General features: G+C 30.2%; 57 protein-coding genes (2 of these 57 only partly in view). 30 read left to right on the top strand and 27 right to left on the bottom strand.

What is annotated here, in order from left to right; translation table 11 throughout:
- Positions 1-1,006, bottom strand: partial view of a cytochrome c biogenesis protein gene (gene ccsA, locus IM532_RS01365; RefSeq protein WP_194181653.1) — the beginning only. Its footprint begins 2,273 nt before the window's first position; only the first 1,006 of its 3,279 coding nucleotides appear in the window; its start codon is at positions 1,004-1,006; the stop codon falls past the left edge of the window.
- A 330-nt stretch (positions 1,007-1,336) separates the two neighbouring features.
- Here ccsA and IM532_RS01360 point away from each other — a divergent pair, with 330 nt between their 5' ends.
- A complete protein-coding gene (locus IM532_RS01360) occupies positions 1,337-1,753 on the top strand; it encodes a CC0125/CC1285 family lipoprotein (protein WP_194181652.1) in 417 nt (138 codons plus the stop codon).
- A 69-nt stretch (positions 1,754-1,822) separates the two neighbouring features.
- Here the strand turns inward: IM532_RS01360 and IM532_RS01355 are convergent, their stop codons facing one another.
- Complete coding sequence (locus tag IM532_RS01355) at positions 1,823-3,856, bottom strand: M3 family metallopeptidase (RefSeq protein ID WP_194181651.1); 2,034 nt, start codon at positions 3,854-3,856, stop codon at positions 1,823-1,825.
- A 101-nt stretch (positions 3,857-3,957) separates the two neighbouring features.
- Here IM532_RS01355 and IM532_RS01350 point away from each other — a divergent pair, with 101 nt between their 5' ends.
- The 5 genes from IM532_RS01350 to IM532_RS01330 all read left to right on the top strand — a co-directional run bounded on the left by IM532_RS01350 (position 3,958) and on the right by IM532_RS01330 (position 8,243).
- The gene (locus tag IM532_RS01350; RefSeq protein ID WP_194181650.1) at positions 3,958-4,584 is read left to right on the top strand and encodes a methylated-DNA--[protein]-cysteine S-methyltransferase; all 627 of its coding nucleotides are present in this window, start codon (positions 3,958-3,960) and stop codon (positions 4,582-4,584) included.
- Positions 4,585-4,615: 31 nt separating this feature from the next.
- Positions 4,616-5,542 carry a 2-hydroxyacid dehydrogenase gene (locus IM532_RS01345; RefSeq protein ID WP_194181649.1) on the top strand — a complete coding sequence of 309 codons (927 nt, stop codon included), beginning with the start codon at positions 4,616-4,618 and terminating at the stop codon, positions 5,540-5,542.
- Entirely contained in the window at positions 5,543-6,436 is an 894-nt protein-coding gene (locus tag IM532_RS01340; RefSeq protein WP_194181648.1) for a helix-turn-helix domain-containing protein, read from the top strand.
- Between the two features lie 117 nt (positions 6,437-6,553).
- Entirely contained in the window at positions 6,554-7,549 is a 996-nt protein-coding gene (locus IM532_RS01335) for a beta-ketoacyl-ACP synthase III (protein ID WP_394368344.1), read from the top strand.
- Positions 7,550-7,634: 85 nt separating this feature from the next.
- Positions 7,635-8,243 carry an alpha-ketoglutarate-dependent dioxygenase AlkB family protein gene (locus IM532_RS01330; protein WP_194181646.1) on the top strand — a complete coding sequence of 203 codons (609 nt, stop codon included), beginning with the start codon at positions 7,635-7,637 and terminating at the stop codon, positions 8,241-8,243.
- A gap of 31 nt (positions 8,244-8,274) precedes the next feature.
- Here the strand turns inward: IM532_RS01330 and IM532_RS01325 are convergent, their stop codons facing one another.
- Positions 8,275-9,042, bottom strand: coding sequence for a M15 family metallopeptidase (locus IM532_RS01325; RefSeq protein WP_194181645.1), 768 nt, complete (start codon positions 9,040-9,042; stop codon positions 8,275-8,277).
- Between the two features lie 51 nt (positions 9,043-9,093).
- Here IM532_RS01325 and IM532_RS13795 point away from each other — a divergent pair, with 51 nt between their 5' ends.
- On the top strand, positions 9,094-10,383 hold the full coding sequence (locus tag IM532_RS13795; protein ID WP_194181644.1) for a hemolysin family protein: 1,290 nt from the start codon (positions 9,094-9,096) through the stop codon (positions 10,381-10,383).
- A 38-nt stretch (positions 10,384-10,421) separates the two neighbouring features.
- On the opposite strand, the gene IM532_RS01315 is transcribed toward IM532_RS13795, so the two are convergent.
- From IM532_RS01315 to pepT, 5 genes are all read right to left on the bottom strand, one after another.
- Positions 10,422-11,678, bottom strand: coding sequence for a hypothetical protein (locus IM532_RS01315; RefSeq protein WP_194181643.1), 1,257 nt, complete (start codon positions 11,676-11,678; stop codon positions 10,422-10,424).
- Complete coding sequence (locus IM532_RS01310) at positions 11,678-12,847, bottom strand: hypothetical protein (RefSeq protein WP_194181642.1); 1,170 nt, start codon at positions 12,845-12,847, stop codon at positions 11,678-11,680. The genes IM532_RS01315 and IM532_RS01310 overlap by 1 nt, the downstream gene beginning before the upstream one ends.
- Positions 12,847-13,983 (bottom strand): hypothetical protein, encoded by a 1,137-nt coding sequence (locus IM532_RS01305; RefSeq protein ID WP_194181641.1) that lies wholly within the window; start codon positions 13,981-13,983, stop codon positions 12,847-12,849. The genes IM532_RS01310 and IM532_RS01305 overlap by 1 nt, the downstream gene beginning before the upstream one ends.
- A gap of 166 nt (positions 13,984-14,149) precedes the next feature.
- A complete protein-coding gene (locus IM532_RS01300; protein ID WP_194181640.1) occupies positions 14,150-14,821 on the bottom strand; it encodes a head GIN domain-containing protein in 672 nt (223 codons plus the stop codon).
- 88 nt (positions 14,822-14,909) lie between these two features.
- On the bottom strand, positions 14,910-16,151 hold the full coding sequence (gene pepT / locus IM532_RS01295; RefSeq protein WP_194181639.1) for a peptidase T: 1,242 nt from the start codon (positions 16,149-16,151) through the stop codon (positions 14,910-14,912).
- Between the two features lie 63 nt (positions 16,152-16,214).
- On the opposite strand from pepT, the gene IM532_RS01290 reads away from it, so the two are divergent.
- Both IM532_RS01290 and IM532_RS01285 read left to right on the top strand, forming a co-directional pair.
- Positions 16,215-17,081, top strand: coding sequence for a beta/alpha barrel domain-containing protein (locus IM532_RS01290; protein WP_228063627.1), 867 nt, complete (start codon positions 16,215-16,217; stop codon positions 17,079-17,081).
- A 132-nt stretch (positions 17,082-17,213) separates the two neighbouring features.
- Positions 17,214-18,560, top strand: a complete 1,347-nt coding sequence (locus IM532_RS01285; protein WP_228063626.1) for a peptidylprolyl isomerase — start codon at positions 17,214-17,216, stop codon at positions 18,558-18,560.
- A 64-nt stretch (positions 18,561-18,624) separates the two neighbouring features.
- Here the strand turns inward: IM532_RS01285 and IM532_RS01280 are convergent, their stop codons facing one another.
- From IM532_RS01280 to porX, 5 genes are all read right to left on the bottom strand, one after another.
- Positions 18,625-19,161, bottom strand: a complete 537-nt coding sequence (locus IM532_RS01280; RefSeq protein WP_194181637.1) for a lipocalin family protein — start codon at positions 19,159-19,161, stop codon at positions 18,625-18,627.
- 135 nt (positions 19,162-19,296) lie between these two features.
- A complete protein-coding gene (locus IM532_RS01275; RefSeq protein ID WP_194181636.1) occupies positions 19,297-19,677 on the bottom strand; it encodes a hypothetical protein in 381 nt (126 codons plus the stop codon).
- Positions 19,674-20,879: an alanine dehydrogenase gene (locus IM532_RS01270; protein WP_194181635.1), complete on the bottom strand. Its 1,206-nt coding sequence runs from the start codon at positions 20,877-20,879 to the stop codon at positions 19,674-19,676. The genes IM532_RS01275 and IM532_RS01270 overlap by 4 nt, the downstream gene beginning before the upstream one ends.
- A 16-nt stretch (positions 20,880-20,895) precedes the next feature.
- The gene (tsaE, locus tag IM532_RS01265; RefSeq protein ID WP_194181634.1) at positions 20,896-21,300 is read right to left on the bottom strand and encodes a tRNA (adenosine(37)-N6)-threonylcarbamoyltransferase complex ATPase subunit type 1 TsaE; all 405 of its coding nucleotides are present in this window, start codon (positions 21,298-21,300) and stop codon (positions 20,896-20,898) included.
- A gap of 1 nt (position 21,301) precedes the next feature.
- The gene (gene porX, locus IM532_RS01260; RefSeq protein ID WP_194181633.1) at positions 21,302-22,855 is read right to left on the bottom strand and encodes a T9SS response regulator signal transducer PorX; all 1,554 of its coding nucleotides are present in this window, start codon (positions 22,853-22,855) and stop codon (positions 21,302-21,304) included.
- Positions 22,856-23,018: 163 nt separating this feature from the next.
- Here porX and IM532_RS01255 point away from each other — a divergent pair, with 163 nt between their 5' ends.
- From IM532_RS01255 to efp, 5 genes are all read left to right on the top strand, one after another.
- Positions 23,019-24,227 (top strand): HD domain-containing protein, encoded by a 1,209-nt coding sequence (locus IM532_RS01255; protein WP_194181632.1) that lies wholly within the window; start codon positions 23,019-23,021, stop codon positions 24,225-24,227.
- A gap of 75 nt (positions 24,228-24,302) precedes the next feature.
- Positions 24,303-25,334: a UDP-3-O-(3-hydroxymyristoyl)glucosamine N-acyltransferase gene (gene lpxD, locus IM532_RS01250; RefSeq protein ID WP_194181631.1), complete on the top strand. Its 1,032-nt coding sequence runs from the start codon at positions 24,303-24,305 to the stop codon at positions 25,332-25,334.
- Positions 25,334-26,722 carry a bifunctional UDP-3-O-[3-hydroxymyristoyl] N-acetylglucosamine deacetylase/3-hydroxyacyl-ACP dehydratase gene (locus IM532_RS01245; protein WP_194181630.1) on the top strand — a complete coding sequence of 463 codons (1,389 nt, stop codon included), beginning with the start codon at positions 25,334-25,336 and terminating at the stop codon, positions 26,720-26,722. The genes lpxD and IM532_RS01245 overlap by 1 nt, the downstream gene beginning before the upstream one ends.
- 18 nt (positions 26,723-26,740) lie before the next feature.
- Positions 26,741-27,514, top strand: a complete 774-nt coding sequence (lpxA, locus tag IM532_RS01240) for an acyl-ACP--UDP-N-acetylglucosamine O-acyltransferase (RefSeq protein WP_394368343.1) — start codon at positions 26,741-26,743, stop codon at positions 27,512-27,514.
- 34 nt (positions 27,515-27,548) lie between these two features.
- Complete coding sequence (efp, locus tag IM532_RS01235) at positions 27,549-28,115, top strand: elongation factor P (protein ID WP_194181628.1); 567 nt, start codon at positions 27,549-27,551, stop codon at positions 28,113-28,115.
- A 144-nt stretch (positions 28,116-28,259) separates the two neighbouring features.
- Here the strand turns inward: efp and menD are convergent, their stop codons facing one another.
- Together menD and fabG are read right to left on the bottom strand one after the other, a co-directional pair.
- Complete coding sequence (gene menD / locus IM532_RS01230) at positions 28,260-29,930, bottom strand: 2-succinyl-5-enolpyruvyl-6-hydroxy-3-cyclohexene-1-carboxylic-acid synthase (RefSeq protein WP_194181627.1); 1,671 nt, start codon at positions 29,928-29,930, stop codon at positions 28,260-28,262.
- An 82-nt stretch (positions 29,931-30,012) separates the two neighbouring features.
- Entirely contained in the window at positions 30,013-30,756 is a 744-nt protein-coding gene (fabG, locus tag IM532_RS01225; protein WP_194181626.1) for a 3-oxoacyl-[acyl-carrier-protein] reductase, read from the bottom strand.
- Positions 30,757-30,900: 144 nt separating this feature from the next.
- Between fabG and IM532_RS01220 the strand changes: the two genes are divergently transcribed.
- A complete protein-coding gene (locus IM532_RS01220; RefSeq protein ID WP_194181625.1) occupies positions 30,901-31,278 on the top strand; it encodes a hypothetical protein in 378 nt (125 codons plus the stop codon).
- 53 nt (positions 31,279-31,331) lie between these two features.
- Here IM532_RS01220 and metK read toward each other — a convergent pair whose 3' ends face one another.
- A complete protein-coding gene (gene metK / locus IM532_RS01215) occupies positions 31,332-32,591 on the bottom strand; it encodes a methionine adenosyltransferase (RefSeq protein WP_194181624.1) in 1,260 nt (419 codons plus the stop codon).
- Between the two features lie 418 nt (positions 32,592-33,009).
- On the opposite strand from metK, the gene IM532_RS01210 reads away from it, so the two are divergent.
- Both IM532_RS01210 and msrA read left to right on the top strand, forming a co-directional pair.
- Entirely contained in the window at positions 33,010-33,471 is a 462-nt protein-coding gene (locus tag IM532_RS01210) for an Lrp/AsnC family transcriptional regulator (protein WP_194181623.1), read from the top strand.
- A 34-nt stretch (positions 33,472-33,505) separates the two neighbouring features.
- Complete coding sequence (gene msrA / locus IM532_RS01205; protein WP_194181622.1) at positions 33,506-34,039, top strand: peptide-methionine (S)-S-oxide reductase MsrA; 534 nt, start codon at positions 33,506-33,508, stop codon at positions 34,037-34,039.
- A 137-nt stretch (positions 34,040-34,176) separates the two neighbouring features.
- Here the strand turns inward: msrA and IM532_RS01200 are convergent, their stop codons facing one another.
- The 5 genes from IM532_RS01200 to IM532_RS01180 form a co-directional block, all read right to left on the bottom strand.
- Entirely contained in the window at positions 34,177-35,637 is a 1,461-nt protein-coding gene (locus IM532_RS01200) for a TrkH family potassium uptake protein (protein WP_317172974.1), read from the bottom strand.
- A gap of 80 nt (positions 35,638-35,717) precedes the next feature.
- Entirely contained in the window at positions 35,718-37,085 is a 1,368-nt protein-coding gene (gene trkA, locus IM532_RS01195) for a Trk system potassium transporter TrkA (RefSeq protein WP_194181620.1), read from the bottom strand.
- 21 nt (positions 37,086-37,106) lie between these two features.
- Positions 37,107-38,207 carry a peptide chain release factor 2 gene (prfB, locus tag IM532_RS01190; protein ID WP_194181619.1) on the bottom strand — a complete coding sequence of 367 codons (1,101 nt, stop codon included), beginning with the start codon at positions 38,205-38,207 and terminating at the stop codon, positions 37,107-37,109.
- Between the two features lie 21 nt (positions 38,208-38,228).
- Entirely contained in the window at positions 38,229-38,630 is a 402-nt protein-coding gene (locus tag IM532_RS01185) for a hypothetical protein (protein WP_194181618.1), read from the bottom strand.
- A gap of 45 nt (positions 38,631-38,675) precedes the next feature.
- Positions 38,676-39,077 (bottom strand): DUF6146 family protein, encoded by a 402-nt coding sequence (locus tag IM532_RS01180; RefSeq protein WP_194181617.1) that lies wholly within the window; start codon positions 39,075-39,077, stop codon positions 38,676-38,678.
- Between the two features lie 39 nt (positions 39,078-39,116).
- Here IM532_RS01180 and IM532_RS01175 point away from each other — a divergent pair, with 39 nt between their 5' ends.
- Positions 39,117-39,467 (top strand): ArsC/Spx/MgsR family protein, encoded by a 351-nt coding sequence (locus IM532_RS01175; protein ID WP_194181616.1) that lies wholly within the window; start codon positions 39,117-39,119, stop codon positions 39,465-39,467.
- Between the two features lie 1,003 nt (positions 39,468-40,470).
- Here the strand turns inward: IM532_RS01175 and IM532_RS01170 are convergent.
- From IM532_RS01170 to IM532_RS01150, 5 genes are read right to left on the bottom strand one after another with little or no spacing between them, the layout of a single operon-like run.
- Entirely contained in the window at positions 40,471-41,547 is a 1,077-nt protein-coding gene (locus IM532_RS01170) for a peptidylprolyl isomerase (protein WP_194181615.1), read from the bottom strand.
- Positions 41,548-41,578: 31 nt separating this feature from the next.
- Positions 41,579-42,106, bottom strand: coding sequence for an FKBP-type peptidyl-prolyl cis-trans isomerase (locus IM532_RS01165; protein ID WP_194181614.1), 528 nt, complete (start codon positions 42,104-42,106; stop codon positions 41,579-41,581).
- Entirely contained in the window at positions 42,107-43,129 is a 1,023-nt protein-coding gene (locus IM532_RS01160) for a DHH family phosphoesterase (protein ID WP_194181613.1), read from the bottom strand. It abuts the gene before it with no gap.
- A 24-nt stretch (positions 43,130-43,153) separates the two neighbouring features.
- The gene (locus IM532_RS01155; protein WP_194181612.1) at positions 43,154-43,978 is read right to left on the bottom strand and encodes an ABC transporter permease subunit; all 825 of its coding nucleotides are present in this window, start codon (positions 43,976-43,978) and stop codon (positions 43,154-43,156) included.
- 2 nt (positions 43,979-43,980) lie between these two features.
- The gene (locus IM532_RS01150) at positions 43,981-44,877 is read right to left on the bottom strand and encodes an ABC transporter ATP-binding protein (protein ID WP_194181611.1); all 897 of its coding nucleotides are present in this window, start codon (positions 44,875-44,877) and stop codon (positions 43,981-43,983) included.
- A gap of 69 nt (positions 44,878-44,946) precedes the next feature.
- Here IM532_RS01150 and IM532_RS01145 point away from each other — a divergent pair, with 69 nt between their 5' ends.
- From IM532_RS01145 to IM532_RS01115, 7 genes are read left to right on the top strand one after another with little or no spacing between them, the layout of a single operon-like run.
- Positions 44,947-45,828, top strand: a complete 882-nt coding sequence (locus IM532_RS01145; RefSeq protein ID WP_194181610.1) for a ChaN family lipoprotein — start codon at positions 44,947-44,949, stop codon at positions 45,826-45,828.
- Between the two features lie 15 nt (positions 45,829-45,843).
- Entirely contained in the window at positions 45,844-47,214 is a 1,371-nt protein-coding gene (locus tag IM532_RS01140; RefSeq protein ID WP_194181609.1) for a Gfo/Idh/MocA family protein, read from the top strand.
- The gene (locus IM532_RS01135; RefSeq protein ID WP_228063625.1) at positions 47,198-48,121 is read left to right on the top strand and encodes a nucleotidyltransferase family protein; all 924 of its coding nucleotides are present in this window, start codon (positions 47,198-47,200) and stop codon (positions 48,119-48,121) included. The genes IM532_RS01140 and IM532_RS01135 overlap by 17 nt, the downstream gene beginning before the upstream one ends.
- Positions 48,121-49,137, top strand: coding sequence for a phosphotransferase enzyme family protein (locus IM532_RS01130; RefSeq protein WP_194181607.1), 1,017 nt, complete (start codon positions 48,121-48,123; stop codon positions 49,135-49,137). Before IM532_RS01135 ends, IM532_RS01130 begins: the two co-directional genes overlap by 1 nt.
- Positions 49,125-49,607, top strand: coding sequence for a GNAT family N-acetyltransferase (locus tag IM532_RS01125; RefSeq protein WP_194181606.1), 483 nt, complete (start codon positions 49,125-49,127; stop codon positions 49,605-49,607). The genes IM532_RS01130 and IM532_RS01125 overlap by 13 nt, the downstream gene beginning before the upstream one ends.
- A gap of 10 nt (positions 49,608-49,617) precedes the next feature.
- On the top strand, positions 49,618-50,712 hold the full coding sequence (locus IM532_RS01120) for a Nif3-like dinuclear metal center hexameric protein (RefSeq protein WP_194181605.1): 1,095 nt from the start codon (positions 49,618-49,620) through the stop codon (positions 50,710-50,712).
- Between the two features lie 2 nt (positions 50,713-50,714).
- Entirely contained in the window at positions 50,715-51,500 is a 786-nt protein-coding gene (locus IM532_RS01115; RefSeq protein WP_194181604.1) for a zinc ribbon domain-containing protein, read from the top strand.
- Between the two features lie 131 nt (positions 51,501-51,631).
- On the opposite strand, the gene IM532_RS01110 is transcribed toward IM532_RS01115, so the two are convergent.
- On the bottom strand, positions 51,632-52,960 hold the full coding sequence (locus IM532_RS01110; RefSeq protein ID WP_194181603.1) for an NAD(P)/FAD-dependent oxidoreductase: 1,329 nt from the start codon (positions 52,958-52,960) through the stop codon (positions 51,632-51,634).
- 185 nt (positions 52,961-53,145) lie between these two features.
- Here IM532_RS01110 and IM532_RS01105 point away from each other — a divergent pair, with 185 nt between their 5' ends.
- The 5 genes from IM532_RS01105 to IM532_RS01085 all read left to right on the top strand — a co-directional run.
- Positions 53,146-54,219, top strand: a complete 1,074-nt coding sequence (locus tag IM532_RS01105) for an NADH:flavin oxidoreductase/NADH oxidase (protein ID WP_194181602.1) — start codon at positions 53,146-53,148, stop codon at positions 54,217-54,219.
- 3 nt (positions 54,220-54,222) lie between these two features.
- Positions 54,223-54,612 carry an SMU1112c/YaeR family gloxylase I-like metalloprotein gene (gloA2, locus tag IM532_RS01100; protein WP_194181601.1) on the top strand — a complete coding sequence of 130 codons (390 nt, stop codon included), beginning with the start codon at positions 54,223-54,225 and terminating at the stop codon, positions 54,610-54,612.
- A gap of 9 nt (positions 54,613-54,621) precedes the next feature.
- Positions 54,622-55,773, top strand: a complete 1,152-nt coding sequence (locus tag IM532_RS01095; RefSeq protein WP_194181917.1) for an MFS transporter — start codon at positions 54,622-54,624, stop codon at positions 55,771-55,773.
- 99 nt (positions 55,774-55,872) lie between these two features.
- A complete protein-coding gene (locus IM532_RS13790; RefSeq protein ID WP_194181600.1) occupies positions 55,873-56,661 on the top strand; it encodes a LytR/AlgR family response regulator transcription factor in 789 nt (262 codons plus the stop codon).
- Positions 56,648-57,671, top strand: the 5' portion of a protein-coding gene (locus IM532_RS01085) for a sensor histidine kinase (RefSeq protein ID WP_194181599.1). Its footprint extends 2,027 nt past the window's final position; the window shows 1,024 of its 3,051 coding nt (coding positions 1-1,024); its start codon is at positions 56,648-56,650; its stop codon lies beyond the right edge, outside the window. The genes IM532_RS13790 and IM532_RS01085 overlap by 14 nt, the downstream gene beginning before the upstream one ends.

Genomic DNA, 57,671 nt, shown 5'->3' with positions numbered 1-57,671 from the left:
TATCTCCTACGATAACTTCTGCGCGTATTGCTCCAGGTAAATTCTTTTGCTCTGGGTTAAATTTATTTCCTTGTGTATAAACAACTTCTCCTAAAAATGTAGGATTTGGAATTACAAATTGCGCATTTAAAATCGTGTATAATGAACGTAATTTTAAAGGTTCTTCTACATTAAATCCTATTTTACCAGCACCTTCCTGTAGCTTAGCCATATCCGTAATTTGACCTACTTGTTGACCAGCCATCTGTACATATTCACCTTCAAAAGGAGATTTTATTTTTAAATTTTCACCTTCACCTGTGATTTGTACAGTACCCTCCATAGGGCGATTATAAGAAACTAAAGTACCGCTTAATGATTTTATTTCTCCGGAACGTATAAATACAGATTGTCGCCCTTCTTGTCCTATAGTTACCAATTCTAAGATAGGTTTCCCAGTAGATTTACGAACAATCGTATCTAAAGCATTAGGAATATAATCAAATGTTTTTAGCGTAACTAATTTATCTTTAAATTGATATTGTCCTTCGAAGTTACGATATAAGAAGCTTGGTGTACTATCCTTTCTATCGAAATATGACATTTCGTAGTTATAATTATCATAAGCTAAACGTTGATCTCCGTCATCAGCAATCATCTTAAAATAAGATTTTGTAGAAATAATCTCATTAGATGTTTGACCTTCTGGAATCTCCATATTTCCTTCAAAACTAATGTAACGTGTAATTCCACCACCAATAAAAATGAATAGGAATGAAAGGTGGAAAACAAGCAACGACCATTTTTCACGTCTCCAAAGCTGGTATCGCTTTATATTCATTAAAAATAAAGTGATTAACCAAACCATTAAAATTTCAAACCACTTTGCTTCATAAATTAATGTTTTCGCAGTAGCTGTGTCATAATCATTTTCTATAAACGTAGCAACGGCCATAGAAATTGCGTAGATAAGCAATAACAAGGACATGGTACGAGTAGAAAATAGATACTTCTCAAGTTTATTCATGTTAAAAAATTGATTTACAAAAATAGTCGAGTTATCCTTATAAAACATGAAATTTTCAATGATATTTGTTATTCAATTTAAGTTATTTCTCTTCGAATAATTAAATGTGTAATCTATTGAATGTTAATTATTTATGTTTGTTGCGTTGTTGTGTAATATTCTAAATTCGAATTATTCAGTCAAAAAAAAAAAAGATACATTAAATTTATGTTATCAATTAATAACTTTTTTTCTAATAAAATATATAATTGGTACTGAAATTGACTATACAATAAGTTTAAACGTAAATGTTTAGAATAATTTATTAATAAACCACCTAATTTTTAGAATATGAAAAAATTTATTTTCCTAATGGGATTAATTTCAATTACTGTTTCTATGCAAAGTTGTTCTTCAAACAAATCTACTTACCAACAAACAACTGAAGTAGTCACGAGTGATTTTTCATCTGGTTATTTTGAAAAGAATATTAAAGGAAACGAATATGAAGTTAGTTATAGAGGGCTGGGAATGAGTCAGAATAAAGTTTTTGATTTGTCGATGTTGAGAGCGGCTGAAATAACAAAAGATAAAGGATACAAAAATTTTGTTGTTTTGAGTAAAACTGCGGATTTTAATCAAGTAAAAAACCATAAGATTAGAACAAATTCTTTGAAAATAGCTTTGTATAACGATGTTCCATCAAAATATCAATCTTATTACAATGCAATTTCTGAATATGATAGATTATCAAAAAATATAATATAAAGTAATTTTTATAAGAGTATAAATTAATAAAAAAGGTTTATCAATATTGATAAACCTTTTATTATATTTTTAATTTAATATTAAACCAGCGCGTTTTAGTAACGCATCAGGAGAAGGTTTTTTGCCTCTAAAATTTTCATATAATTCCATTGGATCTTTGGTTCCGCCAGAAGATAGTAAGATATAATATTTTTGAGCCGTTTCTGTATTGAAAATTCCTGTTTCTTGGAAAAATGCGAAAGCATCTGCATCTAAAACTTCTGCCCATTTATAAGAGTAATATCCTGACGAATATCCTCCTTGGAATATATGAGAAAAAGAAGTACTCATCATATTATTGGGTACAATTGGATATAATTCTGTTAATTCAAATGCTTTTTGTTCAAAAGTTTGTAAATCTGTAATGTTACTTGGATCTGTTGCATGGTAAGCCATATCTAATAATCCGAAACTGATTTGACGAACTGTCTGATATCCATCCATAAAGCTTGATGCATTTCTAACTTTTTCTACCAATTTTTGAGGAATTACTTCACCAGTTTCATAATGTTTAGCGAATAAAGCTAATGCTTCTGGCTCGTAGCAAAAATTTTCATAAAATTGAGACGGTAATTCTACAAAATCCCAATAAACATTAGTTCCTGATAAACTTTCATAAGTTGTATTTGGTAGCATTCCGTGTAACGCATGTCCAAATTCATGAAATAATGTTGTAACTTCTTGAAAAGTTAATAATGAAGGTTTATCCTTCGTTGGTTTGGTAAAATTACAAACTATAGACACATGTGGTCTGATAGAATTCCCATTTACATTAGAAGCCTCGCGAAAACTTGTCATCCAAGCTCCAGGACGTTTTCCTGCTCTAGGAAAAAAGTCGGCGTATAATAAGCTTAAGAAATTTCCATTTTTATCTAATACTTCATAAGTCGTAACCTCATCATTGTATTTGTCAATTGTATTTATTTCTTTAAATGTAATTCCAAAAAGTTTTGTAGCAACATCAAATGCACCTTGTATTACATTTTCTAATTGAAAATAAGGTTTAAGTTCTTCTTCAGATAAATTGAATTTTTGTTGTTTTAGCTTTTCAGCATAATATCCATGATCCCAACGTTCTATTTTTTCAATTCCATCAGTTTTTAAAGCTAAATCTGCAATTTCTTTAATTTCATTTTCTGCAAATGGCTTAGCTTTAACTAATAAATCATTCAAAAAGTTAATAACAGTATCAGGAGTTTTAGCCATTCTTTCTTCTAAAACATAATCCGCATGTGTTTTATAACCTAAAAGATTAGCTCTTTCAAACCGCAGTTTAGTAATTGCTTTTATGTTTTCTTCATTATTGTACTCATTTGCTTGATAAGCTTTGCGACCACTTGCTCTAAATAATTCTTCTCTTAGAGATCTATTCTCTGCATATTGTAAAAAAGGAATATAGCTAGGAGCTTGTAATGTAAAAATCCATCCATCCTTTTCTTTTGCTTCTGCATCAGTTTTCGCTTGTTCTATTGCATAATCAGGCAAACCTTTTAAGTCATCTTCATTTGTTATATGAAGTTCATAATTATTTGTTTCTGCTAAAACATTTTGTCCAAATTGTAAACTGATACGTGATAATTCTTTATCAATCTCTCTTAATTTAGCTTTATTTTCATCAGAAAGATTAGCACCGTTACGAGAAAAGCCTTTGTATTTTTTTTCTAATAAATAAGCTTGTTCAGCAGACAATTCAAGTAAATCTTTTTGATCATAAATTGTCTTAATACGCTGAAATAATTTTTCATTTAATCGTACATCGTTCCCGAAATCTGATAATAATGGAGAAATTTCTTGAGCAATTTTTTGGATTTCATCTGAAGTTTCAGCTGAATTTAAATTAAAGAAGATAGATGATACTCTGCTTAATTTTTCGCCAGATAATTCTAATGCTTCAATTGTATTTGCAAAAGTTGGTGTGTTCAAATTATTTGCAATAGCATCTATTTCATCTTTTGCTTCTTTAATGGCCTGTTCGAAAGCAGGTTGATAATGTTCTATTTTGATTTTAGAAAATGGAGCACTTTCAAAAGGAGTGTCAAATTTTTCTAATAAAGGATTATTCATCATTTCTGAATTGTATTTTGTGTAAATTTATCAAATTAAATTCCAAATTATAATATTCTGACAAACCGTCATTATTTTAACGTATTAACAAATCTATAATCATGATTCAAGATTTAAATGTAAAATTTTTAATCAGTAAATGTGTTGAATCAACTGATTTGCATACTAATTTCAAAATTAATTTTAGTCGATTTTATTTGGGCGACTATTATAAGATAAAAACTGAAGAATATTTAGCTTATAATTTCTATATCACACGTTTCGGAAAAATTATTGTAGCAAATACAGATAAAGGTATATGTTATTTACATTTTGTAAATGATGAAGAGGAAGCATATCGTAACTTCAAAAGTTTTTTTCCTGATTGTGAATTGAAACGAGAAGAATCGGTAGAACATAAAATCGCATTAAATATAATTAACGAGAATAAATGGCCCGAAATATTAAATATTCATGTTAAGGGCACAGATTTTCAGTATAAAGTGTGGCGTGGATTAACAAAAATAGCTTTTGGTCAATTGACTACTTATAGCGAATTAGGTAAGAATATAAATATGGAAAAAGCTGCTCGAGCAATTGGCTCTGCTATAGGAAGTAACGACATTGCTTATTTAATTCCATGTCATCGAGTGATTCAAAAGACAGGAAAAATTTCAGGTTTTAGATGGGGTGATTTGTTAAAATGTAAATTACTACAAATTGAACTATCTGAAGTAGTAGAAAAATAATCTTACAAACGAATACAAAATTCATAAATCTATGAGTATAGCTATCATTTTTAACCAAAAGCAATCAGAAGAATGGTTAATGAAAATGCAATCCTTGTTACCAAATACAAAGGTTGAAGTATATCCTAATATTATAAATCCTAGTGATGTTGATTTTATAGTGACATGGAAACCTCATCAAGATTATATACAAGAGTTCCCTAATCTTAAGGTAATTCAATCCGTTGGGGCGGGTATAGATCATTTATTACATACACAAATACCGCCTTCTATAAAAGTTACAAGAATTATAGATCCAACCTTAAAACAGGATATGTTTGAACATATTTTGACTTGTATAATATCTTCCATGAAGAATTTTCCTAAATATCATAAAGATCAAATACAATCGCAGTGGAATCCTACGTCATATCAATCCATAAAACAAACTACTGTAACAATTTTAGGACTGGGAGAAATAGGGTATTACGTGGCCGAAAAATTAGTATTATTAGGTTTTAAAGTTAAAGGATGGTCAAACAGCAAAAAAGATTTACAACAGATTGAATCTTTTGCTGGACAAAATGAATTAGTAGAAGCAATTTCTAAAACTAATTTTATTGTTAATATTTTACCATTAACTAAAGAAACTAAAAATCTTATAAATAAACCTTTTTTTGATAAAGTTAATGACGGAACATGCTTAATAAACGTAGGAAGAGGTGCTCATGTAAATGAAAAAGATTTGTTAGATGCAATTGAAGAGGGAAAAATTGCGGAAGCCTATTTAGATGTTTTTTCACAAGAACCTTTACATTCAGATCATCCATTTTGGATTAATGAGCAAATATATATTACACCACATATTGCAAGTATTACACATGCAGATTCTTGCTTATCACAAGTTATGGAAAATTATAGAAGAATGCAGGATAATGTTTCTTTACTAAATGTTGTAGATATACAAAAAGGATATTAAATGAAAGATATTATACTTCAATATTCAATTCGTGATTTAATTGATCAAGGACCTAAAAATTTGAGTCATAAAAAGGTAACCATGTTTGATTTAAAAGCGAAATCTCATAGTCGTTATTTATCCAAAGAAACAGCTTACAAATTTTCTTCCTTAGGAATCATTCATATTTATAAAGGAACTTGTGATATTACAGTTAATTTAGAAAAGAAACTGATTAAACAAGATGATATTCTTGTGGTATTGCCAGGCCAGATTTTTGAAATTATACAATATACAGATGATTTTGAAGTAAAGGCTGTATTTGTAGATTCTCAAATGATTGTGGAGGCGGGGTATCATATTAAATCTCAAAATTTAATTGAATTTCTATCACCCCAATATCCTAAAATAATAAATTTAGATCGTAAAACGGCTAGAGATGTGAAATATAATTTTTTAAAGATATACATGTATATCTTTAAAAATGATAATGTTTTTTCTGAGGAATTAGTTATTCATCATCTTTCTATATTGATGTATGAATTAGGTAATTTTTACCATCATATGGTTAATTTATCAGAGGGACATATGCCTAATAGAAAAGAAGAACTCGGAAAACAATTTATCCTACTTGTTGGTACACATTTCCGAGAGAGTAGGGAAGTACAGTTCTATGCAGATAAATTATTTGTTTCTAGAAAACATTTGACTAAAGTGATAACAGAAGTTTTAAAGAAAACACCAAAAACAATTATTTCAGAAGCTGTAGTTTTAGAGGCGAAAGTATTACTTAAAAACCCAAATTTTACTATTTCTGAAGTAGCTAATCTATTAAACTTTATTGATTTATCTATTTTCAATAAATTCTTTAAAAAGATGACAGGATATAATCCAACAGATTATAAAAACATGTAATGCGTCTTTTTGACAATTAATAACGTTTATTCTACAATTTAGTTCTATTTAGTTTATCGACATTTGCATTACTAAATTATTATAGTTTAGTTTCTGATTTAATATATAATAAAGTCGATAATGAACTTTGCTGCCACAAAAAATATTTACGCAAATATAACTGCCATAGGTGGTTTCGTGCCTGATAGTAGAAGAACAAATGAAGAATTATCTCTTATATGTGATACAAATGATGAGTGGATTACAAAGAGGACAGGAATTAAAGAAAGAAGAATATTAGCTGATGATTTAGCAACTTCCGATATGGCGGTTGAAGCTATTAAAAATCTTTTTGACAATTATAACAAAGACATTAATAAAGTTGATGCGCTTATTGTGGCTACCTCAACACCAGATATGTTGATGCCAGCAACAGCAAATATTATTTGTGAAAAACTAGGGATAGATAATGTATGGGCTTTTGATTTAAATGCTGCATGTTCAGGGTTTTTATACGCCTTAAATGTTGCCTCTGGATTGATTGAATCGGGTCGATATAATAATATCTTAGTTGTTGGTGCAGATAATATTAGTGCATTCGTTGATATTAATGATCGTTCAACAAATATATTATTTGGTGATGGAGCAGGGGTTGTCTTGCTAGAACCAGATCCTGAGTTTGGAGTTATAAATTCTATCTTGAAAAGTGATGGTGAAGGTAGAAAATTTTTAAATATCGAAGGAGGAGGATCTCGTTATCCAGCACGATTAGGCCATTTAGAGAAAAATTTCATTAAACAAGATGGAAAAATAGTATTTAAAAAAGCTGTAAATGCCATGAGTGAAACTTGTACGGAAATAATTGAAAAAAATAATATAACTGTTCAAGACATCAATTGGTTAGTGCCTCATCAAGCTAATAAACGTATTATTGATGCAGTTGGAAATGCTATCAAAATAGAAGAAGGTAAAACATTAGTGAATATTGAAAAATATGCAAACACAATAGCTGCAACTATACCGTTATGTATATGGGATAATATTCATCAGTTAAAGAAAGGAGATTTAGTTTTATTAACCGCTTTTGGTGCTGGTTTCTCATGGGGAGCCACATTGATAAAATGGAATCTTTAAATAGTTTTTTTGTGAGGGGCAATAGAAATATTGCTCTTTTTTTTGCATTTAATTAAAGTATCTTTCTACTTGTAAATTTATTATAATGGAGTTATTCAATGATTTATATGATGTGGAGAAGAACTTGTTGCCTTACGATGGTATGGTAAATTATCATGGACCAATATTGAATGAATTAGATGCATTAGCGTTTTTTAAAATTTTATGTACAGAAATTGAGTGGCAAAATGATCTGTTAATAATATTTGGTAAAAAAATAGAAACTAAACGTAAAGTAGCTTGGTATGGTGATAAAGCTTTTCCATATACTTATTCTAAAATAACTAAGCATGCATTAGCATGGAATTCAGTATTATTATCTCTAAAAACGTTAGTAGAAAAAGAAAGCAAGGAAACATATAATTCTTGTCTGCTTAATTTATATCATGACGGAACAGAACAAATGTCTTGGCATAGTGATAATGAAGAACAGTTAAAAAAACATGGTGCAATTGCTTCTTTAAGTTTTGGAGCTGCGCGTAGATTTGTATTTAAGCACAAAGAAACTAAAGAAACTGTACAGTTAACTTTAGCAGATGGAAGCCTTTTGGTAATGAAAGATGAAACACAAGACTTTTGGTTGCATCGTCTTCCTGCAATGAAAATAGTATCTCATCCTCGAATTAATTTAACTTTTCGTACGATACAAATATAAAATGAAAAAGCCTCCTTATAGAGGCTTTTAATTATTTTAGGACTGAATTAATATCTAATATATTTTCAATTTTATATTTTTCAATAAATTCATCTGTAAAGGATTCGCTTCCCATTAACTTGTTTTCTTGTAAAATTTGCTTAATATCTAGTTTTTTATATTCAGCGTGCATTTTATCAGAAATAGGCTTATAAGTAAAATGCCAAGGCTCGTATTTAAAACCTTTTCGATTTGGTTCATTAGTATAGACTAAATAGAAGCCATATTTATGCGCATTTTCGTCTAACCATAATTTAAATTTTCGCATTTGTCCGCCTTCATTAAAATGTTTCTCATTTAGCGGATCAGCAGGGATTCCTTTTGTCATGTCAATAATATCAATATCGGTTCCCCAATGATGACGAGAAGTTCCTGGAATTGTAGAATATTCAATAATTTTTTCTACATTTTTAATGTTGCTTAAACCCTTGGCTTTATTTGCTTTAAATTTACGTTCCCAAATTCCATTTTGATAGTTATATGTACGATAACTAGAGATTACACAAATATCAAATCCAACTTTTTTGGCATCCGCTTTCATCTTTTCTAAAGCAATTCCTACTTCTGGCAAAACACGGTAATCACGTCCTGTAGTTAGTTTGGGATTGGATTTTCCAATTAAATCACTAGTTGTAAAATTATTCATTATCTCTTCTTGAACTACTTCTAAAGAAGTTTGAGCATAACTATTTGTAGTATTTAATCCTAATAAACTAATAATAGTAAGCAATTGGAAATATTTCTTAGTGTGTTTAAACATCCTTATTTTATTAAAATTATTCCTATTTTTAAACAAATTTAAATAATCTTAGTGGAAATAATCGTTATAATAATTCTTATTCTTTTAAATGGAATATTCTCCATGTCAGAAATGGCATTGGTTTCTGCCCGTAAATTTAAGTTAGAAAGCGATAAGAAAAAAGGAAGTTCCGGTGCAAAAACAGCATTGGATCTTTCGGAAAATCCAGATAAATTTTTATCTACTGTACAGATTGGTATTACGTTAATCGGAATTTTGTTAGGTGTATTTTCAGGTGATGCGTTAACCAAAAATCTAGCTGATACGTTACGTTCTATTACTTTAACAGCACCGTATGCTGATACGTTAGCTTCAGTTTTAATTATAGTTATCATTACATATTTTTCTATAGTTTTTGGAGAATTATTACCTAAACGCTTAGGGATGACTTTTCCTGAAGCTATAGCAAAAACATTGGCTAAACCGATGAGTATTTTATCTAAAGTAACTTCCCCATTTGTCTGGTTACTAAGTGTAACAAATAATTTATTATTAAAGATTATGGGAATTGAAGAAAATAATGAAGTGGTTACTGAAGAAGAAATTAAATCTATAATTAGAGAAAGCACTGAAGGTGGAGAAATACAAGAAAAGGAACATGATATCGTAGAGCGAGTATTCGAGTTAGGGGATCGCCGTGTGAATACATTATCTACCCACCGATCAGAAGTTGTTTATCTTAATATTAATGATAATTTAGATCAGGTTAGAAATAAAATTAAAAAACAAAAATTTTCAGGTTATCCAATCGTAAAAAATGATAATTTGGATGAGGTAGTAGGTGTAATAAATTTAAAAGATTTATTTGGTGTTTCTCCCGAAGAATTCCAGTTAAAAAAATACATGCGTAAAGCTATTTTTGTAAATGAAAACTCCTATTCATACCCATTGTTAGAAAGATTGCAGAATTCCCATTCTCATTTCGCAGTAATGATTGATGAATATGGAACTACAGCGGGTATCGTTACTATAAATGATATAATGGATGAATTGATTGGTGAATCGCCTGAGAATGAACAAGAAGATTATGAAATTAAAGTGCAGAGTGATGGTTCATGGATAATAGATGGGCAATATTCAATCTATGAATTTGAACGTTTTTTTGATGTGGATGTAAATGATGATTTAGAAAATTTATACGTAACTGTCTCAGGATTATTTTTCAATCAATCTGAAGATATGCCTAAGATTGGAGATGAAATTACTATTGATAATTTAGTCCTTAGAATTACTGAAAAAGATGGAAATCGTATAGATAAAATTCATGCTTATCGTATTGAAGGTGCAGAAGATATTGAATAAAAAAAGTCGCTCAATTGAGCGACTTTTTTTTGGAAGGTTTATCTAATTCTCTCGATTAAAACTAAACTTTTATTCACTGTATTTTCATTTACTGCTGTTGAAGCTGTTATTTTGAAATCTCGTTCAACTGGATCAAATAAAAAATCCAGTGTTCTTTTTTCAGGATCATCATCTTCTAGTACAATAAATTCAGTGTATAGGATACTTGTTAAAGCATCATCTCCATATGTGGAATCTTGGTAGTTTGTTAGCGAGAATTCATTATTCCCTATAGCCAATTTTAAAATTGATGTACCTGCGTTATATACTTGATTAGCAACAGGTGGATCGGGTGCTGGAATAAACGTAGAAATATAATGACCAACTAATCTTATTTGAATTTTGTAAGTGCCTTTAGGTAAAGTAACTCGCTCTGTAGTGCGAATATTTGTCCCAGTTCCTGCTTGTAAAGATTGATTTACTAACAATTCATTACTTGTAACGCCTTTAATATTATTAATGAAATTTTTATTACAAATTGTTACACATGCAGGTGATACTGTACCATTATCAAAACTTAATCGTAGTGAACCTTGTCTTTGGTTTTGATTCACACCACCTTTTCTAAATCCAACTATCGGAATTCTCATGATTTGACCATTTAAATTCTCAACATCATTTTTATATACATATCCATTGTTAGCAATAACCAAAGTACTTGTGACATCGGTAGTTGATATTTCTTTTAGGTTAGATAGTTTAATATAATCAGTTGGATTATTTGGTGTAGATGCATTAATGTCAATCCTTTTTAAAGGATTTACAATGTTAATTCCTAAAAATCCATTATCTGTAATTACAACATTAGAATTAGCAATTCTTGTATTACCTAAGGAGTTTGTCCCTAATTCTATTCGAGATTGTGCTGGATTATTTACCCATGCATCGTTAGAAACATCATTGGTTAATCTTTCCCATATTAATCTTTCACTGAAATAATAGAAACCTTTTTCATTAATATTTATTACTTGATTGATACTTGGGCCTTCTATTGTACCCGATATTTCATTAACATAAACTTTTACTCCAATATTTTGATTCGAGTAAACTGTATTTTCTTTTGCAGCTAGCTCTTTTTTTGTTAGTGTAGGAATTATTATTCCGTCTGGTGTTGTAACATCATTGATATTATTTGTTCTAACTTCTCTAACATCTAATGTCGATTTAGCTGTAGTGGTATTTATGCCAATCTGTGCATTCAAAAATGCTCCATTTAATACGATAAAAATCGGTAGAAAATTATATATATTCTTCATTATTTAATTCTTTGGAATAGTATTACACTTCGATACGAACGTTGACCACTAATAGCAACATAGTTTATTACATTGAAGTTATTAGTGTTGTAATTAGTTACTTCGAACTTTATAACTGAAGCAGTTTTTAATTCTAAAAAGTCACTTTTAATCAAATTAGTATAATTTTGATTGGCTGCGCCTGACGCAAAATATCCTGCTCTTGTGTTTGATCCATAATAATGAGTAGAATATTTATTTCCATTAACATAAGTTGCTAATGAAATCGAATTTTTTGAATCCTCTTTATTGAAATATCCGATTAATCTAACTTCATACTTATATAAACCAGGTGGTAAAGTAAATTCTGATAAGCTACTATCTCGATAATATCCTGGGATAAGATTAATCAAATTAGGTGTTAGATTGGGTGATAAGAATGGATTTTGTTCTGTTTTTAATGTTACGGGAGTAGTATTACTAATGTTATTCTGTAATGCTAATGGCAATCTTAAAATCTTTCCCTCAATATTTTCTTCATTACGTTTGCTTACATATCCTTCAGCATCAATTTGTAAAGTTTGTGTTACTGTATTAGTTGGAGGAGATGCTAAATTCTCAATTTTTAAGTAATCAGTATGATTTTCGCCATTAGCAGCGTTAAGTTCAAATCGTTTCGTAAGATTTAAGGTATTAATACCGAAGTTGCCATTATCAGTGATAATTACTTCAGTACCTGCTGTCCTGGTTTCTCCTATAGAGTTTGTCCCTAATTCTATTCGAGATTGTGCGGGATTATTTACCCAAGCGTCATTAGATTTGTCAAATCCTAGTCCTGATATAGGTTCCCAAAAATTCTGAGCATTTAAAAAATAAAAACCTGGGCTATTTATATTTACTACTTTTAGTGCACTTGGTCCAGAAAAAACTGGTGATGCTTCAGTAACATAAACTAAAGCACCATCATGTTCTGAAGATTGGTAAGCGCTAACAGCTTTTAATGCTAATTCGGCTTTTGTAAGTTTTGGAATTAATATTCCATCTGCTTTAGTCGTTATATTCGTATTATCTTTTAATCGAGATTCTTTAACATGTAAAGTCGATTGTGGCGTGTCAATTTCAACACCAACTTGGCTATATGAATGTATACTACAAGCACATAGTGTAATTAGAGTGTATAATTTTTTCATTACTTTAGTCGCTGTATTAAAATTAAACTTCCGTAAATTCTCTGATTTGAATCTTGAATATAATCGACAACCGTAAAAGTGTTTACATTGTTTTTAATGACAAAATCAATTTCAGCAGGAGATTTTAATTCTATAAAATCCATTGTTGTAAAACCGTTATAATTTTGGTTATTTGTTCCAATAGTTGTGTTAGAACCATAGTTTTGTGATGAATATTCTAATCCATTAACTAAAGTTTTAACTTCAACAGAATTTTTTACATCTGCGTTATTAAAATATCCTACAATTTTGATCTCTAATTTATAAACACCAGCAGGTAAGGAAATTCCAGTTTTTGTTGTTGATGGTGTAAATGCAGGAGTTATAGTATTAATAGAATTTGATGCAGAATTCGTATCAGGATCAATTAAGATTGGCTTTGTTTCTGCAGCATTTACTGATTGAATTTTTGTGATTGGAAATCGTTGAATTTTACCAGCGACACTTTCATCCGATCGTATCCCAACAAATCCATTGTTATCTATTACAAGTGTACGATCAATAAGATTTTCAGATTTTAAATTTGTAATTCTAAATGCATCTGAGCTATTGACACCGTTTTGTAGATTTACATGTAAGCGTTTGGAAGGGTTGGTATTATTTATTCCTAAATTTCCTGCATCAGAAATTACGACTTCTGAACCACTCATTCGTAAATTTCCAATAGATGATGTTCCTAGTTCAACTCGTTTGTTTATAGGATTATCTACCCATGCATCATCACTAGGATCAAGACCTTTTTTAGATACAGGTAACCATTTTCCATCAGTAGAAATGTAATAGAACCCTATTGAATTGATTTGATCAACCATTGATGCACTAGGTCCGGTAATTGTACCGGTAATATTATTAACATACACGATTAATCCTTCATGTGTGGAAGAATTATAAGCTGAAGGTTGTTTTAATGCTAATTCTACTTTAGAAATTTTGGGAATCATAATTCCATCAGTAGAGGTAGCATTATTCACATTGTCAATAGCATCTCGATTTTCTTTGATATGTAGGGTAGCTAGAGGATTTTCTGTGCCAATACCTACTTGAGCATATGATATTGTTCCACATAATAGTGCTATTTGAAATAAAGTTTTCCTCATATTATAAATAGTGTTTTTGTGTTTAGATACGTTAATTTACAAAAAAAGCACACATAAATAACAATAGGCTAAATGAATAAATGTTTATAAATACTTAAAGTAGTGATATAAAAAAAATCCAAATAGTTTTAGACTATTTGGATTTAAATTTATGCGGAAAATAAAATTAATCTTTAAAACTAATTGTGCCTCCAGCTATTGTTTTGTCATTTTTAATACGTGGATTTCCATATATATCGATCATTCCACCAACTCTAGTTTTAGCATCTACAGATTCAGAAACATTCGCTTCAATTATACCACCAGCATTTGTGATTAAAGTTGCGTTTTCAGCCTTTAAAGTTTTTCCATAAAATTTTCCACCAGAATTCGCATTTACAGTTAATACATCTGCGGATCCTTTAAGAATTAATTCTGACCCAGAATTAATTTTTGCATCCAATTTTTTTGTGTTCAAATCTAATTTGATTGATGAACCTTCATTAGATGCAATTTTAAGTGTGCTAGATTTTACTTTATCATCAGAGAAAATCATTGAGCCTTGACTAGCTTGTATGTCATATAGATTTTTGTAGTAGACCTTTACCTTTACTTTATTTCCTTGCAATAGATTTAAAGGATTCATTTTAATTTTTAAATCTCCATTTTTATTGACAATTTCAACGTCTTTTTCTAATTCTCCAGAAATTTCTACTTTGTTAGAGTTTGATTGAATTAATTCAACTGGAATTTTATCATATACTTTAAGTGAATTGTAATCACCTACGTTCTTATGTATTTGACCAAATGTGAATTGTGTACCTAATATTGCTACGGCAGTAAAGAATATATTTTTCATAAAAAAAGTTTTCATAATTTGGATTAAATTATACAAAATTCAATCCAAAAAATGAAAACTTAAAATATTTATAGGACCTTAAATCCTGTTATTTACTAGATTCTGCTGTTAATTCAGTGATTCTCACGATAATTTCTACAGCTTTTTCCATTGACTCAACAGGAACATATTCGTATGGTCCGTGGAAATTGTGTCCTCCTGCAAAAATATTTGGACAAGGTAATCCCATAAAAGATAAACGAGCACCATCTGTACCTCCACGAATAGGTTTAATATTAGGTGTTACACCACAATCTTTTAACGCTTGTTCTGCTATTTCTACTGATTGGAATTTCTCTTGAACTTTTTCGATCATATTAAAATATTGATCTGTTACAGTAGCTGTTACCACTTCATGATCAAAACGCTCTTGCATATCTGTTGCAAGTTGTAAGAATAATTCTTTACGAGCTTCATATTGTATCATATCATGATCACGAATAATATAAACTAATTTAGCTTCAGTAACAGAACCTGACATTTTAGCTAAGTGGAAAAAACCTTCTCTTCCGTCCGTAAGTTCCGGAACTTCATCATTTGGTAATTGAGAAGCGAATTCCATTGCTAAGTTAGCGGCATTGATCATTTTATTTTTCGCATAACCTGGGTGAACAGATTTACCTTTAAAAGTTACAATTGCAGAAGCAGCATTAAAGTTTTCATATTCTAATTCTCCAATCTCAGAACCGTCCATTGTATAACCCCATTCAGCACCAAATTTCTCAACGTTGAAGAAATCTGCACCACGACCAACTTCTTCGTCAGGTGTAAACCCTACGGCGATACGTCCATGTTTAATTTCTGGGTGTGCAATTAAATATTCAGCTGCAGTTACAATTTCTGCAACACCAGCTTTATCATCTGCTCCTAATAAGGTTGTACCATCAGTTGTGATGATTGTTTGTCCTTTATACTGCACTAATTCAGGAAACTCAGAAGGAGATAAAATCATGTTTTCATTTAATTTAATATCTCCACCATCATAGTTTTCCCAAATCTGAGGTTTCACATTTTCAGCTGTAAAATCTGGAGAAGTATCCATGTGAGATACAAATCCTATAGTTGGTACTTCATGATCTACAGTAGATGGAACATATCCAAAAACATATCCATTATCATCTATTGATACATCTTCTAAACCAATTGATTTAAGCTCTTCTACTAAATATTTTGCTAAATCCCATTGACGTTCTGTACTAGGGAAAGCGTCTACAAAAGCTTCACTTTCTGTATATATACTAACATATTTTAAAAAGCGATTTACCAGCTTTTCTCTCCATTCTGTTTGCATTGCGTTTTAATTTTTGTCAAAATTAGTAAAATATATACCTTTAAAGCGCAAATAACCATAAAAATGAGTGAACAAACTTTTAAAATAATAGAGTGTCCGCGTGACGCAATGCAAGGTTGGAAAGAAATTATTCCTACAACACAAAAAATTGATTATATCAACCGATTGTTAACAGTTGGTTTTGAGGTGATTGATTGTGGGAGCTTTGTGTCACCTAAAGCTATTCCTCAAATGGCAGATACGAAAGAAGTACTAGATGCTTTAGATTTAGGAAATACAAAGTCTAAATTATCTGTTGTTGTAGCCAATGAAAGTGGTGCTAAAAAAGGAGCTGAGCACGAAAAAGTTGATATTATTGGATTCCCATTTTCTATTTCTGAAAATTTTCAACATTACAATACAAATAAGACTAGGGAAGAAGCTTTTGAAATGGCAAAACTAATACAGGATATTGCCTTGACTAATGAAAAAGAGCTACTTATATACTTTTCAATGGCGTTTGGTAATCCTTATGGCGAAATATATAATGTAGAATTGGTAAAAGAATGGACAAAACGATTCGCGGATATTGGAATTAAAACCATAAATTTATCGGATACAATAGGTGTCGCAGAGAAGCAAGTTATCAAAGAATTATATGAAACGCTAATTCCTCAATATCAAGATATCGAATTTGGAGGACATTTTCATACTGTTTACTCAGAGTGGAATATGAAAGTTGATACAGCTTACCAATATGGTTGTCGTCGCTTTGATGGTGCCATTAAAGGACTAGGTGGATGTCCAATGTCTAAAAGTGAAATGGTGGGAAATATGCCAACTGAAAAATTAATAAGTTTTGCAAATCAGCATCAAGAGAAACATGGTTTAAATTTATTTGATTTCGAATCGTCATGGAATGTTTCTTTAAAAACTTTTGGTTTAATTTAAATTAAATTTTCAAAATAAAACTATTCTTTTGTTAAAGGAAGTATAAATAGGCTAGACTTTAACAAAAAAAGTTAAATTTGCTCAGCGTTACCAACGTTAACTTTAGCTAAAAATTAAATGAAATTAAAGTATATGAACTTTAGAGTATGTTTGGTGTTGTTTCTTACAGCGTCAGTTACTATGAATACCTTCGCACAGACAGCGAAACCAAAAAAACTAGATGGCATAGCAGCTGTGATTGGTGATCAAATAGTTTTAGAGTCGGATGTGGAAAGAGATTTTATCTTATCAACACAGCAAGGATTACAGGTTAATGATAAATGCGAATTTTTAAACGACATTTTAATGGAAAAAATGTTGATTGATCGCGCAAAGCAAGATACATTAATCTCTGTTACTCAAGATGAAATTACACGTGCTTTAAATGGTCAGATTGAAGATTTCAAACAAAGAGGTGGAGGAGAAGAACAAGTTCTTAAATTTTTCGGATTCCGCACAATGGCGGAAATGAAAAATGAGATTAAATATGTTGTTGAAGATAATATTTTTTCACGTCGTAAGAGAGAAAGCATTGTTAGTGGACTAGATGCAACACCAGAAGAAGTAAGAGTATTTTTTGATAAAAATAAAGCTGAACTACCTGATGTAAAAGAAGAAATAACTTTAAGTCATATTATGATGTATCCAGAAGTTTCACAAGAAAATGAGGATAAAATTATAAATGAATTAAAAAATATCAAAAAAGAAATTGAGGAAGGAGCTTCTTTTGCTACTAAAGCAATTTTGTATTCTGAGGACCCTGGATCTGCCAATAACGGAGGATTATATCTAAAAGTTACGCGCGGTAAAATGGTAAAAGAGTTTGATGCAGTTGCATTCAACTTAGAAGAAGGCGAAATTTCGGATCCTTTTAAAACTGAATTTGGTTATCATATTATTAAATTAGATAAACGTCGTGGTCAAGAGTTAGATCTACGTCATATTTTAATGAGTTTAAAACCAACTGAAGAAGAATTAAAAATGACGATTGATAAATTAGATTCAATTCGTGTTTTAATTAACGAAGGCACAATGACCTTTAAAGATGCTGCTGCTCGTTTTTCTGATGATAAGTTTACGAAATATAACGATGGTAATTTAATGAGTCCACAATCAGGTGAAGATCGTTTTGAAAAAATAAATTTAGCTATTAATGAATTTTCAGCTGTAGCAGGTTTAAGTGAAGGAGATTTAACTTCTGTATTTGCTGATGAGTATCAAAACAAAAAAGTTGTACGTTTAATGCGTGTTAACCGTATTTTTCCTGAGCATAAGATAAACTACGAAGACGATTATTATCGTATAAAACAATTTGCAGTTCGTTATAAAGAACAAGATGTATTAGTGGAGTGGGTAAAGAAACAAATTCCAAATTCATTTATTAAAATTGGTGATGATTACAAAAGTTGTAAATTTCCAATTAAATGGGATCAAAACTAAAATAATAAATTATATAACAAAAAAAGCACTAAGAACTCTTAGTGCTTTTTTTGTTATATAAAACTTAAATTGTATCATGTGAAGGCCAAACTAATTTATCAATTTCATATCCTAAGTTCTCTGCTTTATCTAGAAATCGTTTCTTGATATCATCAGGGATACTTTTTTCTCGGGACAATATCCACAGATAATCAGTGTTTTTACCTGCCACCAAAGCATATTTATATTTATCATCCAAATCAATAATATTGTAAGGAGAATAAAATGGGCCTAAGAAAGAAACTTTTAGTTTACCAAAATCTTTTTTTACTTGTTGAGCAATCCCTTTAGATATTTTCCATTCCTTATTTTTTAAATCATATCCTCTATTAATCACTTGGATAGAGCCATCTTCGTTTTGTAAATAACGAGCAGTAGTATTTGATTTATTTTTTTCCCAATAAAAATCTAATCTTGCAACCTCATACCAAAGACCTAAATATTTCTTTATATCAAAATTAGGTACAGCTTCAAAAGCGATATTTTTATTTGTACGATTTTTTATAATATAAGTTGTAACGCCAAGAGCTAAACCGGCAAGAGCCATATTTTTAAATTTCATATGTAATAAGGTTTTAATGTTAAAGTATCAATTATCTAACCAATTTTTATACTTATATGTAACTTAAAAGTAATAAAAAAAAAGTAATAATAGATTATCTAAAAAAAATCCCAAATCATGGATTTGGGATTTTTTTTATTTTTTGCTAATTGAAATTAGTTTGGAAGTCTCCTTACAAATTTCGAATTCCATTTTGTAATTTTTGGTTTTGTCTTTACTCGAATAATCAGCTAAATAAGTTCTACAAGGAATACCGTTTATATCTGATTTATCAAAATCAATCTTACTTTTTCCAAATAATTGCTTATAAAGAAAAATAGAATCCATTCCCTCGCTTCTTACAAATTGTGAAGCTTGTTCAGTAAGTTGTAAATTTTTTGCCGTAGCTTCTTCTAATACTCGAGCATTTGGAAAATAATTACAAGAAAATGCACGTGGTCCAAAGGCCATTGCTATGAAAACTAGCCCTATAGAGGCTCCCATTAAAAACCTTAATAATCGTTGTGAAAACGTCATACTATCAATAAATTTATATCATGAAATGGTAAATCGAACCAATCACTTAAGTTCTTTTTTACCACTCTACCATGGTACAAATATACACCATTTCTTACAGTTTTATCAGATTTAACGACAGTTGTAAATCCACCTTCGTTCGCAATCATTAATAAATATGATAAAAAGAAGTTACTCAATGCTTTAGAAGATGTTCTTGAAACTCGTGATGTAATGTTAGAAACTGCATAATGTATTACATCATGTTTTATAAATGTAGGTTGATCATGAGTAGTAATTTCTGAGGTTTCAAAACATCCTCCTTGATCAATACTTATATCAATAATAACTGCGCCAGTTTTCATATTCTCTACCATATGTTCTGTAACCACGCAAGGCGTTCTTGAATTCCCTCGTAATGCTCCAATTGCTAAATCGCATCTTCTTAAAGCTTTGCTTAATTCTTTTGGATCTATTGTAGAAGTTGATATTCTTTGGCCGATATTTTGTTGCAATCTTCTCAATCTAGACAAGGAATCATCAAATACTCGTACAGAAGCACCTAAACCTAAAGCAGTTCTGGTCGCGTTTTCTGCAACTGTACCAGCACCTAAAATGACAACCTCCGTTGGTCGTACTCCAGTTACTCCTCCCATTAGAATTCCGTTACCACCGTTTACAGTAGACATCAATTCACTTCCAACTAATACAGCGGTTGTTCCTGCAATTTCACTCAATAAACGTAAAACTGGCAATTGATCTTGCTCATCTTTAATAAATTCAAATCCAACTGCAGTAATTCTTTTCTTAGTTAATTCAGAAAAATATTTTTTATTTAACGCATAGGTTGGGACGCTAGAAACTAGGAATGTATTAGGTTTTATCCATTCTATTTCTTCATTCGTTAAAGGCCCAACTTTTAAAATTATAGGTTTTTCAAAAATTGATTGAGAGTTATATACTATTTCCGCACCCGCTTCAGAATATTCTGCATCTGTATAATTTGCTCCAATTCCCGCACCAGATTCAATTGAAATTTGATGTCCACAATTTACTAAAATTTCAACAGCATCAGGAGTTAAACAAATACGTTTTTCCTGATTATTTGTTTCTTTTGGAATTCCAATACTAAAGCGTTCTTTTTTACGAGGAATTTCTAAACATTCGGGCTGAGGAATTAAATCTTCATGAGAAAAAGGTGTGTATATTGAATGATCTTCCATAAATAGAAATGTAGAATTATTTTAGTTTCAATATACGATTTCCATCATTATTTTCTATTGTTATTATGTGATGTTCTTCAGGTATTAAATTTTCTACACGTGATGGCCATTCCATTAAACAATAAGCATCTGAATAGAAGTAATCTTCGATTCCAAAATCTAGAGCTTCTTCTTCGTCATTTAAACGATAAAAATCAAAATGATACACTTTTCCTTTTTTAGTATCATATTCATTTACGATAGAGAAAGTAGGACTCGAAATGTCATCATCTGTACCTAATAATTTGACAAATTCTTTGATAAATGTTGTTTTTCCAGCACCCATTTCTCCTTCAAAACAAATTAATTTATAACGTAATTGCGTTATAACCTTTTCTGCAATAAGTGGTAAGTCTTCTAACTTATTAATTTGATATTCCATTTTATTTCTTTGGCGTTAAAACAACAAGTGGAATGATTATTTCTTCTAAAGAAATTCCACCATGTTGATATGTATCCTTATAATAATTGACAAAATGATTATAATTTTTAGGATATGTTAAGAATAAATTCTCTTTTGCAAATATATATTTAGAAGTTACATTAACCTTAGGTAAATGAAATTTTTCTGGTTGATCAATCGCTAAAACATCCTTAGGGTCATATTGTAATTGTTTTCCTAATTTATAACGAAGATTGGTACTAGATTCTTTATCTCCAATAACTTTAGTTGGTTCTTTTACATAAATAGTCCCATGATCGGTCGTCAAGATAATCTTAATTCCTTCATTAGCTGCTTTTTTGACGATATCCATTAGGTATGAATTTTCAAACCAATGTTTTGTAATAGAACGGTATGTTTTATCATCTCGAATCATTTCACCTATGATTCTGTTATCTGTTTTAGCATGAGAAAGAATATCAATAAAATTATAAACAATAATATTTAGATCATTGTTTTTATAATTATTAAACTCATCTGCTATTTTCTTTTCAAATTCAGAATTTAAAATCTTAAAATAATTCATGCTTAGATTGCTAAGTCCTAAACGCTTTAACTGTTCGGCTAACAACTCTTTTTCGTGCATGTTCTTATTACCTTCTTCAGTATCATTTAACCAATATTGAGGAAATTTCTTCTCAATTTCTAAAGGCATCATACCTGAGAAAAATGAATTTCTGGCATATTGCGTAGCAGAAGGTAAAATACTATAGTATAAATTTTCTTTTTCTTGCTGATAGTATTTAGTAAAAATAGGCTCTATAGTTTTCCATTGGTCGTAGCGTAGATTATCTACCAAAATAACCATTACTTTTTCATCTTTTTTAAGATGAGGTTTTACAAATTGTTTGAAAACTGTATGAGAAAGGATAGGAGCTTCTTCTTCATCTTGCAACCAATTTTCATAATTACGTTCTATAAATTTAAAAAATGCAGCATTTGCCTCTTTTTTCTGATTATCAATAATATCAATTAATCCGCGATCTTCTATGTTTTCTAGTTCTAATTCCCAATAAACTAATTTTTTATATACTTCTTGCCAATCTTCAAAATCGCGGGCATTCATTATATCCATCGCGATAGTGCGAAATTCTTGTTGGTAACTATTAACCGTTTTTTCTGAGATTAACTTAGAACTATCTAGAATCTTTTTTAGGCTTAAAAGAATTTGGTTTGGGTTGACGGGTTTAATTAAATAATCTGCAATATGTTGTCCGATAGCATCCTCCATGATATGCTCTTCTTCTGATTTTGTAACCATAATAAGAGGCAAATTTGGTCTTATTTCTTTGATGCGAGGTAAAGCTTCTAAACCACTTAATCCAGGCATATTTTCGTCAATTAATACTGCGTCAAAATTTTCGTTTTCAATCATTACTAACGCGTCTGTAGCATTGTTTGATTTAAAAGTTTCATATCCTTTTTTTTCTAAGAAAAGTATGTGTGGTTTTAATAAGTCGATTTCATCATCAACCCAAAGTATTTTAAATGGCATATTTTTTTGTTTTTTAAAAAGGATTATGTCCTAATACTTCCAAATATAGATAAAATCGTTCCAAAATAATTCTAAATTAATTGTTAAGATTTTCCTTAAAAACTATCTCTTATAAACGTATTAAATTCTTATATTTGTAGGATAAATCGATTATAATTCGATAATGAAAAATAAATTTAAAATCATAAACGATCCAGTTCATGGAATTATCTCAATTCCGAACGCATTAGTTTATGATATTATTCAACATCAATTTTTTCAACGACTACGAAAGATTTCCCAAACTGGCTTAACAGAGTTAGTATATCCAGGAGCAAAACATTCAAGATTTAATCATGCTTTAGGTTGCTTACATTTAATGCAAAATGCATTAACGATTTTAAAAGCAAAAAATGTTTCTATTACGGAAGAAGAAGAAACTGGAGCTTATATAGCAATATTACTACACGATTTAGGACATGGTCCATTTTCTCATTCCTTGGAATATTCTATTATAGAGAATTCTCATCATGAAGAAGTTTCTTTACAAATGATGGAAAAAATGAATGAGGAATTTGATGGTCAACTTACATTAGCAATTCAAATTTTTACAGGAAAATACCATAAAAAGTTTTTAAGTCAACTTGTCTCTAGTCAGTTAGATATAGACCGTTTGGATTATCTTAAACGAGATAGCTTTTTTACAGGTGTAGTAGAAGGAAATATAAATCCTGAACGTATTATCTCTATGATGAACGTGTGTGAAAATGAATTAGTAATTGATTCAAAAGGAATATCGTCGGTAGAAAAATTTTTGATGGCTAGGATTTTTATGTACAATAATGTCTATTTACATAAAACATCTTTTTCCGCAGAAAATTATCTGATTCAGGTACTTAGAAGGGCAAAAGAATTAGTGACTAATGGTAAATATTTATTTGCTACTTCAGCATTTAAATACTTTTTAGAAGGAAATGAAAAAGGTAAGTTATCTGAATTAGGTTTAAAACTATTTGCTAGTTTAGACGATAGTGATGTAATGTCTGCAATAAAAGAGTGGCAAAACGACGAAGATTTAATCTTATCCTATTTATCTAAAGCTATTGTAGAGAGAAAGTTGCCTAAATCTGTATTAAATATGATTCCTTTAAGTGAAAATGAACTTTGCAAAGAGGAAGAAAAAGTACGAAAAGCATTAGGTTTAGATGATGTTAGTTATTTTGTGCAGCAAACTGAAATTAAAATAACACCTTACCAACCTAATAAATTTCCTATAAAAGTGCTGTTTAAAAATGGTAGTATACAAGAAATTACAACCTCAGAGCAAAGTTTGTTACATGATGTGTTGAAGCAAAGTATAACTAAGTATCACTACCACAGTATCAAAGTTTGATTATAATTGACAAAATTGTTAATTTTCAAACAAAAACGTTTATAATTTTAATTAAAATATTTACTTTTGCAGACTATGAAATTTAAAGCTGCAGATATTGCAAATTTACTGAATGGAGTTGTTAAGGGTGATGTAAATGCTGAGGTATGGACCTTATCTAAGATAGAAGAGGGAAGTGAAGGAAGTATTTCATTTTTAGCAAATCCAAAATATGAAGAATATGTTTATACAACAAATTCTTCTGTTGTTATTGTAAATAAAAGTTTTGAGCCATCTCAACCCATCAATACTAATTTGATTGTAGTTGAGGATGCTTACAAAGCATTTACTGTATTGTTAAATCATTATAATTCAGTTAAGAACAATAAAACTGGAATAGAAGAATTTGCACGTATTTCTGAAACGGCTACCTTAGGCGAGGATGTATATGTAGGAAGTTTTTCTTATATTGGTACAAATGTTAAATTAGGAAATAATGTTAAAATATATCCTAATTGTACTATTGGTGAAAATGTAACAATTGGTGATAATACAATTTTACGTTCAGGTACACAAATTTATGAAGATTGTGTAGTTGGTAAAGATTGTATTATACATTCTAATGTAGTAATTGGATCTGATGGTTTCGGATTTGCACCAAATACAGATGGTTCTTATGATAAAATTCCTCAGATAGGAAATGTTATTATTGAAGATAATGTAGAAATTGGTTCTGGTTCTACAATTGATAGGGCTACAATGGGATCTACAATTATCCGTAAAGGAGCTAAATTAGATAATCAAATACAAATTGCACATAATGTTGTAATTGGTGAAAATACTGTTATCGCTTCACAAGCAGGTATTGCCGGATCTGCAAAAGTAGGACGTAATTGTATGATTGGTGGACAAGCAGGACTTGCAGGTCATATCAAAATTGGAGATTTTGTGCAAATACAAGGTCAATCAGGAATTAATTCTGATATCAAGGATGGTGCTCAATTATATGGTTCTCCAGCAATAAATGCAACAGATTATAGAAAATCTTATGTATATTTTCGTAAGTTTCCATCAATTGTGAAACGATTAGATGAATTAGAAAACAAAATAAACAAAACTAAAAGTTAATGTCTGATAAACAAAAAACTTTAGCGAAAGATGCTGTTCTTTCAGGAGTTGGATTACATACGGGAAATAACGTAAACTTAACTTTTAAGCCAGCAGAGCCTGATACAGGTTTTGTATTTGTTAGAACCGATTTGGAAGGTAATCCACAAGTTGAAGCAGATGCACAATATGTTGTAAGTACAGCGAGAGGAACTACTTTAGAGAAAAAAGGAGTGAAAGTTCATACAACGGAGCATGTGTTAGCAGCTTTAGTAGGGATGGACATTGACAATTGTTACATAGAAATTGATAATGCTGAACCACCTATTATGGATGGTTCTTCAAAGTATTTTGTAGAAGCTATTGAAAATGCTGGTATTGTAGAGCAGGATAAGGAAAGGGAATATTTTAAAATAAAAGAAATCGTTACCTACGTTGATCCAGAAACTGGTTCAGAAATTACAGCAATTCCTGCAGACGAATACCAAGTTACTGCAATGGTAGATTTTGGTACTAAAGTTTTAGGAACTCAAAACGCAACTTTAACTTCAATCAAGAACTTTAAAAAAGATATTTCTGAAGCTAGAACTTTCTGTTTCTTGCACGAGTTAGAGCAGTTATTAGGAGCTGGTTTAGTAAAAGGTGGAGATTTAGACAATGCAATTGTTTATGTTGATAAAGAAATAACACCTGAGACCAAAGAAAGATTGTGTAAAGCATTTAACAGAGAAGATGTAGCAATTCGTCCTAATGGTATTTTAGACCATTTAACGTTACATTATCCTAATGAAGCAGCTCGTCATAAACTATTAGATGTAGTAGGGGATTTAGCTTTAATTGGTAAAAAGCTTAAAGCAAAAATTATTGCAACAAAGCCAGGTCACCATACAAATACTAACTTTGCAAAGAAGTTAAGTAAACAAATTAAATTAGCTCAACGAAATAAAATTCCAGAATTTGATTTAAATGCAGATCCAGTTTATGATATAAACGATATTATAAAATTGTTACCTCATAGACCTCCATTTTTATTAATCGATAAAGTTATCTCTAAAACACCAACGGGATTAGTGGGTGTAAAGAATGTAACGATGAATGAACCTTTTTTTGTGGGACATTTTCCGAAAGAACCTGTAATGCCTGGTGTATTACAAATTGAGGCAATGGCACAATTAGGTGGTTTATTAATTCTTGGAGATTTAGAAAATCCACAGGATTATTCAACTTATTTTATGAAAATAGAAAGTGCTAAATTCAAAAGAAAAGTTGTTCCGGGAGATACTTTAGTATTTAAGGTGGAATTATTAGAACCTATTAGACGTGGAATAGTTCATATGCACGGATACGGTTATGTAGGAAATACAATCGCAGTGGAAGCTGAAATGATGGCTGTTATCACAAAAGAATAATAAAAGAAAATGGAAGTTATAAATTATCCGATGGCTTATGTACATCCAACTGCAATAATTGGTGAAAATGTAACGATAAGCCCTTTCTCGACGATTATGAATGACGTTGAAATCGGTGACGGTACTTGGATTGGTCCAAACGTAACGATTATGGAGGGTTCGAGAATTGGGAAAAATTGTAAGATATATCCAGGCACAGTGATTTCAGGTGAACCTCAGGATTTAAAATACGAAGGCGAGAAAACCTTAACATTTATTGGTGATAATACTACTATTAGAGAGTGTGTTACGATTAATAAAGGGACTAAAGCTTTAGGTTATACTAAAATCGGGAATAACTGTTTAATCATGGCTACATCTCATATTGCACACGACTGTGTAGTAGGAAATAATGTTGTCATTGTAAATGGATGTGGTTTAGCTGGACATATAGAAATCGGAGATTTTGCATTTATCGGAGGTATGAGTGCTGTTCATCAGTTTACTAAAATCGGAGAACACTCTTTTATCGCTGGAGCTACACAAGTTCGTAAAGATATTCCTCCATATGTTAAGGCGGCCAAAAGCCCTGTTGTTTATGCTGGTGTTAATGCCATAGGATTACGTCGTAAAGGTTTTTCTTCGGAAGAAATTTACGAAATTCAAGGTATTTACAGAATCTTATATCAACAAAAAAATAACGTTTCACAAGCTACTGAACTTATTTTAGAAAAATTTTCACCATCGGCACACCGTGATTTGATTATTGAATTTATCAATACAAGTGAGCGTGGAATAATGAAAGGATTATAGTTCAGGATCATAAATTTAAATAAAGAAAACATAAATGGCAACAACTTCTGATATCAGAAAAGGTCTATGTATCGTTTTTAATAATGATACTTATAAAATTATAGAATTTCTACATGTTAAACCAGGTAAAGGACCTGCTTTTGTTAGAACTAAATTAAAATCTTTGACTAATGGTAAAGTATTAGATAATACTTTTTCAGCAGGTCACAAAATTGAAGAAGTTCGTGTTGAAACTCGTAATTATCAATACTTATATGAGGATGATAATGGATTTCACTTCATGAACAATGATGATTTTTCTCAAGTTTACTTAAACAAAGAGTTGATTGATAATGCACAGTTTATGAAAGCTGGTGATGAGGTAAAAATCTTGTTCCGTGCATCTGATGAAACGGCTTTAGCAGCAGAATTACCAAATACTGTAATCATGGAAATTACATATACAGAACCAGGATTAAAAGGTGATACTGCAACAAATGCAACTAAACCAGCTACTACTGAAACTGGCGCTGAAATCCGTGTTCCTTTATTTATCAATGAAGGTGATAAAGTAAAAATAAATACAGAGGACGGTTCTTACGTAGAGCGTGTAAAAGAATAATTGAACATTTCAATTTAATATATAAAAGCCATCATTATTTGATGGCTTTTTTATTTTTGGGCGTTCCGTTCGGGCAGGCTTTTCGTTGCAATCTTTTGTTTAGTAAAACAAAAGGATTTACACTACAATCCCTAACGCGATTTTTTATTTAATACTAGCAAAATATGCTCTCAAAATACTATCATTGGCAGCATTTTTAGTATCAATTTCTAAAATTTTAGGACGTTTACTATCAGAATAAAAATCCGCATAAGCATTTTCTAAATCCGAAAGATTTGAAACAATTTGATATTCAAAATCAAACATTTTAGCTAAATATTCAGCAGTTAAATGATGTTTTGTTTCAAAAAACTCTTCAACAACATCAGTTTCTGAAGGGCCTGGAATAAATTTGAAGATATTTCCACCACCATTATTCATCAATATAATTCGAAAATTATTTGGAATATTTACATTCCATAATGCATTAGAATCATAAAAGAATGAGATATCTCCTGTTACAATTACTGTATTTTGTTCAGAAGCAATGCAAGCACCAATCGCAGTAGATGTAGAGCCATCAATACCACTTGTACCTCTGTTACAAAATATTGGATTTGAAGGTTGATGATTGAATAAAAGGCCATAACGGATCACTGTTGAGTTACCATATTGAATTTGCCAATTTTCAGGATAATTTTTAATAATTGAATCAAATGCCTTTAAATCTGAAAATGGAATATTCTTAACATACTCGTTATGTTTCTTTTCATTATTAACACGAATTCTATTCCATTTATTGTAATAGTCCGAAGTTTTTGGATTGATAAACCCAGTTAATTGTTCTAAAAAATATTCCGGTTTTGTTTTAATTTCATCCGTTAATATCTGATAAGTATCTGGTTGCCAGTATTCGTCTAAATGCCAATGTTGATCTGCTTTATGTTCTCTTAAAAAACGCTTAACTTTTTTTGATACAATGTTTTGACCAATTGTCAGTAAAATTTCAGGTTTTAAATCTTCTAATTCATCTTCTGGATAAGGAAAAATTACCTGATCTATTTTATTAAAGAAACGTGGATGGTGGATATTAGAAGTCACTTCATGTAAAACTACAACAGAATCATCCTTCGCTAATACATTCAGAAATTCATTCAGTTTATCATTTAGAGAATGCATTCCAACTAAAACTAATTTTTTTGAAGCTGAATTCCATCTTCGCATATAGTCAAAAACATCAATTTCTGGATACACTTTTTCTTCAATTGTTATATTATCTATTACAATATCAGGCGCAGTAACATAGTCATATAAAGGCTCAGAAAAAGGCATATTAATATGAATTGGAGCTGATTGATGGATACAATCTGTCAATGCATATTTGGTTAAAAGCATATTACGTGTTAAATCATCTGTTTCTTCACTTTCAGAAAGTTGTACATTATGAACACTGTGCTTTTCAAAAATATCTTTTTGACGAATAGTTTGTCCATCAAAATTATCTACTAAATGCTCAGGTCTATCGGCAGAAAGTATAATTAGAGGAATATTTTGAAAAAAAGCCTCAGTAACAGCAGGGTAATAATTCGCAGTAGCAGAGCCTGATGTGCAACAAACAACAACAGGTTTTTTTATTTGTTGTGCTATTCCAAGAGCTACAAAACCAGCTGATCGCTCATCTATAACACTATACGTTTTAAATCGTTTATCGTTTGCAAATTGCATTGTAAGCGCACCGTTACGAGAGCCTGGAGAAAGTACAATATGATTAATCCCGAAAGCCAAAAGTGTTTCAGCAATCAATTGTACATTCAATTTATTTGATATTTTTCTCAAAGTAATTTTCTTTAAATAAAAAAGGTTTTGAATAGCAAATGTACTAAACAAAACCTTTAAAAAAGTATGATATTTTTAAGAATTAAGTGTGCATACCACCATCAACGCTTAATACTTGTCCTGTAATATAATTTGATAAATCAGAAGCTAAAAATAAACAAGAATTAGCAACATCTTCAGGTTGTCCTCCACGTTTTAAAGGAATTCCATTTCTCCATTCAGCAACAACTTTTGGATCTAAAACCTCTGTCATTTCAGTTTCTATAAACCCTGGAGCAATTGCATTACAACGGATATTACGAGATCCTAACTCTAAAGCAATAGATTTAGTAAAGCCAATTAATCCAGCTTTAGATGCAGCATAATTTGCTTGTCCTGCATTACCTTTAATCCCAACAATTGATGTCATATTAATGATAGAACCAGATCTTTGTTTCATCATTGGTTTTATAACAGCTTTTGTTAAGTTGAAAGCCGAATTTAAATTGATTTGAATTACTTTTTCAAAATCTTCAGCGGACATTCTCATTAATAAGTTGTCTTTAGTAATACCAGCATTATTAATTACAATATCTATTTGACCAAATTCTGCTAAAACATCTTCTACTAATTTTTGAGCTGCGTCATAATCAGATGCATCAGATTGGTATCCTTTAACTTTTCCGAATTGCCCTAATTCTGCCTCTAAAGCTTGAGCTTTTTCTACAGATGAAGCGTAAGTAAATGCTACATTAGCACCATTTTTTACAAAAACTTCAGCAATACTTTTTCCGATTCCACGAGTAGCACCAGTAATAATTGCTGTTTTACCTTGAAGTAAGTTCATATAATTTCTTTTTAAGAATTTCAAAAGTACAATAATTTTATGATTTCGTTAAATGTTAAAAACGTTTAAATCATAGCAAGATATAAAAAGTGGTATATGTGTTGTTATACGTTATATGTTAATCAATTAAAAACCAAATTTATTATGAAAAATTTATTAAAATTATTTCTAGTTTCAATTTTCGCTTTATTTATGTTTACAGCTTGTTCAGATGATGATGATCCGTCAGATAATGATTTATTTGTAGGAACATATAAAGGAAATGTATCTTATGTATCTAGTGACAAAAACGTTAACAATGCAGATGGAAACGTAAGAGTAGTGAAAGTAGGGGACAAGTACAATTTTATTTTCTCAGATAATATTCCAAATATCACTGGTGTAGAATTTAAACAAGAAGATGTTAACTATAGTATAAATGTTGGAGGTTCAGATTTATCTTATATCCGAATCAATGCAAATACTTTAAAAATATTTTATGTTGTAGACGGTCAAACTTGGACTGCAAATGCAACGAGATAATTCTTTTAAACAAAAAACTCGGTCTACAGACCGAGTTTTTTTATTATATGTTATTAGATATTAAATGCAGATTTAACCTCATCTACAAAATCTAATTTTTCCCAAGTAAATAATTCAACTTCTACTTCAACAACATCAATTCCGTTGGCAGATTCAAAACGTTTTGTAACTGTTTTTGGTTGACGTCCTAAGTGTCCATAAGAAGCAGTTTCTTGATAAATAGGATTTCTTAATTTTAATCTTTTTTCGATAGCAAATGGACGCATGTCAAAAATAGATGATACAATTTTAGAAATTTCTCCGTCTGTTAAATTAACTTTAGATGTTCCTTTAGTATCAACTAATAAAGATACAGGAGCAGCAACACCAATAGCGTATGAAACTTGCACTAAAACTTCATTTGCAACACCTGCAGCTACTAAATTTTTAGCAATATGACGTGCAGCATAAGCAGCAGAACGGTCTACTTTTGATGGGTCTTTTCCTGAGAAAGCTCCACCACCGTGAGCACCTTTACCACCGTAAGTATCTACAATAATTTTACGACCAGTTAAACCAGTGTCACCGTGAGGTCCACCAATTACAAATTTTCCTGTTGGATTAATGTGGTAAGTAATATTTTCATCAAATAAATCACGAATGTGTGCAGGTAATTCAGCTTTAACGCGTGGAATTAAGATATTAATTAAATCATTTTTAATTTTATCCTGCATTGCTTGTTCATTCGCAAAATCATCATGTTGTGTAGAAATAACAATTGTATCTATACGAACTGGTTTATTATTATCGTCGTATTCAATTGTTACTTGAGATTTAGCATCAGGACGTAAATATGGTAATAATTCATTTTCATTCTTACGAATATGAGCTAATTCTTTTAATAAACGGTGAGATAAATCTAATGCTAAAGGCATGTAGTTATCAGTTTCGTTCGTTGCATAACCAAACATCATACCTTGGTCACCAGCACCTTGTTCTTCATCAGAAGTACGTTCAACACCTTGGTTAATATCTGGTGATTGCTCATGAATAGCAGATAAAATACCGCAAGAGTTTGCATCAAACATGTATTCACTCTTTGTGTATCCAATTTCTTTAATTGTTTCACGAGCTACTTTTTGTAAATCGATATATGCTTTAGATTTTACTTCTCCAGCTAAAACAACTTGTCCAGTCGTAACTAAAGTTTCGCAAGCAACTTTACTTTGAGGATCAAATGCTATAAAATGGTCTAACAAACCGTCAGAAATTTGGTCAGCAATTTTATCAGGATGTCCTTCAGAAACAGATTCTGATGTAAATAAATATGACATTATATGTAATTTTTTATTAAAAAAATGAGAGGGAATGCGATAACTGAAGTATCCTGGTTTAGCATATGTTTAATGAGGTTGCAATCAGTCAAATCATTCCTCCATGATTATTATGCGACAAATATACGATAGGTATTTGAATCTAAAAATTTTTATCTATATATTAAATCATTTCAGAATTTTTTCAGGTATTAATCTCTAGAGAAATAGTAGACAAAATAAATTATCGTTTTATTTCGATTTTTAGAATAATTTTCTACATTCTCGAAACTTGAAATTATGTATTTCTAATTATTTTATACTTAAATAAGCTTTAACAGAAAATAAATCTAATAAAACATCTTAAATCAAAAATATATTAGGTTATCATTCGATAAATTATCTATAAATTAGAAAAAAATTATTCTACCATCGTATTATGAAAATAGATGACCTAGATCAACAGTTGTTGATGCAATTACAAGAAAATAGCAAAATTACTTACAAGGAATTATCTGATAAGTTGAATTTGTCGTCAACCGCTATACATGAACGTATTAAAAAACTTGAGAAATCAGGAGTTGTAAATAAATATGTGGCTTTGGTTAATAGAAGATTAATCAATAAAGAACTATTAGTTTTTAGTCATGTAAAATTAAATCAACATTCACAAGAAAATATTACATCTTTTGAAAGTGAAATTAAAAAATTGAAGCAAGTACAAACATGTTTTCACGTCAGTGGAGATTATGATTATATCATGAAAATGGCCTTTGAAAATATGGATGAGTACAGAGATTTTATGGTTAATCAATTAACGACAATTAAAACAATTGGAAGTACACACAGTACTTTTGTAATTGGTGATATAAAAGATGAAACATCATACCAATTGTTTTAAAAATAAATCTAAATAAATAATAAATTCAGGAATTATGAAAAAGGAAACAGCAATATTTGGGGCTGGATGTTTTTGGTGTGTGGAAGGAGTTTATAACTTACTACAAGGAGTAGAAAGTGCAGTTTCAGGCTATGCAGGAGGAGATACAGAAAACCCAACGTATGAAGAAGTTTGTACAGGCGAAACCAACCATGCTGAAGTTGTAAAGATAGATTATGATGCTGAAGTTATAAGTTTTGAAGAATTATTAGAAGCTTTTTGGGCAGTACATGATCCAACGAGTTTGAATCGTCAAGGTGAGGATGTGGGGACACAATATCGTTCAGTGGTATATTATTTAGATGAAAATCAGAAGGAAAAAACCATTCAAGCAATAGCTAAATTAAATGAAAGTGGTTATTATGATAAAGAAATTGTCACAGAAATCACTGCTTTTGATACGTTTTATCCAGCTGAGGAATACCACCAAGGATATTACAATATAAATCCAAATAAGCCATATTGTTCTTCAGTAGTAGGGCCTAAGATTCAAAAATTTAGAGAAAAATTTAAAAATAAATTAAAGTAAGTATCTAAATTTAATTTACTTGGCATAATGGTTGATAATATAAATATAACCAACCTAGATTAAAAAAATAACCAACCAAACCAACCATTGGCGAAAGAAGGACTTAATAATAAAAGGACTACTTTCGCCTTTTTATTTTAATTATTTTTCCAGAAATACGGTGTAAATAAAATTAAAATAGTAAACAATTCTAGCCTTCCTAAAACCATTAGGAAGCAGCATAGGAATTTTGCACCAACCGTCAAAGAATTAAATGATGAACCGGGACCAAATTCTCCAAATCCACTACCTACATTTCCTAGAGTAGATGCTGTTATCGTTAAAGAAGAAAGAATATGGCTAATACTCATATCGGCTCCATAATTTAATAATCCAAATGTTACAGAACTTGCTATCCATATAAACATATACATGACGAAAAATGCCATGACATGAAATACTATAGATTGTGGAATAGCTTTGCCATTATATCGAACAGGAATTACTCCATTTGGATGAAGAATTCTTTTGAATTCTGCAAAGCAATTTTTTAATAATAAAACATGTCTAATAACTGTAATACCTCCAGACGTGGAACCTGCAGATCCACCAATAAAAAAAAGTGAAAAGAAAACCAAGGTTGTAACGCTTAACCAGCTTGAATAATCCTCTAAATAGAAAGCAGTTGTAGATATGATGGAAATTACATGAAATAATGCGATTCTAAAAGCCTCTTCGATCGTAGCGAAATTTACCATATTGTCGTATCGGCTTGGTAAAACAAAGAAAAATAAAGCAATGAAAATAATTGAAGTAATTAAAGAAATCAACCAAACATACCATCTAAATTCTTCATTTTGCCATATTTTCTTAAAATGACCTTTAATTAATAAATAGATCAGAGTAAAATTTGTACCCCCTATAAACATTAATATGATCAAAAGATACTGAACTGATATATTATTTCCCCAAAATGCTAATCCATTATTTTTTGTAGAAAATCCTCCAGTTGATATTGCGCTCATAGAATGATTGGTTGCATCAAATAAGTTCATTCCAGAAAAGTATAATAATATTGAAAAAATCAATGTTAAACCCATATATAACATCCATAGGTTTTTAGCCGTTTCTGTTATACGTGGATGAATTTTATCTGTATAAATTCCAGGAGCTTCAGCCATAAATAACTGACGTCCTCCAATACCTAAAAAGGGAAGTATAGCAATTGTTAATACAATAATTCCCATGCCTCCAATCCAATTTGTTGTACTTCTCCAAAATAAAATACTTTTAGGAAGATTTTGTGGATCATCAAAAATAGAGGTTCCAGTAGCAGTATATCCTGATACCGTTTCATAAAAAATATTTACAAAGTTGAAATCATTATTTACTAGATCTTCTGATGGAAGAAAGAAATAGGCGGAAAAGTAGGGGATACAACCGGAGAGAATTAAGAAAAGCCAACCTACAAAAACAACAATATAACCTTCTCTTTTAGATATATGTTTTCTAGAGTCTTTTGTAAAATAAGTCATAGAAAAACCTATAACTCCTATAATAGAACCGGAAATTAAAAATGAATATGTTAAAGCATCATGAAAATAAATACTCACAAACATACTAATGAACATAAAAAGTGCATTAAGTAGTAGTAAAACGCCTGACAGGTTTAATATTACCTTATAGTTGAGCGTTTTCATTATTTAAAGTATTTTGTAACTTTTGATAATAGATGAGATTTTGTAAAAACAACTACTCGATCAAAAGGTTCTATGATAAATTCATTTGAAGGGATCCAACCTTCATTTTTCCGTACAATTCCAGCTATTACAGCACCATCTTTATAAGGGAAATCTTTAATTTTTTTAAATGCAGAATTCGAATTTTCTTGTATTTTAAATTCTAATACTTCTGCATCTAAATCTGAAATACCAGTAACATCCATTACTTGACCTTGACGAATATACCTAAATATGCTATCCGCAGAAAGTAATTTTTTATTGATAAAGGCATTAATACCCACTTCTTGTGATAGATGGATATAATCTATATTTTCTACAAGAGCGATAGTCTTTTTAACACCTTTTGATTTTGCCAACAAACATGACATAATATTAGTTTCAGAACTACCAGTGACTGCTATAAATGCGTCTGAATCAGATATTCCTTCCTCTGTTAACAATTCGCCATCTCGTCCATCACCATTAATAATCAATATATCACTTAATTCGTCAGCTAAATCAAAAGCTTTGTGACGATCAATTTCTATAAGCTTTACGTTATGTTTATTTTCTTTTAAGATTTTGGAAGTTTTTACCCCAATACTTCCACCACCAAGCACAATGATATTTTTAAAATATTCTTGTTTTTTACCAAGAATTTTATAAATTTCTATTATCCCAGATTTTTTTACAATAAAGTAGATTTGATCTCCAAGTTTAAATTCGGTATTTACATCAGGTATAATCGTAATATATTCGCCTCTTTCGTTACTACGAATAATAGCAATTGGCAAAAATAAATTTTCAATTCCACCTTTAGTGGTCAAATACATATCACCATATTTTTTGCCTAGAATTTTGGAATCACTATCCAAAATAGTTCCGACTAAAAATAGTTGACTATTGGCAAAAGAATGCATTGTATTGAAGGCAGACTGTTGAATTAAAGAATAAATTTCACTTGCTGCAAGTTGTTCAGGCGAAATAATGGTGTCAATTCCAAGACTACGAATCCAGAGTTGATTATCGGCATGTAAAAACTCAGGATTTGAGATACGCGCAATTGTTTTCTTAGCACCCATCTTCTTAGCAATCATTGCGCTTGTAAGATTTGTGTTTTGCAATTGTGTAACAGTTATAAACATATCCGCTTCATCAACTTTAATTTCCTTTAAAGCATTAAAAGAGGTGATGTCTCCCCTAAAAGCCATCACATCAAGATTGTTTTCGATAAACGAAAGCTTTTCTTTATCCATGTCAACAATAATAATATCGTTAAGTTCATTAGATAATAATTTAGCCAGGTGGAATCCAACTTCTCCAGCGCCACCAATTATAATTTTCATATAAGTTTGAAAATATTATTTTTAATTTGAGGTTTCTTTTTGTCCCATTAACATGAGAAATGCTTTAAGAAACTCATCAATTTCTCCATTCATTACTGCATCTACATTACCTGTCTCATATGATGTACGAACATCTTTCACGAGTTTATAAGGATGCATTACATAATTTCGAATTTGTGAACCCCATTCAATTTTCATTTTATTGGATTCAATTTCGTTTCGAGCTGCCATTTTCTTTTCAAGCTCGATTTTGTATAATTCAGATTTTAACATTTCCATAGCACGTTCTCGGTTTGCTAGTTGAGAACGTTCTATTTGACAAACAACGACAATTCCTGAAGGTTTATGTGTCAACTGAACTTTGGTTTCTACTTTATTTACATTTTGCCCACCAGCACCTCCTGAGCGAGAAGTTTGTAATTCTACATCTGCAGGATTTATTTGTATATCAATAGTATCATCTACAATAGGGGATACGTATACTGATACGAAAGAAGTATGTCGTTTCGCATTAGAATCGAATGGAGAGATTCTGACTAAACGATGTACTCCATTTTCTCCTTTTAAATAACCAAATGCAAATTCTCCGTCAACTTCTAATGTTACAGTTTTTACACCAGCAACATCGCCAGCTTGGTAATTTAGCTCTTTTACTTTGAATTTATGTTTTTCTGCCCACATTAAATACATACGCATTAACATACTTGCCCAATCACAAGATTCAGTTCCTCCAGCGCCGGCAGTAATTTGTAAAATTGCACCTAAATTGTCACCTTCTTCAGATAACATATTTTTAAATTCAGTATCTTCAATTAATTTTAATGCAATTTCATATTGAGCTTGCGTTTCTTCATCAGAAACATCACCTTCTTTATTGAACTCGATTAGAACTTCTAAATCATTTACTGCAGAAGCTATAATGTTATAATCATCTACCCATTTTTTCTTACCACGTAAGACTTTCATAAAAGCTTCCGCTTGCTTCGGATTATTCCAAAATTCTGGAGACGCTGCCGTTTCTTCTTCATTTTGGATTTCTATTTCCTTCTGCTCAATTTCTAAATAGGTATATAATTCTTGTGTACGTTGTTGTACGTTTTTTAACAATTCTGTATTAAACATGTTGATGTGTTTATTGATTAATTATTTTTCTTTAATGAATTGATCTTCTAGACCATTCCAAGAAAGAATTTTGTAATTAATTCCCTCTTCAATTTCTAATTCGTGACCTTTTAAAGCAAAGAATGAATCATCCCATTCTTCATTTTCAAAAGCAACAACCCAATACATTTCATTAGAAATAATTCCACCAATTATATATATTAATTCTTCAACAGAATCTACAGCATAAGTAGTATAATTATAATCAGCTCTAATCCATATATGGTCATCATCAGATGTTTGTATGTAAATACTTCCCAATTCACTATCGTGATCATTTTCCAAATGGAATTCTAGTAATTCTGAATTTGGTTTATTTAAACCTTCTAGCTGGGGAAGAACTGCAATTATTTCGTTGTAAACTTCTGTTGAAAATGAATTCATAAAAATTAAATTATAAGGCGGCAAATGTATGTATTTTATGCAAATTTACGTTAAACGGACTTTATATTTCCATTCTATAAATTTGAAAAAGTTAAATAGTTTATATTCAAAATCTAAACCATAGTTTACAGAAGGATCTAATTCTATACTAACTGCGTACAAGTTGGGGTTATATACAGAAGGCATCATATGACGCTGGTTCCATAATACGACATAAAACCTGTTGCGAGATTTATAGTATTCATAGGAATGGTAATTTTTTGGTTGTGCAATAGATTTTAAATAAATATCATATTGTGCGTCAAAAACAATAATATCATATTCTCCATCTTCATTAGGCTCAAACTTTAGATTATTGGGAGTATTAATTGTATCTAAATTATTAGGTTTCGTGGAGCACGATATAAAACTAAGTAGTAAAGCTATTGTATATATAAAATACTTCATTGTATCAAAATTTATTAAATTTAACCAAAAAAAAGCAATATGTATACAATTTTACACAATACAAGATGTAGTAAGAGTAGGGAAGCTATCAAAATTATGGAAGAATCGGGTAAAGATTTTATAATTAGAGAATATCTCAAAGAATATTTAACTTTTGAAGAGTTAAAAGACATACTTAATATTTTGAAAATTAAAGCGATAGACCTGGTTCGAGTTAATGAAAAAATTTGGAAAGAAGAATTCATGGATAAGGAATTTACAAATGATGAGATAATACAAATAATGATTGATAATCCAAAGCTAATTCAACGACCAATAGTGTTAAAAAATAATGATGGTGTAATTGGCAGACCTGTAGAAAATATACAAATATTTTTAAATACTAAATAATTAAATTACGGAGAAAGTAGAGTTATAAAAATTTAAAATCTATCTAAATATATATAAAGTAACTTCTCTAATAAAACCATAAAAAAAAAAAGGTCTTGGAAATCCAAAACCTTTTTTAACCAACCTAAACTACTATAAAAAAACACTATGAATAATTTAAAGAGTTTTCTCTCTTTAGAATTATAATGTAGAAAAAATTAATTTTCTGATGCAAATATCCAAAATAATTTTAACTGAATATAATAAATAACAGAATATTTATCATTTTAACATATAGGATAAATCTATAATTAAAATATATTGACTCAATCCCTTGTTAAATTGAGGATTTACAAAATAAACAATATATGAAATGAAGATAATTTATTTTTTTATTTAACATTATATATAAATCTATAGAATAAAAAAAAGGTCTTGGAAACCCAAAACCTTCTTAACTAACCTAAACTACTATAAAAAAAACACTATGAATATATTATAGGGAAAATTTTTCTACTACTACTAATCAACAACATTAGATAATCCCTATAAATAGAAAACCTTAATTTTCTGATGCAAATATCCAATAGATTTTCTTCTGAAATGAATAAATACTACAATATTTTTCTATTAAACAATAATTTTTATTTATAAATCCCATTTTTAAAACAAGTTTAGCGTCGAATATTTTTTGTAATAAAAAAAGGTCTTGGAAACCCAAAACCTTTTTAACCAACCTAAACTACTATAAAAAAACACTATGAATATATTATAGGGAAAATTTTTCCTTCGATAACTAATCAACAACATTAGATGATCCCTATAAGTAGAAAACCTTAATTTTCTGATGCAAATATCCGATGGATTTTCTTCTGAAATGAATAAATACTACAATATTTTTCTATTGAGTGATAGTGTAAAGTTATAATTCACTAATAATGAGTGGTATTGATGAATTCAATTTAAAATTAGAGCATAAAAAAAGGTGCTGTAAAAACAGCACCTTAATATATTTAGAAAATTTTTAGTTTAAAACTTCCATATCAAAGTATAAAGTTGCATTTGGTGGTATAACACCAGCAGCACCTCTATCTCCGTATCCTAATTGTGAAGGAATGATTAAAAATACTTTTGTACCTTTTTTGAAAAGAGTTAAAGCTTCCATCCAACCTTGGATTAAACCTGTTACACCAACAGTAACGTCTAGCGGTTGAGAACGATCATAAGAAGAATCTAATTTTTCTCCATCGTTTAAACGTAATGTATAATGAGTTTTAATCGCATCTCCGTGTGCCGGAACTTCTCCTTGACCTTCTTCTAATATTACGTATTTTAATCCAGATTCAGTAGAAATAGCTTTAGCTTCTAATTCTTTTTGGCGAGCAATTTCTGCATCTTTTTCTGCTTGTAATTTAGCTTGAGCTTCTGCTTGTTTAGTTGCATGATTTTCTTTAGCAGCTATAAAAGATTCAGCACCATTGTATTTTGCATATTTATCTCCTTTACGAACGATATCTACTTTTTCAATAGTTACTGGAACAACTGGTTTGTCATCACGAGTTTTTTCAACATTAGAAATAGAGTCAATTACTTCTAATCCTTCTATAACTTTACCGAAAATTGTATGACGTCCATCTAACCATGGAGTAGGAACTTCTGTAATGAAGAATTGAGAACCATTAGTTGCAGGTCCTGAATTTGCCATTGATAAAATTCCTTTTTCATCATGTTTTAAATCAGCATCAAATTCATCTTCAAAATCATAACCAGGTCCTCCAGTTCCTCTACCGTCTGGATCACCACCTTGAATCATGAAATCTTTAATAACACGGTGGAAAACAATTCCATCATAAAAAGGTACTCCTTTTGCTTTCGCTTTATTTTCGATTTGTCCTTCTGCTAAACCAACAAAGTTAGCTACAGTCATTGGAGCTTGTTCTTCGTAAAATTTGATTGTCATTGCACCATGATTCGTAGTCATTTTTGCATACAATCCGTCTTCTAAATTTTTAAATTCTTCTTTACTCATCGATTTTGGTATTTTAACGCCACAACTAGCAAGCGTTGTAATGATCGTTAGGATTAATACTAATTTTCTCATTTAATATATTCACAGTTTTTAGTAGGGTCAATTAGTGTTTTTTTATATCTATAATTTTTAAGTCAACAATAATGGGTTGGTTAGCTCCAATTTTATCTTGGTCACCAAATCCTCCATATGCTAAGAAAGATGGTAAAAGTAATTTAGCTTCTTTTCCTGGTTCGATTAATTGTAAAGCAGCATTTATACCTCTAGTATAATTTGCTTTTCCTAGAATAGCTTTATGTTCGCCTACTTCATCAGAAGAATAAATAAGCTTATTATCAATATCATATACTTGATAAGTGAAATGAACATAATCACCAATATTCGCCATGTTAGGAGATTTAATTCCAGAATTAGAAATCCAAAAACCACTTTCAGTTTTATTAAACTTAAGTTCTGAATCTTTCATGTATTTATCAAACCATGAAATTTCTTCTTCTAATAATAATTTTCCACGTTCCTGAGATCGTTTCATAAAATCATCATTATTATAACTTACAGGATATTGTATGACTTTATTTTCACAACTCCACAAGCTCAGAAAAATGAAGTTTATTAATAGTAATTTTTTCATTTAGATTTCAACTTTAACTATTTTATCTTGGTATTGTGGTAGGAGAGATTTAAAATATTCTATAGTTTTTTCCATATCTAAATCAGATCTTCCTCCTGCAGCATTCATATGTCCACCACCATTAAAGTGTTTTCTTGAAAACTCATTTACATCAAAATCACCCTTTGAGCGTAAAGAAATTTTAATAAAATTATGAACTGTGTCTTCAATGAAGATAACAGAGAAAATATAATTTTCTACGCTTAGACCATAATTCACAAAACCTTCTGTATCTCCTTTCTGAAAACCATTTTGTAATAAATCTTCACGTTTTAAAAACATGAAAGCTGTACGGTATTCTGGGATAAAAGTTAGATTATTTAATGTTAAAGATAATAACTTTAAACGTGCCTCAGATTGTGAATCATTAACGTAAGATGTTACTTTATCCACTTCGACACCTTTATCAATTAAATTGGCTACAATACGGTGTGTAGATGCAGAAGTATTACGGAATCTGAATCCGCCAGTGTCTGTCATCATACCAGTATATATGCATTGTGCAATATCTTTATCTATCATCTCTAGATTGCCCATTTTTTCAATGAAATTATAGACCATTTGACAAGTTGCTGGCATTTCTATGTCTGAATACATAAAATCAAATGTATCAGGTTCTCTGTGATGATCGATTAAAACTTTAGGAGCATGAGATTTTTCCACCCAATGTCCTAGTTCATCTATTCTTGTAACAGTATTAAAGTCTAAGATGAAAATAATGTCGGCTTGATGAATAATAGCTTCAGCTCTTTTTGCTTGATAATCGGCTATTACAATATCTTTTGCAGCTGGCATCCATTTTAAGAATTTAGGGAAATCATTAGGAGCCACAACATTACACGTGTGATTTAATTTTTGTAAATAATGATACATGGCTAAAGTAGAACCAATTGCATCACCATCTGGATTTTTATGTGGTAAAATTGCTATCTTTTTTGGTGAAGATAGCAATTCTTTTAAAGCGTCAAAATTTGTCATTTGCATTTCGCAAATATAAAAAAACAACGATTATAAATCTCTTTTCTTCACGATTAAATATGATAATCCTAAAAATAGAATGGTATAAATCACATTAATTGTTAAATAGTCCCAACTAACAGATGAGTCTTGAAAGAACTTTCCACCCATTAAATATTGACTTATACTACCCGGTGGAAAGCCGATTATGTTACTATTTGCGCTTAATGGTAAATAAGTCGTAAATGTTGTAGATTCTTCTGGAGATGGATTTAGTTTATTTTTTGTGAAATATTCAATTCCTATAATTATCCATTCTATTATTTTCCAGATAAATAATAATAAAATAGCAAATGTAGATTTTCTCAATAAGAAAGATAAAAACACTGCGAATGAGATATAAGTACATATTTCTACAAAATACCCAAGTAGAAATTCAATTCCTTTAATGAAATCAAAATTTTCAGCAAATGTTGCACCTAAGCTTATTACAATTATAGCCACTAATAGTGTAGAAAATAATGCAAAAATAAGGTTCATAAGTAGCTTAGTACCTAGGAATTCTTTTTTTGTCAGACCATCTATTGTATTCTGTTTGAAAGTTCCGAAAGAATATTCATTTGTAATATTATTAATTATAATAATAGCTAAAAAGAATTTTCCAAAACTAATTAACCATGTGATATTATGCCAAATAACGGGAAAATTAAGTGCTCCAAGCTTAATGAAATCAATTTCCATCCCATTAATGTTTGGCTTAATATTAGGTAAAATGATGCCCATTAATCCAATTAAAGCAAAATATAGAATCAAGAAAATACGAGTCCCTTTGTTGTAGAACATTTTGTTCCATTCTATGCGTAGTAGTCTGTTCATAATTATTTGTTTTGTTGAATTAATTGGAAGAATTGATTTTCTAAACTTTCTTTTCTTTTAACTAAATGAGATAAATAAATTCCTTTTTCAACTAAAATTTTATTCAAATCTGATGATGATATTTCGTGATTAAGAATGGCTTCTACTTTATTTGATTTTATATTTATTTTTGAAAAATAGGGTAACTGGTTTAAAACAGCAATTAGTTGTTCTTGATTTTCAGCATTCAATTCAAATAATCCATAACTATTATTTAATTGGTCCACTTCACCAGCATACAGCATTTTTCCTTGTTTAAGAACCACAACATGCGAACAAACTTTTTCAACCTCATCCAATAGGTGAGAAGCTAAAATGATAGTTGTTCCTTGGGAAGCAATTTTCTGAATTAACTCTCTAATTTGAATAATTCCTTGTGGGTCTAAACCATTTGTAGGTTCATCTAAAATAAGAACTTCAGGATCATTTAATAAAGCTCCAGCTATAGCTAAACGCTGTTTCATTCCTAAAGAATATTGTTCAAATTTATTGTCTTTACGGTCATATAAACCAACAAGTTGTAATTTTTCAGCAATTTTAGAATATGGAACTTCCTTAATATCGGCTACAATTTTTAAATTTTTTTCCGCGGATAAATAGGGGTAAAATTTTGGACTTTCTATGATAGCGCCAATACGCTTTAAAGAATTGTCGTTAGGTTCTTCTTCAAACCATTTCCATGTCCCATTAGTAGGATTTAAAGTTTTTAATATCATTCCTAAAGTGGTAGATTTTCCACTTCCGTTAGGACCTAGTAATCCGTAAACATTTCCTTTTTCTACCGAAAAACTAACATCATTTACAGCTGTAATTGATCCAAATTTTTTGGTCAAATTTTTAATTTCAAGTACTTTTTGCATAATTAGTTTCAGATTCTTATATCAATTTAGTAGATCTTTTAGTTATTTTGTTACACTTTATAATTTTAAATGAAGAAAATATTTTTAATCACGTTGTTTTTGCTTGCTAATAATTTTTTATTAGCACAAGAGCTTAAAACTTTTCAATTTTACAATAAAAAAGGTCAATCGATAAATTATAATTCATTGCTTCTAGAATTACAAAATTATGATGTAATCCTTTTTGGTGAACATCATGATAATTCGACCAATCATTGGTTACAACTACAACTTACAAAATCTTTAAGCGAAGCTAAAGCAAATAATTTAATACTAGGAGCTGAAATGTTTGAACGGGATAATCAAAAAGTATTGACTGACTATATTCTGCACAAAATACCAGAAGACGTTTTTAAAGAAAAAGTAAGATTTTGGTCTAATTATAAGACAGATTATAAACCTATTGTAGATTTTGCTAAAGAAAATAAATTAGAATTTATTGCAACAAATATTCCTAGAAAATATGCATCTCAAGTTTCAAAAAATGGTTTAGAAAGTTTAGATACTCTATCTATAGAAGAAAAAAAATGGATAGTGAATTTACCATTTCCTATCGATTATAATTCTCCCGGATATCCAGAAATGATGAGAATGATGGAAGATCATATGGAATTAAAAGCTAAACAATTTGTTGATGCACAAGCTATAAAAGACGCTACTATGGCCGAATCTATACTAAAAGTTTTAAATAAAGATAAAATATTCTTACATTTCAACGGTGATTATCATTCCAAACAATATGGAGGAATATATTGGTACTTGAAAAATAAAAAACCAGAATTAAAAATAGCAGTTATTCAAATTATGGAATCGGCTGACCCAAACTTGAAATTGCCTAAATTAACTGATGAATTTTCAATTTTAACAGAATTTACATTAGTTTTACCTAAAGACACTATAAAAACATACTAAATATAAATTAACACTATGAACAGAAAATCATTTATTCAGAATGCAGCAGTCGCTACTTTTGGAGCTCTAATTCTTCCACAATCATTATTTGCATTTGAAACTAATAAAACTAAAATTAGAGTAGGTCTTATTGCCGTAGGAATGCGAGGGCAAGTTCATTTAAATGAATTACTAAGACGTGATGATGTAGAGGTCGTAGCAATTGCAGAACCTGATCAAAGAATGATTGATCGCGCTAATAAAATTTTTGAAAAGCATAATAAAAAACCTGTACAATATTTCAGTAACGGAAATTATGATTACCGTAATTTGTTAAAAATGAAAAATTTAGATGCAGTTATAATTTCATCTCCTTGGGAATGGCACGAACCTCAAACTATAGAAGCTATGAAAGCTGGTAAAATTGTAGGTTTAGAAGTTTGTGGAGCTATTACAGTAGATGAATGTTGGAATTATGTAAAAACATATGAAGAGACAAAAGTTCCAATCTTTATGATGGAAAATGTATGCTACAGACGTGATATTATGGCGGTATTTAATATGGCTAGAAAAGGAATGTTTGGTGAAATTGTCCATGGACAAGGTGGTTATCAACATGATTTAAGAAACGTACTTTTTAATGATGGAAAACAACCCTATGGAGGTGGTGTAGAATTTGGAGAAAAAGGATTTTCGGAAGCTGCTTGGCGTACAGAACATTACCGTAAAAGAAATGGAGAACTGTATCCTTCTCATGGATTAGGTCCTGTAGCTACAATGATGGATGTGAATCGAGGAAACAGAATTACTCATTTATCTTCCATGGCTTCTAAACAGGCTGGTCTTACAGATTATATTATAAAAACTGGAGGAAAAGATCATCCAAACGCTAAAGTTAAATTTAATCAAGGTGATATTGTACAAACAATGTTAAAGTGTGAAAATGGCGAAACAATCTTACTTACACACGACACATCATTACAACGTCCTTATAATTTAGGATTTAGAGTACAAGGAACAGATGGTATTTGGCAAGATATAGGTTCAGGAGGTTTTAATCAAGGATTTTTATATTTTGAAAATGCAATGGAAAAAAATCATAAATGGACGAATTCTGAAGAATATATAAAAAAATACGATCACCCAATCTGGAAAAAATATGAAGCACAAGCAGAAGGTGCTGGGCATGGAGGAATGGATTTTTTCTTAATTAATGATTTTATTGAGTGTATTAAGAATAATCGTGAATTTCCTTTTGATGTCTATGATTTAGCGACTTGGTATGCTGTAACACCGTTAAGCGAAAAATCAATCGCTGAAAATGGATCTTCTCAGGAAATGCCAGATTTTACAAAAGGAAAATATAAAACAAGAAAACCAATTTTTGGATTTGAAAACAACATCTAATAAACTTTCTTTAGTCATTCTTGCAGGTGGTTTAGGAAGTAGATATAACGGGCAAAAGCAAATTGATCCTATTGGACCAAACAATGAAGCGTTAATGGAATATTCTATTTACGATGCATTATCAGTAGGAATCAATCACTTTGTATTTGTCGTTAATCAACAATTTGAAGACGATACAAGAAAATATTTTAAAAAAATAATTGATGATAAAGGTGCGTCTGTAGAATTTATTCTACAGACCACTTATTCTTCCGTATCAAGAAATTATTATGACAATATAATTAATCGACAAAAGCCTTGGGGCACTGGCCACGCTTTGTTAGTCACTAAAAATCATATTACAGACCATTTTATAGTAATTAATGCGGATGATTATTATGGCAAAGATGCATTTATGAAAGCCATGTCTTTAGCTACGGACAATAGTATTACTCCAAATAATTATGGGATTGTAACTTATCAATTAGAAAATACACTCAGCGAAAATGGTAGTGTTTCTCGTGGTGTTTGTAAGATAATAAATGATACGCTAAAAGATGTAAATGAACACACAAACATCTTTAAATATCAAGATAAGATTATTTTTGAAGAAGATAATAAATCAGGAATAATCCCAGCTAATACTCCTGTATCTATGAATTTTTGGATATTACATTCATCAATTTTTAGAACGCTTGAAGATAAATTTGAAAATTTCATGAAGATAAATTCTACGGAATTAAAATCAGAGTTTTTCTTACCACAAGTAATTAATGATTTAATCCACGAGAAAAAGGTTGAAGTTGTAGCTGCACAATCCTCTGATCAATGGTTTGGTATGACATATCCTCAAGATAAAGAGACTGTAAAGGAAGAAATTAGAACGAAGATTGAAAATGGTTTCTATCCTAAAAAACTATGGCATTAATGGATCGAGTTTTAGCCTATTATTTTGAAAAACCTGAAGATTTGATCGTTAAACCTATCACTGAAGGATTAATTAATCAAACGTTTGAAATAAAATTAGGAATCAACAGATATATCTTACAGCAATTAAATACATCTATATTTAAAAAACCTGAGGATATAATTTCAAATATGTTGGCTATTGGAAATCATTTAAAAATGAATGAATATCCAAAAAGTATTATTAACATACTGCCTAATTTAAATCAAAACTATCTCACCTTTGTTAATGATGAGGTTTGGCGTTTAACAAATTATATTCCTAATTCGGTTTGTTATAATCAAGTATGTTCTAAGGAGCAAGCTTATCAAGCGGCAAAGGCAATTAGCGAATTCCATTATTATTTAAAAGATTTAGATATTACGCGAATTAAGCCTAGTATAATTGGATTTTTAGATTATAAAAAGCGAGTGGAAAGCTACACCAAGGCAGTTACAGAAGGTAATCAGCAACGTGTAAAAATCGCAAGTGAAGCAATAAATTATATAAATAATCATTTACCTCTCGTAGAAAAATATTTAGCATTAGAATTTCCTCAACGAATTGTACATGCAGATGCCAAAATTGGTAATTTTTTATTTGATCAATCAGATTCAACAAAAGTTAAAGCTGTGATTGATTGGGATACGATTATTCCAGGTAATATTTTATGTGATTTTGGAGATATGGTGCGTACATATTCTAATCTAAGAGTAGAAGATGATCCAAATCCTGAAGATAATTTTTCGTTAACTTATTATGAATCAGTAAAAGAAGGGTTTTTATCAGAACTTAAAAATATTCTTACCGATAAAGAATTAGAAGCAATTGATTTAACTGCATATGTTGTTATCCTTATACAAGCCATTCGTTTTATCACAGATTTTTTACAAGATGATATCTATTATCATACAACCAGAGAAAATCAAAATTTAGATCGAACAATTAATCAAATTAATCTTTTAAAATCAATACAAAAACATATATGTATCAATTAAGCTACATAAAATTCGAAGAAGAAGACTTTGATTTATATCATCGGATTGTGAACTCTGATGCGGTGATGAAATATGTAACAGGAGAAGCCTCGTCTTTGGATAGAAGTGAATCTAGATTTAAAGAAATTTTATCTACAAATAAATCTCAAACATTAGGTGGTTACTTTAAAGTATATGATCGCAGCCAATTAATTGGTTTAGGGAAAGTTGAAATTTATATAAAAGAAGAAGATACCGTTGAAGTTGGTTATCTCTTAATGGAAGATTTTTGGGGATTAGGGTATGGATATCAAGTTTGTAAAGATTTGATCCAATTTGCACGTAATAATGAGTTAGCTAAATATGTTATTGGAATTATTGATCCTGATAACATAGCTTCCAAGAAAATTTTAACGAAAAATGGGTTGGAATCTTATTTTATAGGAACGGAAAATGATATTCCCACAGAAAAATTGAGATTAAAATTATAATTTCGCAAGTATGAAAGTAAAAGATTTTACATCAGCATTAGAAGAAATAGCGCCACTTAATTATGCCGAAGGTTTTGACAATGTTGGCTTATTAGTCGGAGATTATAACGCTGATGTAACCAAAGTTTTAGTTTGTTTGGATACAACACCTGAAGTTATTGATGAAGCGGTGAGAGAAGGAGCTAATTTGATTATTAGTTTTCATCCAATTGTTTTTTCAGGATTAAAAAAAATTACTGGAAAAACATATGTAGAACGTACCGTTATAAAAGCAATACAAAATAATATTAATATCTATGCAACTCATACCGCTTTAGATAATTCTTTTGAAGGTGTTAATCGGGGAATTGTAAATCAATTAGGTTTAAAAAATGCTAAAGTTTTAATCCCAAAAGAAAATGCAATAAAACAATTAATAACTTATGTTCCGAATAATGATGCCGAAAAGCTAAAAAAGGCTTTATACGCAGCAGGAGCAGGTCATATAGGTAATTATGACTCATGTGGATATATTATTGAAGGTAAAGGCAATTTTAGACCACTAGAAGGTTCAAATCCTACAATCGGAAATATAAATACTTTAGAAGAAGTTGACGAAACGCGTATAGAGGTTGTTGTACCTCAACATAAAGAATCAAATATATTAAAAGCATTATTTACAAATCATTCGTACGAGGAAGTTGCATATAGTTTGATTGCTTTAACAAATAAAAATCAATATATTGGTTTAGGAATGGTTGGTGAGTTGGAAGAAGCAATGGCTGAGGTAGATTTTATTCAGTATGTTAAACAAAAGATGAACACACCAGTTATTCGTCATTCAAGATTATTAAATAAAGAAATAAAGAAAATTGCAGTATTAGGAGGTTCTGGAGCTTTCGCTATAAAAAATGCTTTAAATGCAGGCGCGGATGCATACATTACATCAGATTTGAAGTATCACGAATTTTTTTCGGCTGAAGATCAAATCATTTTGATGGATATTGGCCATTATGAGTCAGAACAATTTACAATTAATTTAATTTCTTCGTATCTTAAAGAAAAATTTAGTAATTTTGTCGTCTTTAATTCTGGAATTATTACCAATCCTGTTAATTATAGTTAACTATGTCTGAAACAAAAAATATTAAAGAAATGAGCGTTGAAGAAAAACTTCGCGCATTATTCGATTTACAATTAATTGATTCACGTTTAGATGAAATCAGAAACACAAGAGGTGAATTACCTTTAGAGGTGGAAGATTTAAAAGATGACGTTATTCAAATGGAAACGAGAATCCAAAAAATCGTAGACGAATCTAAAGGTTTGGAAGAAGAAATTAAGTTAAAGAAAGAAGTAATTAAAAATGCTGAAGCTTTAATTAAAAAATATACGAAACAACAGGATAACGTTCGTAACAACCGTGAGTTTGACGCTTTAGCAAAAGAAGTTGAATACCAAGGATTAGAAATTGAGTTAGCTGAAAAAAGAATTCGTGAGTTCAATATTAAAATTGAACAAAAGAATGCACAAGTTTCAGAAGCTGAAGCTAATTTAGTAGCTAAAAAAGAGCACTTAGGTCATAAACAAGCGGAGTTAGAAACAATCGTTAAAGATACGGAGAAAGAAGAAAATTTATTAATTAAATTATCTGAAGAATACGCTCAAAACATTGAAGAACGTTTAATCAAAGCTTATTCAAGAATCCGTACTTCTGTGAAAAATGGTTTAGCAGTAGTACCAGTAGAGCGTGGAGCATCTGCAGGTTCTTATTTTACAATTCCACCTCAACGTCAAATGGATATTGCACAACGTAAAAAAATCATTACGGATGAGCATTCAGGAAGAATTTTAGTTGATTTAGAATTAGCTGAAGAAGAGAGAGCAAAAATGGACGAAATTATCAAAGGGTAATTTCAATCATCTTAATAAAAAAAAGCGTAATCAATTTATTGATTACGCTTTTTTTAATGTTTTTAATATTTACTTTGTAGAATAAATATTCATTGATTTTAAAGAAAATAAATTAAAAAAAGAAGAAGCTATTAAGCTTCTTCTTTTTTATTGCGATTCTTTGGGAATCTTCTGTAATCTTTAATGTTGTGTTTGTAGTCTTTTTTTGTAGGACGTGTTATAATACGTAATGAAGTATCATTCGTAAAATAAGATTGTGCCCAGTTTAAGAAAATAAACAATTTGTTACGCACACTTAAGATTAACATTAAGTGTAAAAACATCCATGTAAACCATGCTAAACGTCCTTGGAAAGAAAATTTAGGTAAATCTACAACAGCTCTGTATTTTCCAACAGTAGCCATAGATCCTGGATCTGCATATTCAAACATTGTCCAATTATTTTGGTTTTTACTTTTACCTAACTCAATAAAGTTATTGGCTAAGTTTAAACCTTGATTAATGGCAACATTTGCTAATTGCGGATGCCCATGTGGATACTTAGGAGTTTCCATTGAAGAGATGTCACCAATAGCATAGATGTTATTAGATCCTTCTACTTTGTTGTATCGGTCAACTTTAATACGATTACCTCGTTGTAAAATTTCACGATTAATACCTTCAGGTACATTACCTGTTACACCTGCTCCCCAAATAACTGTTTTAGTTTTAATTTGGCGGCCGTCCGCTAAAGAAATAACTTTACCATCATAACCTGTAACACGCCCTTCAGTCCAGATATTAACACCTAATTCTTCTAAATACTCACGAGATTTCTTGTGAGAAGCATCAGACATAGGTCCTAATAAATTTGGTCCACCTTCGATTAAATAGATGTTTAATCCAGAAAAATCGAAATCTGGGTAATCTTTTGGAAGAATTTTAGTCTTCATCTCCGCAATTGATCCGGAAAGCTCAACTCCTGTTGGACCTCCACCTACAACCACGATATTCATGATTTCTTCTAATTCTTCTGGAGATGCAGAATATGCACTCTCAAAATTTGTAATTAATCTATTCTTAAGCGTAATCGCTTCGTCAGTAGATTTCATTGGGAAAACTAATTCCTCAATTTGTTTGTTTCCAAAGAAATTTGTGGTACATCCTGTGGAAATGACAAGGTAATCGTAAGAAAAATCCCCGATTGTTGTCTCAACTTCGTTTTTAGCCTCATTAATACCTGTAACATCTGCTAAACGAACTTGAACATTTTTACTTCCTTGAAATACTTTACGTAAAGGAAAAGAAATATTACTAGGTTCAATTCTTGCAGTTGCAACTTGGTAGAATAAAGGTTGAAATTGATGAAAGTTATAGCGGTCTATAAGTGTAATAGAAAAGTTTGGGTTATTGTTTAATTTTCGAGCTAATCTAAGGCCTGCAAATCCAGCACCTATAATGACAATCTTTTTCTTTTCCAAAATTCACTTTTTTGTAAAATTACGAACATTATGGAGTATAATGCAAAAGAATTAACAATTATTTGAAAATTATTATTAAGCATATAAGTACAACTTTGACTAATAATCAGTTGGGAATTCCACTATATATATGTTTTTTTACAATCATTTTTTATTTCTATTTTAGTCACTTAAATCTAAATTTTATGGCTCTTTTATTTGAACCAATTACAATAAATGAAAACATAATTCTGAAGAATAGAATTATAATGTCGCCAATGTGTCAATATTCATCGGTTGATGGTTATCCTAATAGCTGGCATACTGTGCATTACACAACTAGAGCAGTTGGAGGAGCGGGAGCTATTATATTAGAAGCAACGGCTGTAAGTCCGGAAGGTCGAATTTCCTATGGAGATTTAGGTATATGGAAGGATGATCATATTGATTCGTATAATGAATTAACTGAAGAAATTAAAAAATATAATTGTGTCCCAGGTATACAATTAGCTCATGCAGGACGCAAAGCAAGTTGTGGAAAACCGTGGATTAACCATCATCAAATTAAACCAAATGAAGTAAATGGTTGGAGAACTATTTCATCAAGTGATTTGCCATTTTTAGAGGAAGATCATCCACCTCATCCGTTAACTGTGGATGAGATAAAAAATGTTGTATTACAATTTAAAGTTGCTGCGCAAAGAGCAATTAAAGCTGGATTTGAAATTTTAGAAATTCATGGTGCACATGGTTATTTAGTACATCAATTTTTATCACCTTTAATTAATCGACGAACGGATGAGTATGGTGGTAGTTTTGAAAATAGAATCCGATTTACATTAGAGGTTGTAGAGGCAATTAAATCTGTTATCACTACGCAATCTTTATGGATACGTATTTCTGCGACAGATTGGGCAGAAGGTGGTTGGAGTTTGGAAGACTCGATTAAATTATCTAAAATATTACAAGAAAAAGGCGTAGACTTAATTGATGTTTCTACTGGAGGTGGAGTTTCATACCAAAATATTCCTGTTGAAAAAGGTTACCAATTGCCATTTGCAGAGGGTATTAAAAAAGAATCAGAATGTTTAGTAGGTGCTGTGGGATTGATTGAAACACCTCTAGAAGCGGAAGAAATTTTAGAAAATGAACAAGCTGATCTTATTTTTTTAGGAAGAGAATTATTAAGAAATCCTTATTTTCCGATGTTAGCTTCAGAAGTTTTACATGCGGAAGTAAAATGGCCAAATCAGTATGAACGTTCTAAACCCCGAAATTAATTCATGTTACAATTAGAGAAAGTACATCATATTGCCATAATATGTTCAGATTACAATCGGTCAAAAGCTTTCTATACCGAAATTCTAGGCTGTACAATTCTTCAAGAAGTTTATAGAGAAGCAAGGGATTCTTACAAATTAGATTTAGCTTTGCAGAATCAATATACGATAGAATTATTTTCTTTCGCCAATACTCCAGCTCGGGTTTCTCGCCCGGAAGCTTGTGGATTAAGACATTTGGCATTTTCTGTAAAGAATATCGAAGAGAATATATCGTTTTTGAAGAGTAAAAATATAGTGGTAGAACCAATCCGTTTGGATGAATATACTTTAAAAAGATTTACATTTTTTGAAGATCCAGATGGTTTACCAATCGAATTGTACGAATTATAAAAAAGAATGATAAATAAAAGTTTAGTTGCTTTAGCACTAGGAGGATTAGCCATCGGGATGACAGAATTTACGATGATGGGCGTTTTAGAGGATTTTGCTAAAGATTTAGATATTTCAATTCCAAAAGCAGGAAATTTCATTTCCATGTACGCAATGGGAGTAATGGTTGGAGCACCGACTTTAATTATTGCAACCAATAAATTTGATCCTAAAAAAGTATTGATGTTTTTCATGCTTTTATTTACAATTTTTAATGCGTTGTTTGTAATTTCTCCAAGTTATACAACTTTAATTATTGCTCGTTTTTTATCAGGTTTACCACATGGAGCATTTTTTGGAGTAGGTTCTGTAGTAGCAAGTCAGTTAGCTAAAAAGGGGAAGGAAGCACAGGCAATTGCTTTCATGTTTTCAGGTTTAACAGTAGCAAATTTGGTAGGAGTACCTTTGGGAACTTGGCTTGGTCAAGAATTTAATTGGAGATACACTTTTGCTATTATATCTACACTAGGATTAGTAACTATTTTAGGGGTTTATTTTTGGGTCCCAAATGTGAAAAATACAAACCAAGGAAGTTTAAAATCACAATTATCATTTTTTAAAAAATGGCAAGCTTGGGTTTTAATAACGATGATATCTATCGGTACAGCAGGATTATTTGCTTGGATAAGTTATATATCACCTTTAATGACTGAAGTTGCAAAGTTGAGCAAAGACGTAGTGCCAATTATTATGATTTTAGTAGGTTTAGGTATGTTTTTAGGAAACTTAATAGGCGGTAAAATTGCCGATACATTGTCTCCTAATAAGGCAGCAATTATTTCGTTTGGATCTATGGCTATTTGTTTATTAGTGGTATATTTTACTTCAGAAATAAAAATTATGGCCTATATAATGTCTTTCTTAGCAGGATTAATAGCATTTACAATTGGTTCCCCAATTCAAATGATGTTAATTAACAATGCAAAAGGATCAGAAACATTAGCAGCCGCTGCCGGACAAGCAAGTTTTAATATCGGGAATGCTTTAGGTGCATTTTTAGGTGGTATTCCTATAGCAATGGGCCTTGGATACAACTCTCAGTTATGGGTAGGTGTAATTATGGCTTTTATTGGTGCTATTATAGCGTTTACATTCATGAAATTAAACGCTAGTAAAAATTAACACACATTTTATTAAATAAAGACTAAATAATATAAGTTATGCCTCATGGCATAACTTATATTATTTATATTTGTAGCCAATTAAAACATCTCATATTCAGTGTATACTGCTATAATTATCGATGATGAATATCATGCCCAAGAAGGTTTAAAAAGGTTAATTCATCATGCTTTACCCAATTTTTTTAGTCAAATATTAGTCGCAGATTCAGTAAACTCTGGTGTAGAATTAATTCGAGAATTTTCTCCAGATTTAGTTTTCTTAGATATAAATATGCCCAATGAATATGGCTTTAAACTTTTTGATTACTTTGATCAAATAAATTTTGAAGTAGTCTTTACGACTGCACATTCTAATTATGTGATGGAGGCCGTAAACCAGTGGGGATGTTTAGGATATATTATGAAACCTGTTTCTGTTCAAGATTTAAAAATTATTTTAAATCGTTTTGAACAAGTTTATGCGCAAAAAAATACTGCAACACCAAAAGAAAATAATCCTACTATTATTGAAGATCTTGATGAAAATAAGGAGATTAAAAGCAGTTTAAAGACAGAGTCCGGAATGTTATTATTTTCTTCTGTCAACGAAATCTCATTTATTAAGATTAAAGATATTATTTTCTGTAAAGCTGCAGATAATTATTGTGAAATAAATACAACTTCTAAAGTATATATAATTTCAAAACCTTTAAAAGAAGTGGAGAAGGCGATAGGGTTGAATTCCTTTGCAAGAGTGCATAGATCGTATTTAGTTAATTTAAACTACTCAAAGCGTATGGATAAACGTAGTAATACGTTAATTCTTACAAATGATCTAGATAATAATGAAATTCTAATTCCTGTAACTGCTTCTGGATTGAAAGTATTGATGAATGCGGTATCTTAGTTTTTTTATATTATCCTTTTTTTTAGGGGTTAGTTCATTATTTTCTCAGCATATTATTACTCAGCAATATTCAAACGAAAATAATTTAGATTCAAATGAGATTTTAAAAATCTTCCAAGATTCTCGACAATATTTATGGGTTTCTACCCGATATGGAATCTATATAAAAGATATGAATCACTTTTTAATGCTAAAGCGTTTTAAGGAGATAAAATTTAATAATGTTTGGGATATAAAAGAGGATCATAATAATAAATTATGGTTTGCTAGTTATGGTAGAGGTTTGGCTTATTTTAATGGTAAAGATGTTAAACTGATTACTAAATCGGACGGATTAATTTCAAATCGTTTACGTAAAATTCATATTTATAAAAATAAAATATATGTAACGGGTGTTGGAGGAATTTCAATCATTGATGCTGAGAATTTTAAAATAAATAATCCAAAGATAGATTATCCAAAAAATGAAATTTTAGAAGGTGTTACTTTTCTGGAAATGAATGATAAATTATATTTTTCTACATTTAATCATGGCGTTTTTAGAATAGATGATAATAAAATAGTTTCAGTCAATAAACTAAGTACAATTGTAAACTCTCATGTCTACGAAGGGAAAGTAATTTTCTCAACCAATCTAGGCGCTACAATTTATAAACAATCTGATTTTTTAAATAAGATCAACGAATATCGCTTATCTAAGGTACCTGTTTTTTGGGATGTAAAACCTGTAAATAATGGATTATGGATTGCTGCCTATGATATAGGTACGGGAGTTGGAGGAGTCTATCAATATAAAGATAAAAAGTTATCTGATATCACCGAAAAGCTGAAAATTAATTCTAAGTTTCCGCGTGGTATTATATATGATTCCACAAATAATGTTGCATATGTTTCTACATTAGATAAAGGATTGTTTCGCGTTTTTTTTGATATGCCTATTTCCCATAATGAGTTAGATAATAATGCTGTTAATGATTTGATATCTATAGGAGATAAGGAGTTTGCTTTAT

It is taken from the genome of Faecalibacter rhinopitheci (assembly GCF_015234135.1).
In the GTDB taxonomy this organism is placed as follows: Bacteria; Bacteroidota; Bacteroidia; order Flavobacteriales; family Weeksellaceae; genus Empedobacter; species Empedobacter rhinopitheci.
This window is presented reverse-complemented; position numbering and strand designations above follow the sequence as displayed.

Coding starts and splice junctions, on each gene's coding strand:
- IM532_RS01360 (WP_194181652.1), top strand. CDS start 1,337: ATGAAAAAATTTATTTTCCTAATGGGATTAATTTCAATTACTGTTTCT.
- IM532_RS01355 (WP_194181651.1), bottom strand. CDS start 3,856: ATGAATAATCCTTTATTAGAAAAATTTGACACTCCTTTTGAAAGTGCT.
- IM532_RS01350 (WP_194181650.1), top strand. CDS start 3,958: ATGATTCAAGATTTAAATGTAAAATTTTTAATCAGTAAATGTGTTGAA.
- IM532_RS01345 (WP_194181649.1), top strand. CDS start 4,616: ATGAGTATAGCTATCATTTTTAACCAAAAGCAATCAGAAGAATGGTTA.
- IM532_RS01340 (WP_194181648.1), top strand. CDS start 5,543: ATGAAAGATATTATACTTCAATATTCAATTCGTGATTTAATTGATCAA.
- IM532_RS01330 (WP_194181646.1), top strand. CDS start 7,635: ATGGAGTTATTCAATGATTTATATGATGTGGAGAAGAACTTGTTGCCT.
- IM532_RS01325 (WP_194181645.1), bottom strand. CDS start 9,042: ATGTTTAAACACACTAAGAAATATTTCCAATTGCTTACTATTATTAGT.
- IM532_RS01315 (WP_194181643.1), bottom strand. CDS start 11,678: ATGAAGAATATATATAATTTTCTACCGATTTTTATCGTATTAAATGGA.
- IM532_RS01310 (WP_194181642.1), bottom strand. CDS start 12,847: ATGAAAAAATTATACACTCTAATTACACTATGTGCTTGTAGTATACAT.
- IM532_RS01305 (WP_194181641.1), bottom strand. CDS start 13,983: ATGAGGAAAACTTTATTTCAAATAGCACTATTATGTGGAACAATATCA.
- IM532_RS01300 (WP_194181640.1), bottom strand. CDS start 14,821: ATGAAAAATATATTCTTTACTGCCGTAGCAATATTAGGTACACAATTC.
- pepT (WP_194181639.1), bottom strand. CDS start 16,151: ATGCAAACAGAATGGAGAGAAAAGCTGGTAAATCGCTTTTTAAAATAT.
- IM532_RS01290 (WP_228063627.1), top strand. CDS start 16,215: ATGAGTGAACAAACTTTTAAAATAATAGAGTGTCCGCGTGACGCAATG.
- IM532_RS01285 (WP_228063626.1), top strand. CDS start 17,214: ATGAACTTTAGAGTATGTTTGGTGTTGTTTCTTACAGCGTCAGTTACT.
- IM532_RS01280 (WP_194181637.1), bottom strand. CDS start 19,161: ATGAAATTTAAAAATATGGCTCTTGCCGGTTTAGCTCTTGGCGTTACA.
- IM532_RS01275 (WP_194181636.1), bottom strand. CDS start 19,677: ATGACGTTTTCACAACGATTATTAAGGTTTTTAATGGGAGCCTCTATA.
- IM532_RS01270 (WP_194181635.1), bottom strand. CDS start 20,879: ATGGAAGATCATTCAATATACACACCTTTTTCTCATGAAGATTTAATT.
- tsaE (WP_194181634.1), bottom strand. CDS start 21,300: ATGGAATATCAAATTAATAAGTTAGAAGACTTACCACTTATTGCAGAA.
- porX (WP_194181633.1), bottom strand. CDS start 22,855: ATGCCATTTAAAATACTTTGGGTTGATGATGAAATCGACTTATTAAAA.
- IM532_RS01255 (WP_194181632.1), top strand. CDS start 23,019: ATGAAAAATAAATTTAAAATCATAAACGATCCAGTTCATGGAATTATC.
- lpxD (WP_194181631.1), top strand. CDS start 24,303: ATGAAATTTAAAGCTGCAGATATTGCAAATTTACTGAATGGAGTTGTT.
- IM532_RS01245 (WP_194181630.1), top strand. CDS start 25,334: ATGTCTGATAAACAAAAAACTTTAGCGAAAGATGCTGTTCTTTCAGGA.
- efp (WP_194181628.1), top strand. CDS start 27,549: ATGGCAACAACTTCTGATATCAGAAAAGGTCTATGTATCGTTTTTAAT.
- fabG (WP_194181626.1), bottom strand. CDS start 30,756: ATGAACTTACTTCAAGGTAAAACAGCAATTATTACTGGTGCTACTCGT.
- IM532_RS01220 (WP_194181625.1), top strand. CDS start 30,901: ATGAAAAATTTATTAAAATTATTTCTAGTTTCAATTTTCGCTTTATTT.
- metK (WP_194181624.1), bottom strand. CDS start 32,591: ATGTCATATTTATTTACATCAGAATCTGTTTCTGAAGGACATCCTGAT.
- IM532_RS01210 (WP_194181623.1), top strand. CDS start 33,010: ATGAAAATAGATGACCTAGATCAACAGTTGTTGATGCAATTACAAGAA.
- msrA (WP_194181622.1), top strand. CDS start 33,506: ATGAAAAAGGAAACAGCAATATTTGGGGCTGGATGTTTTTGGTGTGTG.
- IM532_RS01200 (WP_317172974.1), bottom strand. CDS start 35,637: ATGTTTGTGAGTATTTATTTTCATGATGCTTTAACATATTCATTTTTA.
- trkA (WP_194181620.1), bottom strand. CDS start 37,085: ATGAAAATTATAATTGGTGGCGCTGGAGAAGTTGGATTCCACCTGGCT.
- prfB (WP_194181619.1), bottom strand. CDS start 38,207: ATGTTTAATACAGAATTGTTAAAAAACGTACAACAACGTACACAAGAA.
- IM532_RS01185 (WP_194181618.1), bottom strand. CDS start 38,630: ATGAATTCATTTTCAACAGAAGTTTACAACGAAATAATTGCAGTTCTT.
- IM532_RS01180 (WP_194181617.1), bottom strand. CDS start 39,077: ATGAAGTATTTTATATATACAATAGCTTTACTACTTAGTTTTATATCG.
- IM532_RS01175 (WP_194181616.1), top strand. CDS start 39,117: ATGTATACAATTTTACACAATACAAGATGTAGTAAGAGTAGGGAAGCT.
- IM532_RS01170 (WP_194181615.1), bottom strand. CDS start 41,547: ATGAGAAAATTAGTATTAATCCTAACGATCATTACAACGCTTGCTAGT.
- IM532_RS01165 (WP_194181614.1), bottom strand. CDS start 42,106: ATGAAAAAATTACTATTAATAAACTTCATTTTTCTGAGCTTGTGGAGT.
- IM532_RS01160 (WP_194181613.1), bottom strand. CDS start 43,129: ATGCAAATGACAAATTTTGACGCTTTAAAAGAATTGCTATCTTCACCA.
- IM532_RS01155 (WP_194181612.1), bottom strand. CDS start 43,978: ATGAACAGACTACTACGCATAGAATGGAACAAAATGTTCTACAACAAA.
- IM532_RS01150 (WP_194181611.1), bottom strand. CDS start 44,877: ATGCAAAAAGTACTTGAAATTAAAAATTTGACCAAAAAATTTGGATCA.
- IM532_RS01145 (WP_194181610.1), top strand. CDS start 44,947: ATGAAGAAAATATTTTTAATCACGTTGTTTTTGCTTGCTAATAATTTT.
- IM532_RS01140 (WP_194181609.1), top strand. CDS start 45,844: ATGAACAGAAAATCATTTATTCAGAATGCAGCAGTCGCTACTTTTGGA.
- IM532_RS01130 (WP_194181607.1), top strand. CDS start 48,121: ATGGATCGAGTTTTAGCCTATTATTTTGAAAAACCTGAAGATTTGATC.
- IM532_RS01125 (WP_194181606.1), top strand. CDS start 49,125: ATGTATCAATTAAGCTACATAAAATTCGAAGAAGAAGACTTTGATTTA.
- IM532_RS01120 (WP_194181605.1), top strand. CDS start 49,618: ATGAAAGTAAAAGATTTTACATCAGCATTAGAAGAAATAGCGCCACTT.
- IM532_RS01115 (WP_194181604.1), top strand. CDS start 50,715: ATGTCTGAAACAAAAAATATTAAAGAAATGAGCGTTGAAGAAAAACTT.
- IM532_RS01105 (WP_194181602.1), top strand. CDS start 53,146: ATGGCTCTTTTATTTGAACCAATTACAATAAATGAAAACATAATTCTG.
- gloA2 (WP_194181601.1), top strand. CDS start 54,223: ATGTTACAATTAGAGAAAGTACATCATATTGCCATAATATGTTCAGAT.